A 56,005-nucleotide genomic window follows, 5' to 3' on the forward strand; every position below is an offset into this window, starting at 1 on the left:
TCGGCGCAGCCGACGCGACGTAGGAGCGCCCTTGACTCCCGGCCCGCAACCGCCAACCTCGCGACAACCGGATGGCCCCGGCACACAGCAACGCCACCGGTACAGCAAGGCCGCCCTCTTCGGTGACCTCGCACCTCGCACCTGGCACCTCGCACCTGGCACCTGGCACCTGGCACCTCGCACCTGGCACCTGGCACCTGGCACCTCGCACCTGGCACCTGGCACCTCGCACCTGGCACCTGGCACCTCGCACCTGGCACCTGGCACCTGGCACCTCGCACCTGGCACCTGGCACCTCGCACCTGGCACCTCGCACCTCGCGCCTCGCGCCTCGCACCTCGCACCTGGCACCTCGCACCTCGCACCTCGCACCTCGCACCTGGCACCTCGCACCTCGCGCCGGCCGACACCCACCCGCCCCTCACCCCCGGGAGAGGCCGCAACCGCGGCTACTCCGCCCTGAGTGCGGTCACCAAGGCCGGGGTGACCTGGGTGATCTGCCAGCGGCGCGCACCGTGAGCGGCGAGGGCGGCGGAGACGGACTCGGGGCCGACCTCGGCCGGCGGCTCCCAGCAGACCCTTCGTACCGTGTCCGGAGTGATCAGGTTCTCCTGAGGCATGTTCAGCTCCTCGGCCAGTGCCGAGACAGCCGCCCGCGCCGCGGAGAGGCGTGCCGCCGCGGCCGGGTCGCGGTCCGCCCAGGACCGGGGCGGCGGAGGCCCGGAAACGGCCGCTCCGGGCTGCGGGAGCTCGGAGTCGGGCAGGGCCTTGGCCCGGTCCACCGCGGCCTGCCACTGCTCGAGCTGGCGCCGCCCCATGCGGTGCCCGAACCCGGTGAGACCGGCGAGCGCGTGCACGTTGGGCGGCAGCCCGAGCGCCGCCTCCACGATCGCGCCGTCACTGAGCACCTTGCCGGGCGAAACGTCACGCCGTTGCGCGACGCGATCACGCGCGGTCCACAGCTCACGTACGACGGCCATCTGACGGCGGCGCCGCACCTTGTGCATGCCCGACGTACGCCGCCAGGGGTCGACCCGCGGCGGCGCGGGCGGCGCGGAGGAGATCGCGTCGAACTCCTCGCGGGCCCACTCCAGCTTGCCCTGGCGGTCGAGCTCCTTCTCCAGCGCGTCCCGCAGGTTCACGAGCAGCTCCACGTCCAGCGCCGCGTACCGCAGCCACGGATCGGGCAGCGGCCGCGTCGACCAGTCGACCGCCGAGTGCCCCTTCTCCAGGACGAAGCCGAGCACGCCCTCGACCATCGCGCCGAGGCCGACCCGGGGGAAACCCGCGAGGCGCCCCGCGAGCTCCGTGTCGAAGATGCTGGTGGGGATCATGCCTATTTCGCGCAGGCACGGCAGATCCTGCGTGGCGGCGTGCAGCACCCACTCCGCGCCGGAGATCGCCTCGCCGAGCTCCGACAGGTCGGGGCAGGCGACGGGGTCGATCAGGGTGCTGCCCGCGCCTTCGCGGCGCAGCTGCACGAGGTAGGCGCGTTGGCCGTACCGGTAGCCGGACGCGCGTTCGGCGTCCACGGCCACGGGGCCACTGCCTGCCGCGAAAGCGGCGATCACCTCGGCGAGGGCTGTCTCGTCGGCGACCACCGGGGGGATTCCATCACGCGGCTCGTCCAAAGGGATCGGCGCCGTTTCGACGTCGTCCGGAGGGCCGCCTCCGGTGGTTCGCAGTGAGCTGTCTGCTGCGGTCTCTTGGGCGTCGGTCACCTGTCAAGGGTATCTGTGTATGCACAGCGCCCGTCGACGGAACGTTCCGTCGACGGGCGCACGAGGGGTGTAAATGAGTCAGTGGATGATTCCGGTGCGCAGGGCCACAGCCACCATCCCGGCGCGGTCACCCGTGCCGAGCTTGCGTGCGATGCGGGCGAGGTGGCTCTTCACGGTCAGGGCGGAGAGCCCCATCGAGACACCGATGGCCTTGTTCGACTGACCCTCCGCGACGAGGCGGAGAACCTCCACCTCGCGGCCGGACAGCTCGCGGTAGCCACCGGGGTGGCTGGGAGCGCCCGGCGGGCGGCGGTGCATTCGGGCGGCGGCCGAGCCGATGGGCGCGGCGCCGGGGCGGGTGGGGAGACCGACGTTGTTGCGGGTGCCGGTGACGACGTAGCCCTTGACGCCGCCCGCGAGGGCGTTGCGTACGGCGCCGATGTCATCGGCGGCGGAGAGGGCGAGGCCGTTCGGCCAGCCCGCCGCGCGGGTTTCTGAGAGGAGCGTCAGGCCGGAGCCGTCGGGGAGGTGGACGTCTGCGACGCAGATGTCACGGGGGTTGCCGATGCGGGGACGAGCCTCCGCGATCGACGAGGCCTCGATCACGTCGCGAACACCGAGGGCCCACAGGTGGCGGGTGACGGTGGAGCGGACGCGCGGGTCGGCCACGACGACCATGGCGGTCGGCTTGTTCGGGCGGTAGGCGACCAGGCTTGCGGGCTGCTCGAGGAGAACGGACACCAGGCCTCCTGGGGTGCGGGACTGAACCGGCTCGGGGATGAAGCCGGGACGAACCGTGCTTTCAAGGTCACCAACCTCTTCGGCACCAAACCCGCCCGCCTTTAGAGAATGATCACGATTTGGTGAGTAACAATTCGGGCGATTCGGACATGCGATCGATCATCCGAAGATCAACCCGAATCGCAGTCGTTCAGAATCGTTCGCTCATCCGCAGAACCGCCCCCACATTCCCCGCACTCCCCGCGCGGCAGAACCGCCGCACATCCCCCGCGCACCCCCCTCCGCGCGGCAGAACCGCCTCACGCCCCCCGCACCCCCACGCCTGCCCTGCCCCACGCCGCCCCGCCCGTCCTCCGTCACTGCGTCTGCGGCCCCCGCCGCTGGGGCAGCGACACCACCGACCCGTCGCCGCCGCCCTGGTTCGCCGGCGGCAGCCCCGCCACCTGGCAGAGCAGATCGCACCACGCCGCGAGATGCGCCGCCGTGTCCGGCGCCCCGCCGGGCCCCTCGCGCGGCGTCCACGACGCCCGGATCTCGATCTGCGACGCGGGCGGCCGCTCGGCGAGCCCGCCGAAGTAGTGCGAGCCGGCACGCGTGACGGTGCCGCTCGGCTCCCCGCAGGCCAGGCCGCGCGCCTGCAGCGCGCCCGTCAGCCAGGACCAGCAGACCTCCGGAAGGAGTGGATCCGCCGCCATCTCCGGCTCCAGCTCCGCCCGTACGAGCGTGACGAGGCGGAAGGTGCCCTGCCACGCGTCGTGCCCCGCCGGATCGTGCAGCAGGACGAGACGTCCGTCCGCGAGGTCCTCGTCGCCTTCGACCACCGCCGCCTCCAGGGCGTACGCGTGCGGTGCCAGACGCTGTGGCGGCCGCGTCGGGTCGATCTCGATCTCGGGCCGAAGCCGTGCCCCGCGCAGCGCCTCGACCGCCGCGCGAAAGGGCAACGGAGTCGAATCCGCCACCTTCCCCTCCGTACTTTCCATCTCGCCAGCGCCGTCCGACCGTTGTCCCTGAGCCGCAGCCATGCGGGGAAGATTAAGGGGAACGGCGGCTTCGCGCAGGGAGAGACACCCGTGAGGGGGGTCCCGGTCAAGGCAGCGTGTCCCTCGGGGCGGGGGGTCGAGCGGGGGTCGGGCGAGGGCCGGGCGGGCGCGTGCGAGACTTTCCGCGTGAGTGCCAACAACAGCAGCCCCGCGGGCCAGCAGAACGCAGCGACGTACGACTCCGCTTTCATGAAGGCCTGCAGGCGCGAGCCCGTGCCGCACACGCCGGTCTGGTTCATGCGGCAGGCGGGGCGCTCACTTCCCGAGTACCGCAAGGTGCGCGAGGGCACGGCCATGCTGGAGTCCTGCATGATGCCGGAGCTGGTCACGGAGATCACGCTGCAGCCGGTGCGCCGCCACAAGGTCGACGCCGCGATCTACTTCAGCGACATCGTCGTCCCCCTCAAGGCCATCGGCATCGACCTCGACATCAAGCCGGGCATCGGCCCGGTCGTCGCGAACCCCATCCGCTCGCGCGCCGACCTCGCCCAGCTGCGGGATCTGACGCCGGACGACGTGAGTTACGTGACCGAGGCGATGGGCATGCTGACGGCCGAGCTGGGGTCGACCCCCCTCATCGGATTCGCCGGAGCACCTTTCACTCTCGCGAGTTACCTGGTCGAGGGCGGTCCGAGCCGTAACCACGAGCACACCAAGGCGCTCATGTACGGCGACCCGCAGCTGTGGGCCGACCTGCTCGACCGGCTCGCGGAGATCACCGGCGCCTTCCTCAAGGTGCAGATCGAGGCGGGCGCTAGCGCCGTGCAGCTCTTCGACTCGTGGGTGGGCGCGCTGGCCCCCGCCGACTACCGGCGCTCCGTGATGCCCGCGTCGCGGAAGGTCTTCGACGCGGTGGCCTCGTACGGAGTGCCGCGTATCCACTTCGGTGTCGGCACGGGCGAGCTGCTCGGTCTGATGGGCGAGGCGGGCGCCGACGTGATGGGCGTCGACTGGCGCGTCCCGATGGACGAGGCCGTTCGCAGGGTCGGCCCCGGCAAGGCGCTGCAGGGGAACCTCGACCCGGCGGTCCTCTTCTCCACGCGGGAGGCGGTCGAGGCCAAGACGGACGAGGTTCTCGACGCCGCGTCCGGCCTCGAGGGGCACATCTTCAACCTCGGCCACGGCGTCCTGCCGTCCACGGACCCCGACGCCCTGACGCGCCTCGTGGAGCACGTCCACACGCGGACCGCGCGCTGACGGGTCCTGTCCGGTTCGGGTCCTGTCCGGTCGGGTCCAGTCCGGTCGGGTCCAGTCCGGTCCGGTCGGAGTCGTTCGTAGTTGGCTGAAAATCTCGCCTGAATGTGACGGGTGAGCCCAGCCCGGGACCAGCCTGGGCCCACCCGGCGGTCCGCCCAGGGGCCTACCCCGGGGCCCGGACCGCCGCGACCGCCTTGCGTGCCGCCACCAGGACCGGGTCCCACACCGGTGAGAACGGCGGGGCGTAGCCGAGGTCGAGCGCGGTCATCTGGTCCACCGTCATCCGGGCCGTCAGGGCCACGGCCGCGATGTCGACGCGCTTGCCCGCGCCCTCGCGGCCCACGATCTGGACGCCGAGCAGCCGCCCCGTGAGGCGCTCGGCGAGCATCTTCACGGTCATCACGGCCGCACCGGGGTAGTAGCCCGCGCGGCTCGTCGACTCGATGGTCACCGAGACGAACTGCAAACCTGCTGCCCGCGCCTCCTTCTCGCGCAGGCCCGTGCGGGCGATCTCCAGGTCGCAGACCTTGCTGACGGCCGTGCCGACGACCCCGGGGAACGTCGCGTAACTCCCGCCCACGTTCGAGCCGATGACCTGCCCGTGCTTGTTGGCGTGCGTGCCGAGCGCGATGTGGCGCTCGCGGCCCGAGACCAGATCGAGGACCTCTACGCAGTCGCCGCCCGCCCAGATGTTCTCGTGCCCCCGCACCCGCATCGCGAGGTCCGTGAGCAGCCCGCCGTACTCACCGAGCGGAAGACCCGCCGCGCGGGCGAGCTCCGTCTCCGGGCGCACCCCGATGCCGAGCACCACCACATCCGCCGGGTACTCCGCGTCCTCGGTGGCCACCGCCCTGACCCGGCCGTCGTCATCGGTGAGGATCTTGGTGACCTCGGCGCCGTTCACCATCTCGATGCCCATGCCGGACATCGCATCGTGGACGAGGCGGCCCATGTCCGGGTCGAGCGTCGACATCGGCTCCGTGCCGCGGTTGACGACCGTCACCTCGTAGCGGCGCTGGATCAGGGCCTCGGCCATCTCGACGCCGATGTAGCCCGCGCCGATGACGACCGCCCTGCGGCCCTCCGTGCCCGCCAGCGTGTCAAGGAGCGCCTGGCCGTCGTCCAGGGTCTGCACGCCGTGCACGCCGGGGGCGTCGATGCCTGGCAGGGAGGGACGGACCGGGCGGGCGCCGGTGCCGATCACGAGCTTGTCGTACGCCGTCCAGTCCTCCGCCCCGGATTCCAGGTCCCGGGTGCGCACCCGGCCGCCATCGACATCGATCTCCATGACCTCCGTACGCATGCGCAGGTCGATGTCGCGCTCCCGGTGCTCCTCGGGCGTACGCGCGATCAGCTCGTCCCGCGAAAGGACGTCACCGCCGACCCAGTAGGGGATGCCGCAGGCCGAGTACGAGGTGAAGTGGCCGCGCTCGAACGCGACGATCTCCAGCTTGTCCGGGCCCTTGAGCCTGCGTGCCTGCGACGCGGCGGACATGCCCGCCGCGTCGCCCCCGATGACCACCAGTCGCTCTCTCGCGCTACTCATACGGACACGCTACGACGCGGCGGCAGTTGAAGGGCCCTAGTCGTCGCCGCCCTCGCGCGCCGCCGTCACGGCGGGCCGCCGCGACAGCCGGGGCCGCACCAGGCGCTGCCAGAGCAGGAACAGCAGCGCCGCCACCGCCGCGAACGGCAGGACCGCGCCGAGGGCGACCGCGAGCCACCGCAGCATCGTCACGAAGGCGCTCCAGCCGCCGGACAACGCGTCCACGAACGTCGGGGCGTCGTCCGCGTCCGCCTTCTTCACGGCCGTCTCGCTGAGCGAGAGCGTGATGGTGGACATGCTCGTACGGTCCTTGAGCGAGGACTGCTGCGCGAGCAGCGCCTCCAGTTCGGACTGACGGCTGCTCAACTCCCCTTCCAGGGTGACGACATCGCTCAGCTTGGTCGCCTTGTCCATCAGCTCCCGCACCCGCGCCACGCTCGCCCGCTGCGACTTGACGCGGCTCTCCACGTCGACGACCTGCTCGGTGACGTCCTGCGCCTTGGCCCTGCGCTCGATCAGCTTGCCGGCGCCCTCCAGGGACGCGAGCACCTCCTCGTACCGGTCCTGCGGGACACGCAGCACGATGCGGGAGCGCTCGTGGCCGCGGCCGTCGCGGTCCGTGGTCTCGTCGCCGACGACGCCGCCCGCGTCGGTGGCCGCCGCGCGCGCCTCGTCCAGGGCCTCCGGTACGTCCTTGACGCGGACGGTCAGGGTGGCGGTGCGGATGATGTGCGTGCCGGTGATCTTGGGTGGCTTCTTCTGGCCGGTCTTGTCCGCACGGCCGCCACCGCCCGCCCCCTTGTCGTCCTGGTTGCCGGAGTAGTGAGCGTCCTCCTTGGCGGCGCCCGCCGCCTTGTCGCTGTCGCCGCCGCTGTCGCTGCTGCCGCCCGTGCTGCACCCGGTGAGCGCGAGGGCGACCGCGAGCAGGACGGCCGAGAGTGCCTGGACCGTGCGGTGCCTTGACCTGGTTTCGCTGGACGCGAGCATCTCGACGTACCCCCGAGGGTCGTGGTGACTGGTACTCCTTCGCCTGCTCCTTCGACGCCGGGGAGGGGCGAAACGATGGTTGCTGACCGGTCCCGATGGGGTCACGTTCGGGACTCGCGCGACGCGTGGAGCACGACTCGTAGAGTGGAGTCATGCGCGAAACGGACACACGTACGGGTCATGTTGTTGTCATCGGTGGCGGGATCGCCGGACTGGCCGCCGCCCACCGATTGCTCGACACCGGAGCCCGCGTGACCGTCCTGGAGGCCTCCGACCGGCTCGGCGGCAAGCTGCTCCCCGGCGAGATCGAGGGCGTCCGGGTCGACCTCGGCGCCGAGTCGATGCTGGCCCGCCGCCCGGAGGCCGTCGCCCTCGCCCGCGAGGTGGGCCTCGCCGACCGGCTGCAGCCGCCCGCCACCGCGACCGCGGCGATCTGGACCCGCGGGGCCCTGCGGCCGATGCCCAAGGGCCACGTCATGGGCGTACCCGGCGACGCGTCGGCCCTGGCCGGTGTGCTCTCCGACGAAGGACTGCGGCGCATCGAGCGGGACCGTGAACTGCCGGCCACCGAGGTCGGGGACGACGCCGCGGTCGGCGAGTACGTGGCCGCGCGCCTGGGCCGAGAGGTCGTCGACCGCCTCGTGGAGCCGCTGCTGGGCGGCGTGTACGCGGGCGACGCGTACCGCATCTCGATGCGCTCGGCCGTCCCGCAGCTCTTCGAGGCCGCCCGCACGCACGCCTCCCTCACGGAGGGCGTCCGTGACATCCAGGCCAGGGCCGCGCGGAACCAGCAGACCGGCCCCGTCTTCATGGGCATCGAGGGCGGCGTCGGGCAACTGCCGCTCGCCGTCGCCGATTCGGTCCGCGCGCGGGGCGGGGAGATCCGCACCGGGACGCCGGTCACCGAGCTGCGGCGCACCCCGGATGGGTGGCAGGTGGTCACCGGGGAGCAGATCATCGACGCCGAAGCGGTGGTCGTGGCCGTACCCGCCTACGCCGCCGCCGCGCTCCTCGGCGTCGAGGCGCCCGCCGCCGCTGCCGAGCTCGCAGGCGTCGAGTACGCCTCCATGGCCCTGATGACCCTCGCCTACCGCCGGAGCGAGATCGACCTCCCCGAAGGCAGCGGTTTTCTCGTGCCGCCCGTCGACGGGCACACCATCAAGGCGTCCACCTTCGCGTCACGCAAGTGGGGCTGGATCGCCGAGGAGGACCCCGACCTGCTGGTGCTGCGTACGTCGGTGGGGCGCCACGGCGAAACGGAGATCCTGAAGCGTGACGACGCCGAGCTCATCGAGCTCTCCCGCCACGACCTGCGCGCGGCCACCGGCCTGACCGCCGCCCCCGTCGCCACCCGCGTCACCCGCTGGCACGACGGTCTGCCGCAGTACCCCGTCGGCCACCACGCGCGCGTGGCCCGCGTCCGCGAGCACGTGAGCAAGCTGCCCGGCCTCGCCGTGTGCGGAGCGGCGTACGACGGAGTGGGTATCCCCGCCTGCATCGCGAGCGCCTACGCGGCCGTGGACCAGCTCGGCGGTGACCTGGCCGGTGTGCAGGAGCTCACCGCCAACCCGGTGCAGAGCCTGCACGGCGGCGGAGGAGAATAGGGCCATGAGTGACGACGCCCCCGCCAAGAGCCCGAACGCGGGCAAGAAGGCCAAGGACCTCAACGAGGTCATCCGCTACACGCTGTGGTCCGTCTTCAAGCTGCGCGACCTGCTGCCCGAGGACCGTGCCGGCTACGCCGACGAGGTCCAGGAGCTGTTCGACCAGCTCGCCGCCAAGGACATCACCGTCCGCGGCACGTACGACGTGTCGGGCCTGCGCGCCGACGCGGACGTCATGATCTGGTGGCACGCCGAGACCTCCGACGAGCTGCAGGAGGCCTACAACCTCTTCCGGCGCACCAAGCTGGGCCGCGCCCTGGAGCCGGTCTGGTCGAACATGGCGCTGCACCGCCCCGCCGAGTTCAACAAGTCGCACATCCCGGCCTTCCTGGCCGACGAGACGCCGCGCAACTACATCAGCGTCTACCCCTTCGTGCGCTCCTACGACTGGTACCTGCTGCCCGACGAGGACCGCCGCCGCATGCTCAAGGACCACGGCATGATGGCCCGCGGCTACCCCGACGTGCGCGCCAACACCGTCGCCTCGTTCTCGCTGGGCGACTACGAGTGGATGCTCGCCTTCGAGGCGGACGAGCTGTACCGCATCGTCGACCTCATGCGGCACCTGCGCGCCTCCGAGGCCCGCATGCACGTCCGCGAAGAGGTGCCGTTCTACACCGGCCGCCGCAAGTCCGTGGCCGAGCTCGTAGCGGGCCTCGCCTAGTTAATTCGGTTGCCGCGCCCGTCCGGTGCGGGTTTCATCGAGAGGTCGAAGCCGAGGACAGAAAGATGGTGCGTGTATGCCCAGGGCCCCGCGGATCAGCTCGAAGCCAGCCCATTCCGCGACGCACTGGAGTCCACCCCATCATGTCCCGCAACACCTCTCGGCGGGCCCGCACTGAAGCGCGCGCCCAGTCCTTCCGCTGCCTGCAGTGCGGTCTCGACGTATCGATGACCGCCCCCGGCACCGACCACCGCAACCACTGTCCCAACTGCCTGTGGAGCCGTCACCTCGACGACACCCCGGGCGACCGGGCCGCGGAGTGCGGCGCCCGGATGGAACCCCTCGCCATCTCCGTACGAGGAGACGGCGAGTGGGTGCTCGTCCATCGCTGCACGCACTGCGGCGTCCTGCACGCCAACCGCACGGCGGGCGACGACAACGCCCTGCCGCTGACCCGGCTCGCGGTGCGCCCGCTGGCGCAGCCGCCGTTCCCGCTGGAGCGGCTCGGCGCCTTGTAGCCGGTGCCTAGTGCTTCTTGGGAAGAGCCGCCGCCCGCGCGCCGGAAAGCGGCTCAGGCTCCTTGTGCGGTGCGCACGCCGCGCTCCGTACAGGGAGCCTGCCCTCGAGGAGATACGCCTCCATGTGGCCGTTGACGCACTTGTTGGGTCCTGCGCCGATGCCGTGGGTGCCCGCGTCCCGCTCGGTCACCAGGACCGAACCTCCCAGCCTGCGGTGCAGCTCCTGAGCCCCCTTGTACGGCGTCGCCGCGTCCCGCTCGGCGGCCAGGATCAGCGTCGGGGGCAGCTCGCCCCACCCGGTGCGGACGTCCATGGGCTGCTGCCTGCGCTCGGGCCAGTAGGCGCACGGCAGGTTCATCCAGGCGTTGTCCCAGGTCTCGAAGGGTGCGGTGCGCGCGAGGAGTGAGTTGTCGCGGTTCCAGGTCCTGAAGTCCGTCGGCCAGGGCGCGTCATTGCACTCGACCGCGGTGTAGACCGCGTTGCCGTTCTCCTGCTCCTTGGCCGCCTTCGGCTCGGGCGCCGCCTGCTCGATCAGCGGCTTCGGGTTGCCCTTCACATAGGCCGAGAGCGCCGATGCACGCGCCGGCCAGTAGTCGTCGTAGTACCCGGCCTGGAGGAAGGCCGACTGCAGCTGACCGGGGCCGACCCTGCCGCCCGCGGGCTTGGCCGCCAGTGCGGCGCGCACCTTCTCGTAGCTGCGCAGCACCGCTTCGGGCGTCTTGCCCAGGTGGTACGTCCTGTCGTGCTTGGCCACCCACGCGCGGAAGTCGCCCCAGCGCTGCTCGAAGGCCGCGGACTGGTCGAGGTTGTTGCGGTACCAGATCTGCGCGGGGTCGGGGTTGACCGCGGAGTCGAAGACCATGCGGCGCACGTGCGAGGGGAAGAGCGAGGCGTACACGGCGCCGAAGTACGTGCCGTACGAGGCGCCCATGAAGGTCAGCTTCTTCTCGCCGAGCGCCGCCCGCAGCACATCCAGGTCACGGGCGTTGTTCAGGCTCGTGTAGTGCCGCACGGCCGTTCCGGAGCGCTTGACGCACCCCTCCGCGTACGCCTTCGCCTGCTTGACGCGCTCCAGCTTGTACGCGGCGTCGGGGTGGGTCGGCGACTGCGTCGGGGCCTTCGCGAACTCCTTGGGGTCCTGGCAGGAGATCGGGGCCGAGCGACCGACACCGCGCGGTGCGTAGCCCACGAGGTCGTACGCCGCCGCGATGCGCTTCCACTCGGGGAGCATGCCGACCATCGGGAAGTACATGCCGGACCCGCCGGGTCCGCCGGGGTTGAACACGAGGGCACCCTGCCGCTTGACGGACTTGCCCCGCCGGGGCTCGGCCCGCTCCGTGGCCTTGGTGCGGCTGACGGTCAGTTTGATCTGCTTGCCGTTCGGGTGCGCGTAGTCCAGCGGGACCGAGACCGTGCCGCACTTGATCGAGGGGGGCAGGCTCTCCACCGCGGGGCAGGCGCCGAAGCGGATACCGGCGGCCTGCGCCCGCAGGGCCGCGACGTGGGAGCCGTGCGCTTCCAGGTAAGAGGAGGGGGAGGGGTAGGTGTCGGCCGCGGACGCGCTTCCCGTCGGGGCGGCGACGAGTGCGGTCAGGACCAAGGATCCGGCGGTTCCGTAGAGGGCGGCTGCTGCTCTCATCGCTCTTCATCCCTTCATTCGGCCGTGCGTTGCTCGAACAAAAGGGATGATTCGTTTGGTAATAGGGGAAGTAAAGCACCGCCCCGCCGGTGTCCGGCGTGTCGGGCTCAATGACCCCGATGCGCCGCGTCCCGGTGCGCGAAGGCCGCACGCAGCTGCGGATCGGCCAGGGCGCGGGTGCCGCGTACGGCGATGACGGTGAGGTCGGAGCCGCCGCGCGCGGGGAGCGCGCTCAGGAGCAGCTGGCCCGCGGGCGAGGCCCACCGGGGGTAGGGATGGATCTCGAAGCGGGCGACGGCGAGGCAGCTCGCGTTCAGGACGAGGGGCAGCGCGAACCAGAGCGCTACAGGCACCTGTCCTGAAGGCTCCTGAGCGGGCATCAGGAGTGCGACGGCCCCGAGGGCGACCACGGCCGCGGTGGCCGCCCGGACCTGCCGGACGGCTCCCGCGACCCCCGACCAGGTGCCGTCCGGCAGGGCGAGGCCCGCTGCGACGAGACGGTCGGCGAGGGCGCGCATCGCGTCGGTGCCGGCCGCCGCCCGGCGCACCGGCGCTATCGGCGACTGCCCACCGGGCCCGATCGCGCCGAGCACGGACCGCTCCATGTCGTCGCCGCCCACCGGGTCGACGACCGTCGCCCAACCCGTGTGCGCGAGCAGCAGACGCCGGGCGCGGGCCATCGACACCAGGGTGAGGTCGGTGACGCGCGCCGGGCCGCCGGAGAGGAACGCGGCTTCGTAGAGCGTCAGTTCATGGCGGGGCCCCGGGGCCCCGCCGCGCGGGGCGGAGCGGTACGCGGCGAGGCAGAGCCGTGCACAGGACAGGCCCGTCGCGACCCAGGCCACGAGCAGGAGCGGAAGCCAGAACATGCCGGTGTTGTATGCGAGGGAGCGGGGGCGGCGCCACGGGTTATTCAGCATGCGGACGCGGGGTCGCGGGTACGTAACGTTCCGCTTTGGAGCGGGGCTTGTCCTTCTTCTCCTTCTCCTCCTTGGGCTTGGGGCGGGACGCCGGTGGAGGCAGCGAGAACGTGGGGGATGGCGAGACCGGGGTCGCCGGGGACGGTGACCGGGTCGGGCCCGGTGGGGCGGGGGAGCGGGTCACCGGGACGGGGCCGGCCGACGCAGCGTCGCGCGCCAGGTCGTCGAAGTCGACGAGGCCCGTGCCCTCGAGGGCCGTGATGTGGTCGAGGACCGTCGTGTTCGCGTCGTCCGCGAGCGTGCGCACCAGCGAGTTGCGGGTGCTCGCGCGGACTTCGGCGACCACCGAGAAGACCTTGCCGTGGGCGGCGCGCAGGATGTTGGCGAACTTCTCGTCGTACGCGTCACCGTGCGCGTCGCTCAGCTCGTCGAGCCAGCCCCGCTGCTGTGAGCTCGCCTGATTGGGCAGCTCGAGGTTGAGTCGCGTCGCCACCTCGCGTACCCGCGCGTCCAGGAACGTATGACCCTCGACGAGATGCTCGCCCGCCGTCTTGACCGCCTTGGTGGTGCCGCGCGCCTCGGCCTGCTGTCCGGCGGGGAGCTCCCAGAGGCCCGCGAGCCGTACCTTGGTGATGAAGTCCCGGTCGAGCGCGGAGAGCGGACCGAACTCCGTCGACACGGTCTCCGCGTCGAGTCTGTCCACGCCGGTGCCCGACCTGTCCTCGTACGACCAGACGGGGAAGAGCAGCGCCGCCAGTGTCGCGACGAGCCCCGCGACGATGAGGCCGGTGCCGTTGATGGATCGCATGACGCCTCCTGTTGCACCGCCGCACGTTAGTGCGCCACAGGAAGGCACCTGCGGGATACGGCCCGGAGTACGTCAACTGCCGTACGGGTAAGGGGCATGGGTTACGGGGCGGGCGCTGCCCGCAGGGTGAGGGGGCCGGGGGAGCTGCCTAGGAGCTGCCCCCGCCGCCGCCACCTCCTCCGCAGCCGCCACCGCCTCCTCCGCCGCAGGATGACGAGGAGCCCCCGCCGCCACAGCCGCCGCCGGAACTCCCGCAGCTGGAGCCGCCGCACCCCGAGCTGCCTCCGCCGGCTCCGCACCACGCGATGGTGCTCCCGGAGCTCGCGTACGTCGAGGATGTCCCCGACCTACGCCCGGGCCGGACGCGGTGCGCGGCCTGCAACTGCGCGCGCAGGTCGGGGTCGAGGACGCCGACCAGGCCTTCCACCGCCACGCGGTGCGCCGCGCCGGACACGTGTGCGCCCGCGGCGCGGTACTCCGCGAGAGCGGTCCTGCCCGTGGCGGTCACCCGCGTGCGAGTTGCGCGGCCGCAGAGCAGGCCGATCAGGGCGCCGACGACCCACGCCACGATCAACACGATGGTCGACGCGCTCACCGGGTCCCATGCGGGGCCGTCCCCGTCCTCGACGGCGATGACGCCGATGACGAGGAAGAACCCGACGAAGCTCAGGACGTTGTGCCGGATCTTTCCGCGCCGCAAGCGGTCCAGGGCCTCGGGGCGCACCATCAGACCGCGCCGGGCCATCGTGTCACCGATCGCCTGTACGGCGGGGCCGCGCATCACGCCGATGCGCAGCCAGTGCAGGGCGCCGCTCGGCGCGGCTGCGTGCGCCTGGAGCACCGCGCCCTCCACCGGATTGCGGACCTCGGCCGACTGGATCGCGACGACGCCCGGGAACGCGACCACCAGGCGTCCGTCCTCGTGCAGGGACGCGATCGCGGCGTCGGCGACCCGGCTGGGCCCGCCGGCGAGGAAGGCGGCCTCCAACGGGTCGAAGACGGCGCCGTGTTGTGCGTCGGGCTGCGGAGGCCTGGCCTGCCGGATGCGGGAGACGCCCACCAGGAGACCGGCCGTCGACCCCGCGATCAGGATGACGAGACAAACGGACAGGATCTCCACGAACGCCACCCCTACCCCCGTCGCAGCGCGAACCGCGCCGCCCGCAACCACCGTGCGACCGGCCCCGCGTCCAGCGGCGCGGGCCCGGACCGTTCGAGCCACCAGTGCGTCAGCCTGCCGCGCGCTTCCGCGTCCTCGGGCTGCCCGGCCAGCAGCAGCCGCTCGGCGAAGTCCAGCGCGTCACGCCGGTATCCGCCGGACATCGCCCGCGCCTGGGCGTACGCGAAGAACTCCGCGCGATAGCTCTCACCGAGAATCTCCGGCAGCTCGGGCGCCACCTTCGCCACGACGTCCGCCCGCTTGCCCGTCAACGCCCGGCTCTGCACGCTCAGCCGGGCGCGGTCGAACCCTTCGGGCGCGGGCGTCCCGGCCACCAGAGCGGACAGGAGCGCGGTCTGCGCGAGGGCGAGGCGCTGACGGGTGGCATCGGGCACGGCGGCAGATGCCACGGCGGCGGCTTCACCGGCGGCCGGCGCCGTACCGGAGGCGCACTCGCCGGAGGCGGGCGCCTTCGTCCGCACGGTCTCCCGTATCGCGTCCAGCTCCCGCTCCAGCTCCTCGGGCGCCGGGAAGTTCTCGTCCCTCTCCAGCAGGACACCCGGTGGGCTCACCCGTGCGGCCAGGTCCGAAAGGATCGCGAGGACGGGTTCGGGCACCGGGTGGGCGTGGCTGTCGTGCCAGACGCCGTCCCGCTCGAAACCGCCCGCGACGTGGACGTACGCGATGGCCTCGACCGGCAGCTCGTCCAGGGCCTTCGACGGGTCCTCGCCGCGGTTGACGTGGTTGGTGTGGAGGTTGGCGACATCGATGAGGAGGCGTACGCCCGTGCGCTCGACGAGCTCGTAGAGGAACTGCCCCTCGGTCATCTCCTCACCGGGCCAGGAGATCAGCGCCGCGATGTTCTCCACGGCGAGCGGCACCGGCAGCGCGTCCTGCGCGATCCGCACGTTCTCGCACAGCACGTCCAGGGCGTCGCGGGTGCGCGGGACCGGCAGCAGGTGCCCCGCCTCCAGCGGCTGCGAAGCCGTCAGCGGGCCCCCGGCGCGTACGAAGGCGATGTGCTCGGTGACCAGCGGCGAGCCGAGCAGCCGCGCGCGCTCGGCGAGCGCGGCGAGACGGGTCGCGTCGGGACGCTCGGCGCCACCGAGGCCGAGCGAGACGCCGTGCGGTACCACCGTGATGCCGCGCTCGCGCAGCCGGAGGAGGGAGTCGGGGAGGTGCCCTGGGCACAGGTTCTCCGCGACAGCCTCGACCCAGTCGATGCCGGGCATCCGTTCCACGGCGTCCGCGATCTCCGGACGCCACCCGATTCCGGTCCCCAGGTGCTTCATGTTCCCCCTCCTCCGCCAAGACCCCGCGTCGCGTCCGCCAAGACCGCGCGTCGCGCTCGTGTCTTGTGAACGTGTGCAGGGGTCATGGCCCCGACAGACGTCGCCGAACCCCTGAGGAGGGACGTTCAGAGCTACATTTGAGGTTCCGGCCGATTCGTGTTGACCTCCCCGGGCGGCGGGGGCGAGGGCCGCGACGTCGTGGACACATCACCGGTGGGGCCGGCCGGTGGGGGCACCGGGGGAACGCCGGAGGGCGGCGGAGGGCCGCTGGGGCTGGCCGTCGCGGTGGCTGCGCCGCCGTTCGCGATGTCGTCGAAGTCGACGAGGCCGGTGGCCTCCAGCATCGTGATGTGGTCGAGGACCGTCTGGTTGGAATCGGTGGCCAGCTGCCGGATCAGGGTGTTGCGGGTGCTGTCACGCACATCGGCGATCGCGCTGAACACCTTGCCGTGCGAGACCCGCAGCAGATTCGCGAACTTCCGCTGGTACGTCTCGCCGCTGGCCTCGGTCAACTCCTGCAGCCAGCCCTGCTGTTCGGCGGTGGGCTGGTTCGGCAGCTCCACGCCGAGCTGCGCCGCGACCGAACGGGCCCGCTTGTCGAGGTCCGTGTGGCCGACGATCAGATGGTCACCGGCCTCCTTGATCGCCTCGGTCGGCGCCCGCTCGACGGCCTGCTGGCCCGCGGGTATCTCCCAGAGGCCGGCGAGCCGCACCTTCACCAGCAGATCGCGGTCGGCGGCGGAGAGCGGACCCCACTGCGTGGCCACGGACCCGGCGGCCAGATTTGCGGGCCCGGTGCCAGAACGGTCGGCGTAGGACCACATGGGGAACGCGAGCGCGCCCAGTGTGACCACGAGTGCCGCGATGATCAGAGCCGTGCCGTTGATGCGCCGCAATGTGCCGTGCCTCCCTGCCCGTCAACCTGCCGTGGGGGCAAGCTACTTCCTGGTACCGGAAGATACGGAAGAGGCGTGCGTGATGTTCAACGCATTGCGTCACCGGATGAGGACCCGGGCTGCCGTCCGAGCAGAGCCAGCATCTCCCCCAGCGGCGACGCGTCTTCTGGCGTGGGCAGTACCGGCGCGAACGCGGCCCCGGGACCTCGGCGTTCGGGGTCCTTCGGCACCCGTCGCGCGATGTCGAGTGCGGCTTCGACGACCGGCCGTGGGAGCTGGAGCCCGACGCCGATGGTCATCGCCAGGTCCCAGGAGTGCACCACGTAGTCAAGGAAGTGGAAGCCGACGGCGACCCGCCCCGCGAACGTCCCGCCGATCTCGGGAAGCGTGAACCCCCGGTCCCCGACGCCCTCTTCGGTGAACGCCGCCAGCACATGACGCACCGACTCGTCGTAGACCTTGAACGGGTCGCGGCCGAGGTCCGGTGCGATCCAGTACGTACGGTCGGCGCCCGAGCCCCGTGCCGCCGCCGCGAATCCGTGGTGCTGCGCGGTCATGTGCGCCACCAGGTCGCGCAACGTCCAGCCGGCGCAGGGGGAGGGGCGTTCCCAGTCGGTGTCGCGGGCCGTGCGCAGGACGCGGAGCGATTCCTGGAGGGCGGCGCGGTCGAGTGCGATGAGGTCGTGCATGAGGTCTCAGGATCCTTCCGGGGAGTGAACGGCCGGGACAGGCCAGGGAGTTGGGTCGGCGAGAGCGGCCGCTCGCCGGTCCGGACCGAGACGGATCCCGAACGCTTGCGCCAGGGATCGATCCAGAGCCACATGCCGACGGCGCCGGGCGTCCTGGGCCACCTCCGCCGCAGCCGAAGCCCCGACGGGGCGATCGGTGCGGTCTGGGTGTGCCGGTGGGGCGGTGAACTCCGTGACGCTCACGAGGAGTTGGCCCGACGCGTGCGCCTCGGGGCCCGCTTGTCGCGGCGTACGCGAGACCGATCGGAGGATTGGTGAAGGCATGCGACGAGCTTAAAGCTAAACGAACGATCGTGCTACTTGTTTTGCTGGAGCCGGTCCGGGTGCCGGTCCGGGAGCCGATCTGCGGGCAGCTCAGGGGAGTTGGGGTGAGGTGCTCAGGGGGTCGTGGTGAGGTGCAGGGCGGTGTGGTGAGGCAGTCAGGGGAGTTGCGGCACCAGCGACGGGTCCGTCGCCGCAGTGCGCAGTCGTGCCGTGATGGCGACGCCCGCCCTGCGGTAGATGCCCGGCTCGTCGTGCAGCACCGAGTGCGCGTTCGCCGTCTCCATCAGCGCGATGAGCTCGAAGGCGAGCTGGGGGACGTCGGTGTCCGGGTGCAGTTCGCCGGAGTCGCGGGCTTCCGCGACGCAGCGCTCGACCTGGCCGGTCCAGTCACGGTCGGCGCGCACCAGCGCGTCGTGCACCGCGCCCTCGCGGGCGTCGAACTCGGCGATCACCCCGTGGAAGAAGCAGCCGCCGGGAAAGACGCGTTGTTCCGAGTAGTCGAGCCATCGCGCGCACAGCTGCCATGCGCGGCCGAGACCGGGCGGGTACTGCCCGGCCGGTTCCACCACCGCGTCCAGGAAGATGCGGCCCGCCGCACGGATGGTCGCGAGCTGCAGCTCCTCCTTGGAGCCGAACAGCGCGAAGACCCCGCTCTTGCTGAGCTTCAGCTCGGTGGCGATCCGGCCGAGGGAGAGCGCCTCCAGGCCCTCGACCGAGGCGATGTCGACCGTGCGGCGCAGGACGAGCCGCCGGGTCTGATTGCCACGCTCGACGCGCCCGTCGAGCTTGGCACGGCCCGCTTCCGACCCTGCTCCTGCTCCTGCTCCCGCTCCCGCTTCCGCGCCCGCGCCCGCCCTGGCGCCCTCGGTTACGCCGAGCTTGCTCGCCATGTCGGTCTCCTCAACGCAGAGCGGGATGGTCGGCGACCACGGTGCAGGAACCGGGGGCGATCTCCGTGAAGCCCGCGTCCCGTACCACCGGCAGGCCGCTGGCCACGAGTTCGCGCCAGAGCGCGGCGCCCGGGGTGCGGACGGAGAGCGGGAAACCGGCGTCCCGCCAGGCCGCGCGCTCCTCGTCCGACAGTTCCCACCAAGCCAGTTGGGCACCGTGCCCCGCCTGGGCCATCGCCTTGCCCGCCGACATGTCGACATCGGGGCTCATCCACAGGACCGGCGCGGTCGCGTCCGCCGGTGGCACCGCCTCCGGGTCGTCCAGGTCCGTGCCCGAGACCTGGAGCCGGGCCAGATCCTTGGGCCAGCCGTCGAGCGGCACCGGCGGGAAGGCGCGGACCTCCGCCGACTTGCCCGTCACCGTGATCCCCGGGAGCGCCTCGGCCCGCCGCCACTCGGCGCCGCGGGCCCGCCGCACCACCTTGCGGATCCTGGCGTCCTGCCAGTCCCGCATGGCCTGCGCCCACTCGCCGTCGCCCAGGGAGCGCTCGTCGCCGAGCATCACGAGCACCGCGCGGGCCGCGGTCTCCAGTGCGTCCGTACGGTGCGGAGGCTCGGCCCGCTCGATGCGCGCCACCAGCGGCAGTACGTACTGCGGTGCCTCGTCACGTGTCGTCTGCTCCACGCGGAAGGGGCTGTCCTGGGGGTCTGGGGTGTCCTGCGGCTGGGGATTCCCGGCGGTCTGGTCGCTGCTCACGCGTCCAGTCTGCCAGGCGGAAGATCGGGCCTGTCAGGGGCTTTGCCCGATGACTCCTTAGTCTCCCTGCCCGCCGGGAGCCCCCTGCGCGAGGATGGGGGCATGGACAGTGATCTTGCGGGAGCCGCGCTGCGGCTCGACGGGGTGGGGCGGCGCTATGCCATGGGCGGGCCGTGGGTGCTGAGGGACGTCCGGTTCGGCATACGCGCGGGCACGCTGGTGCGGATCGAGGGCGCGAACGGCACCGGCAAGTCGACCCTCCTGCGGCTGCTCGCCGGGATCGACGCTCCGACCGAGGGCCGCGTCGTCGGACGGCCCCGCACGGCGTACGTCCCTGAACGCTTCCCCGCGGCACTGCCGTTCACGGCCGCCGGGTATCTCACGCACCTGGGCCGCATCCACGGCTTGGCGAAGAGCGCGGCAGCGCGGGGCGCGGAGGAGTGGCTGGAGCGCTTCGGGGCCGCGAGTTACGCCCGTACGCCCCTGTCGGAACTGTCCAAGGGCAGCAGTCAGAAGGTCGCCGTGGCCCAGGCGCTCCTCGCGGCGCCCGAGCTCCTTGTCCTCGACGAGGCGTGGACGGGCCTGGACGCCGCGGCCCGTGACGAACTCGACCGGGCCGTCGCCGAGAGGGTCGCCGATGGCGGCGCCGTCGTCTTCGTGGACCACGACCCGCGGCGGCTCTCGGGGGCGGTCGATGTGACGTACGCGGTGGTCGACTCGGCGGTGAACGCCCGTACCCCTGACGGCATTCCACCGGAATCCACCGCGCCGGAAGGCCCTTCGGTGGTGATCGAAGCGCAGGGGCCGCCGGGTGCCGCGCCGCCCTCCGTGCCGGGTGTCGTCACCGGACACTCCCCGGAGGGCGCACTGCGGCTGACGGTGGCGGCGCCCCACTCGGACATCGCGCTGCGGGCGCTGCTGACTGCGCGTCCGCCTTGGCACGTGGTGTCGGTTTCGGCGTCGGTGCCGGCTCAGGCGTCGGGGGCGGAGTCGGGGTCGGGGTCACGGTGGGCGTCGGGGTCTGAGTCGGCGCCCGCGGCGGAGTCGCGTCCGGCATCGGGGTGGGAGTCGGCGTCGGAGTCGCGTTCGGCATCGGGGTCGGGGTCGGGGTGGGCGTCGGGGTCTGAGTCGGCGCCCGCGGCGAAGTTGCGTCCGGCATCGGGGTGGGAGTCGGCGTCGGAGCCGCGGTCGGCGGCGGAGTCGCGTTCGGCGTCGGCGTCGGGATCGGGGTGGGCGTCGGGGTCTGAGTCGGCGCCCGCGGCGGAGTCGCGTTCGGCATCGGCATCGGGGTCGAAGCCGCGGTCGGCGACGGAGCCGCGTTCGGCGTCGGCGTCGGGGTCGGAGCCGCGGTCGGCGATGGAGCCGCGTTCGGAGTCGGAGTCGGAGTCGGGGTCGGAGCCGCGGTCGGCGATGGAGTCGCGTTCGGCGTCGGTGTCGGAGTCCCTCCCGGGAGTGCCATTCGCCACCCCCGAGGACGGCGAGGTGCGCGGCCGATGAACGCCCTGCTCGGATACCAGTCCGCCCTCCTCCTGCGCTCCCAGCGCTGGCTCGCCCCCGTCATCCTGTACGCCGCGTTCCTTGCCGTCGGCGTGCAGAGCGGGCAGCCGGTCCTCGACTCCCTCGCGTACGCCGCCGCGGCGCTGCTGCCCGTCGCCGCCTGGCTGGTACGGATCTGCGTCACCAACGAACCGCCCGCCGCCCGCAGCTGCTCGGCCGCTGCCGCCGGGCCCTGGCGCGCTCAACTGGCCTGTCTGCTCTCCGCGTTCCTCGCCACGGCCCTGCTCGGCGCCGTCGCCACCGTCGTCGTGGCGGTGATCAGCGACCCGGCGAGCACCGATCACCGTACAGCCGTGGACCCGCTGGCCGCGAGCGGTGCGGGGCTGCTCGCGATGCTGGTGAGCGCACTCATGGGCACGGCCATCGGCGCTGTCACGAGTTGGCCGCTGACGCGCTCGCCGGGCCGGGCGATCCCGGTGATGCTGCTCGCCTCGCTACTCGCTCTGGTGACCACGGGCTCCCCCGGGAGGGCGGCCATGACCGGGCTCGTCACGGGGTCGCGGGACGGGGTGGTGCCGGTGCTGCTGCTGCCCGTCGCGGGGGCGGTGGTACTCGCGGTGGCGGCAGTGGGGACGGCCTGCGGGCTGGCCTCGCGCAGGGGCTGAGCGAGCGGCATCTCGGTGCCCGGCATCTCGGTGCCCGGCGGCTCAGCCCGAGCAGGCCGCGCGCTGTGCCTCGTGCCACTCGCACACGGGGCACAGCGTCACACCCTGGTGCGATTCCGGGTACTCGGTGGGCTCGCGGCACAGCACGCACTCGGCGAACGGGCCCGCTTCGGTGTCGGCGGCCTCGGCGGCCTCGGCGGCCTCGGCGGTGTCGTCGGCGGCGTTGTCCATGCAGGGCAGCCTAGCCGCGCGAGCGAGAGGCCCCCGCGGCCCTGATCTGCTCCGACACCCGGACGAACCGGAAGCCGCGCTCGCGCAGCTTCGGGACGATCGTCCGCAGGGCACGCTCCGTCGCGGGGGCCGCGCTGCGGGTGCAGTGCATGACGACCACCGAGCCGGGCCGCACCCCGTCGAGCACCTGCCGGGCCACCGCGTCGGCGTCCGTAGCGAAAGCGTCGCCGCTCACCACGTCCCACTGCACGGCCGTGACACCGCCCGGAGCCAGTGCGCGCAGCGCCCGCTTGTCGTAACAGCCGCCGGGGAAGCGGAAGTACGGGACCTGGCGCTCGACGCCCGCCTTGCGGAAGGCGGCGAAGGCGCGCTCCACGTCGGCGCGCATGCGGGAGGCGGGGACGGTCGGCAGGCCGTAGCAGCGGTCGGTGAAGGCGTAGTGGCTGTACGAGTGATTGGCGACCTCGAAGAGCGGATCCCGGCCGATGTCCTTGGCCTGCGCCGGGTACTCCTCGGCCCACCGCCCCGTCATGAAGAACGTCGCGGGCACTTTCAGCCGGCGCAGCGTCGACACCAGTGCCGGATTGTCGAACCGCTCACCCGCCGCGGCGCGTGGCCCCTGGTCGGCGGTCATGTCGGCGTCGAAGGTGAGGGCGACGGCGGGGGCGGCGGACGCCGGGGTGCGGGGGGCGTTCTTGAAGACGGGGGTGAGGCCCGCGGGGCCGGGAGCGAGGGTCGCGGGGCGGGGCGGGGCGGATGCCGTGGGGCGCGCGGTCTTGTCGCGGCTGCCCGGTGCTGGGTCCGTGCCGCAGGCGGCGAGTGCGGCGATGGTGAGGGCGGTCAGGGCGCAGGCGGCGGTCAGTGTCCGTGTCGGGGTGATCATCTGGCGAACGTATCGACATAAAAAGGACAAACCGCCGAAGGTGGCGGCCGCGCTGCCCAGCACTGCCCCGGACGGCCGAACCGCCCGCCGCGCCGCTGACGTACCTGCCGCCGAGTCGGCGCGAGCGGGTCGAGGACCCCGCCGACCGGGCGCCGACCTGGCCGTCGGCAGTCCGCGCGTCCGTCAGTGGGAGCCCAACTTCCTTACGGACAAGCCTCGTTCGTCGGATGCGATGAGCGCACCCTTCCAGCTCTCCATCATGAGAAACCCCCGGATCGTGGTCTGCCTGGTCGTGGTCTGCCTGGCCTGCTTGGCCTGCCTGGCCTGTTCGTGGCATCGCTAATGCGCGTCAAGAAGCATTAAGATGCGCTCACGTTAGCGAGAGGCAGGCCCTTCGCGCAACGCGAGGCCCGCAGGAACGCCTCGGCCGGTCGGTCAGCCGGCCGATCGCCCGCCCGCCCGAGGCCGATGTGCCCGAGGCGGAGGTGAAGGTGAAGATCCGGAGCGCAGTACACGCGCAGTACATTGGCGCCGATGACTGAGCGACCCCCACCCGGCTCGGCCCGCCCAGGCGGGCGGACGGCCCGTACGCGCACGGCGGTCCTCGCCGCTGCCCTGGACGAGCTCGACGCGGCAGGGTTCAACGCGCTCTCGCTGGACAAGCTCGCCGCGCGCTCCGGCGTCCACGTGTCGACGATCCGCCGCCGCTGGCGCACCGCCGAGGGTGTCGTCGTCGACCTGCTGGCCCAGCACAGCACGACGATCCCCACACCGGACTCCGGCGACTTCCGCCGGGACCTGCACGAACTGGCCCAGGCCATCTCCAACTTCCAGGCGGTGCCCCGTAACTACAACCTCATCGAAGGCATCGTGGCGGCGGCCGCCCACGACTCACGCATCGCCGACATCGTCCGCGGTGCCTTCACGGCACGCACCCAGCACGTCGCACAGCTCGTGAGCCGCGCCGTCGACCGCGGCGAACTCCCCCCGGACACCCGGGCCGAGGAAGTCATCGCGGCCCTGAGCGCACCGTTCTACTACCGCCTCCTCATCCTCCGCGCGCCCATCGACGACCGACTGGTCCACACCAGCGCCGAAGCGGCCTTCCACGCGGCGCACGCCGGTGTTTTCCACGAGCCCCGGTCACCCCTCGCGGCCTCCTAGACCCAACCGTCCAGCGACCCCATGTACGCGTCGAAGTCGTCGCGGTGGATGGTGTGTCCGGCGCCCTTGACCGTCCGTACCTCGAATCCGCGCCGCTCCAACTCTCCCTTCAGCTCGTCGGGCACGAGGAAACTGGGGTCCGCGACCTGCACAAGCGACGGGACCGTCGGCGCGGCGGGTGTGCGGTCGAGGGCGTTCGGTCCGGAGAGGGCGAGGGCGGTGTCCGGGTCCCAGGCGGCCAGTGTGGCGACCTCGACGTCGAGGTCGGCCTCCTCCCAGCGGGGGTTCAGAGTCGCGATCGTCGTCCGGGTCGCGTTCCGGAACTCGACGAAGACGGAGGGGTCCACGCCCGCCGCGCCGAGTGCCCACGCCGGGTCGGAGTAGACGGCCCGTACCGGTGCGAGCCGCTCCACCGCCAGGGCGAGCGCTATCCCGCCCAGGGAGTGCCCGACCGCGAGTTCAACGCCGCTCGGCAGTGTGTCGACCAGGTCGTCCGCGAAGACCTCCGGGCTGTACGCGCCGCGCCCGCTCGCCCCGTGCCCGCGCAGGTCGACGCCTATCACCCGGTAGCCCTTGTCGGCGAGGGCGGGACCCACGCGGCGCCAGGTGCGGTGGTCCGACATGATGCCGTGGACCAGGACGGCGACGCGGTCGCCGGTGCCCCATTCGCGGGTGTTCAACTTCATGGTGATGGCCTGCTTTCTTGCATCTTTGCCGACGTTCGTGCCGACGATTGCTGGCGTTCTTGCTCTTCTTACGTGAAGTACCGCCGTGAAGTAATGCCGTGAAGTACTGCCATGAACCACCCGCGCCCGGCCGCCGATTGCTCAGCGCACGCCGCGTATCGGGCGGACCGAGAGCGCGCCCAGGACGGACAGGACGGCACCCGCGATGAAGAGGGCCGTGTAACCGCCGCCGTCACTGCCTCCGCAGAGCGAGACGATGACCGACGCGACGAACGGGGCCAGGATCTGTGGGCCGGCCTGCGCCATGTTCAGGACGCCCAGATCGCGGGCCGCGTCATCGGCACTCGGCAGGATCATGGATACCAGCGCGTTGTCGACGGCCATGAAGCAGCCGAAGCCGAGGCCGTTGAGGGCGGCGAAGATGATCATCGCGGTCCAGTTCGGCGAGACGGCGGGGATGACGAGGGCGACCGCTGAGATCGCCGCGGAGGCGGCGACGAACAGCTTGCGCCGGTCCATCCGGTCCGAGAGCACGCCGCCGACGACGGTGGACACGGCCATCGTGACCGCGTTGATGGGTGCGAGGACGGCGACGGCGTCCTCGGGCTCCATGCCGGACGGCAGGTCGATGTGGTCCTGGAGTATGTAGAGCTGGTAGCCGAAGACACAGAAGTAGCCGAGCACGAGCAGCGCGCGCCCGATGAACGCCCAGCGGAAGTCGCGGTGGCGCAGGGCGCCGAGGAATGCTGCGAACTGCTTCTTGAGCGGGATCGACGCGTGCGCGTCCGACTTCTTCCGCGCGGGCGACTTCTTCTGCGCGGGCGACTTCGGCTTCTCCCGGGCGAAGGCGGTGAACAAGGCCGCCGCGAGCGCCACGAACAGACCGAGCACCAGATATCCGGTGCTGAGGTGGTCGGCGAACGCCGAGCCGACGAGCGCGCCGAGCGTCGACCCGATCGGCAGCCCGATGCCGACGGCCGCGGACGCCCTGCCACGGGCGGCGAGCGGCACGCGGTCGGGGACGACCGAGGTGAGCGCGGCCTGGAAGACGTTCATCACGGCCTGCCCCAGACACCAGGCGATCGTCACGAGCAGCACGGTCTGGACCCCGCCGAGCAGGGCCATCGCGCCGACGGCGGCTATGCCGCCGCCGAGTATCCAGGGATTACGGCGTCCGCTGCGGTCGGAGAGGGCGCCCGCCACGGGATTGAAGATGGTGGCGAAGACCGCGCTGACCCCGCTGACGAGGCCCAGCATGGCGACCTTGTCGGCCTTGTCGATGTGCTCGATCTGGAGCGGCAGCAGCACGCTTCCCACGCCGACGTAGAGCGCGTACATCGCGGTGTTGGCCAAGGTCAGGAGGGGCATGAGGCCGCGGGGGGCGCGGGGCGGGCCGTTCCCCTCGTCGTCGGGGCGCGGGGCCTGGGTCGTGGCGGCCGGGGGCGGCTGGTCCTGGTGAGCGGAAAGGGCCACGTTGCCCTCCTCCTCAGAAGGTCGGTCGTGATGACCGAGAGGGTAGGTGACACGTGTAACTTGACGTGTCAGTGCAATTCCTAGCACCCACCCCACGCCCGCACCAGAGCCGCGGCGGTGAATCGGCAGCCGAACTCGGTGCAAGCTGGCGTGACTTGGGCCTGGACGCGGTGTTCGCCTACAACGACGAGTACGCGATGCTCCTGATGCGGGCCCTGCAGGACGCCGGCATCGTCGACGAGGCGGAGGGTCGCGGCTGCTTCGCGATCAACGCGGCTGTCGAGATCGCCGGGCTCGACCCGGAGGTCAAGGACGCGGTGCGGCGCAACTTCGACCGGGTGGAGGAGGAGCTGCGCGCGGTCGTGACGGCCGGCAGGCGCACGGGCGAGCTCCGGTCGACGGCAGACGCGCGGACCGTCGCCCGCCGGGTGCAGAGCACGTACTACGGCCTGCGCGTCCTGGCCCGCGTACAGGACGACCGGCAGGCGCTGCTCGACACGGTGGAGAGCACGCTCGCTGATCTGTGATCACCCGGCCGCCCCAACGTCGCCCGGTTCCGCGCCACTTGAGTGCTGCCAGTCCTGCCGGGTCGCACAGAATCGTCGCGTCCCCGCCGCGGGATCTTTGTTCACGTGGCGTATCCCCAGAAGTAATCGCGGCTGATTGGATATGCGACGCCCGCCCGATGCGACGCGCGCCCGATGCGACGCCCACCCCCACTCTCAGGAGATTCAGTGCCGCACCCAGCGCTGCGCAGGACTCACGCCGCCGCGATCACCACGGTGCTCGCCGCGGCCACGCTCGCCGCCGTAGCTCCGTCCGCGACCGCCGCCGACGCGCCTGCCGCCTCTGTCGACACTCCCGCACTCAAGGTGCTCTCGTACAACGCGTTTCTCTTCAGCAAGAACCTCTACCCGAACTGGGGCCAGGACCACCGTGCCAAGGTGATACCGGCCGCGGACTTCTTCCAGGGCAAGGACGTGGTCGTCCTCCAGGAAGCCTTCGACAACTCCTCGTCCGACGCGCTGAAGGCCAACGCCGCGAACCGCTACCCGCACCAGACCCCCGTCATGGGCCGGAGCAAGGACGGCTGGGACGCCACCGGCGGCGCGTACTCGGCGGTGACCCCGGAGGACGGCGGAGTGACCGTCCTCAGCAAGTGGCCGATCCAGCGCAAGGAGCAGTACGTCTACAAGGACGCCTGTGGCTCCGACTCGTACTCCAACAAGGGCTTCGTCTATGCCCAGTTGAACGTCAACGGCGCGAAGGTGCACGTCGTCGGCACCCACGCCCAGTCCACCGACCCGGGCTGCGGCTCCGGCGAGGCGGCCGCGACGCGTGCCCTGCAGTTCAAGGAGATGGACGCCTTCCTGGATGCCAAGAACATCCCGGCGGCCGAACAGGTCATCGTGGCGGGCGACTTCAACGTCGACTCCCACAGCGGCGAGTACGCCTCGATGCTCGCCGACGGCGGCTTCGCCCCCGCCGACGGCCGCAGTGGCCACCCGTACTCCTTCGACACCCAGGACAACTCCATCGCGTCCGAGCGCTACCCGGACGACCCCCGCGAGGACTTGGACTACGTGCTGCACCGCAAGGGCCACGCCCGCCCCGCCACCTGGCGCAACGAGGTGGTCAAGGAGCAGAGCGCGCCCTGGACGGTCTCCAGTTGGGGCAAGCGGTACACGTACACCAACCTGTCCGATCACTATCCGGTGATCGGGTCCTAGATTCCCGGCCCGGTGGGGCGCGGCAGCCCGCGACAACGGGCCGCCGCGCCCCCGTCGTGCGGGGTCAGGTCCGGTGCCAGGGCCCCGTCACCGCGAACGTCGTGCCGGGCGTGTAGCAGTTGACGTACATCGTGTCGTGGTCCGGTGAGAACGAGACGCCCGCGAACTCGCCCCACTCGGGCTCCTCGGGGGTGCCGATGTTCTGCCGGCCGCGGGCCATCTCGTAGACCTCACCCCGGCGCGTCAGGCCGTACACGTGCTGTGCGCCGCCTCCGTCCTCGGCCACCATCAGGCCGCCGCTGGGCGCGAGGCAGATGTTGTCGGGGGACTCGCCGGGCAACTGGATGTCGGTGCTCGGGCCGAAGACGATCACCAGGGTGAGGCGGCGCTTCGACGGTTCGTAGCGCCAGATCTGCCCGAAGTGGTCGGCCGCCGAGCCCTCCGCGCTGTGCGCGAAGGACGACACGAAGTAGACGGAGCTCCCGCCCCAGTAGCAGCCCTCCAGCTTCTGCGCGTGCGTGATGCCCTTGGGACCGAAGTCCTGGAGCCGGATGGGGGTTTGGGCGGCGAGCGGGTCCGGTACGTCGACCCACTCGATGCCCGTGAAGCACGCGCCCGTCTCCTGGACCGCGGACAGGTCGGGCACGCCCGGAACGCGCATCGCCTGCAGCCTGCCGCCCGCACGGAGCGAACCGCGGCCGCCCTCGGGCTTCTTGGGCAGGAAGCGGTAGAAGAGACCGAAGGGCTTCTGGAAGGCGTCCTCGGTCTCGTAGACCACGCCCCGCCTGGGGTCGACGGCGATCGCCTCGTGCTGGAAGCGGCCCATCGCGGTGAGCGGCACGGCTCCGGTGCGGCGCGGGTCGACGGGGTCGACCTCGAAGATGAAGCCGTGGTCCTTGGTGTAGCCGTTCGTGCCGGCCTTGTCCTCGGTCTCCTCGCAGGTCAGCCAGGTTCCCCAAGGGGTGCGCCCACCCGAGCAGTTGACCGCGGTACCGGCGATCGCGACGCGCTCGCTCAGGACGTTGTTGTGGCGGTCGAGCGCGAGCGCCGTACAGCCGCCCTTGCCCATCGGGTCGTAGGTGAGGCCCTTGACCGTGGGGACGGGAACTCTGCCGTCCTTGCGGTTCTCGTGGTTGCGGACGAGGTGGACGCCGCCGCGCTTGCCGCGGAACGCGTCCATGCCGTCGAAGTTGCTCGGCACCTTGCCCTCACCGGAGGACAGATCGCCGCCCTCCCGCGAGAGCACCTTGTAGCGGAAACCTTTCGGCAGATCGAGCAGCCCGGCGGGGTCGGGCAGCAGCGGCCCGTATCCGGCCTTGCCCTGCGCGGCAGCGCTCCCCGCGAAGAGTTCCGTGAGAGCGCCGGTGAAGGCGATTCCCGCACCCACCGCACCGGTACGGGCTAGTACTTGACGTCGAGTCGTGGACATAAAGGGTCGACCTCCTGCTGGCGGACAGGAACATGACCGGATGTGTGTACCACGCGCCCAGGCGTGCGGGAACCACGCGCGTAGCGGTGAGTCGCTACGGCTTCACGAGGCTCTGCGCGTCCCGTGCGAGCGCCGTGAGCCGGGATATCGCCCGGAAGTACTTCTTCCGGTAGCCACCGTTCAGCATCTCCTCGCTGAACAGCTGGTCGAAGGGCACGCCCGACGCCAGTACGGGCACCTCGCGGTCGTACAGGCGGTCGGCGAGTACGACGAGGCGCAGGGCGGTCGACTGGTCGGGGACGGGCGTGACATCGGTGAGGCAGACGGCCTCGAGCCCGTCGGTGAGCGCTCCGTACCGGCTGGGGTGGACGCGCGCGAGGTGGTCGAGCAGCTGCGGGAAGTCGTCGAGGCTCGCGCCGTCGGTCGCGTACGCGGTCTTGGTGACCTGCTCGTCCGAGTACGGAGCGGGTGCTTCCGGAAGTCCCCGGTGGCGGTAGTCGTCGCCGTCGATGCGCAGCGACTTGAAGTGGGTGGCCAGGCCCTGGATCTCGCGCAGGAAGTCGGCGGAGGCGAACCGGCCCTCGCCGAGCTTGCCCGGCAGCGTGTTCGAGGTCGCGGCGAGTGCGACGCCCTCATCGACGAGCCGCGCGAGCAGCGAGGAGACGAGCACCGTGTCGCCCGGGTCGTCGAGCTCGAACTCGTCGATGCAGAGCAGCCGGTGACCGCTGAGAGTGCGCACGGTCTGCTGGAAGCCGAGCGCCCCGACCAGGTTCGTCAGCTCGACGAAGGTGCCGAACGCCTTCTGCTCGGGCGCGGCGGGCGTCGCATGCCACAGGGAGGCGAGGAGGTGGGTCTTGCCCACGCCGTAGCCGCCGTCGAGGTAGACACCGCGGGGCCCCGTGGGGGCCGCGGGCTTGGCGCGGCCGAACCAGCGCTTCCTGCCCGAGCCGGACGCGTGCGCCCCGCCGAGCCCGGCCGCGAAGCCGCTCAGGACCCGCACGGCCTCGGTCTGGCTCGGCTGGTTCGGGTCCGGTATGTACGTATCGAAACGGACGGAGTCGAAGCGCGGCGGCGGCACCATCTCGGCGACCAGACGGTCGGCGGGGACATGGGGCTCGCGGGCGCACAGCGACAGGGGAGCCGCTTCGGCTATGGGGCTCTGCCCGGAGGCGGCGGTGGAGGACGACACGGTCCCTAACTCTAAGCGCCGTGCAAGACTGCTGGACATGCGACGCCTGTTCCCTGTGACCGACCAGACAGACGAAACATCCGTACGAGCAGACGAGACATCAGTACGAGAGTGGGAGCTCGGGGAGCTCGCCGACGCGTACGCCTACCCTCCTGGCGACACCCCCTGGCTGCGCGCCAACATGGTGTCCACGCTCGACGGGGCGGCCCAGCACGACGGCCGGTCGCACCCCATCTCGAACGCCACGGACATGCGGATCTTCGGCACCCTGCGCGCGGTCGCCGATGCCGTGGTCGTGGGTGCCGAAACGGTACGCCAGGAGGGTTACCGCCCGGCACGCGCGCGTGAGGCCTTCGCCGAGCGCAGGGCTGCGGCCGGGCAGACGGTGGTGCCCGCGATCGCCGTGGTCAGCGCGAGCCTCGACCTGGATTTCACCCTTCCGCTTTTCACCTCGCCCCCGGTGCCCACGCTCGTGGTGACCGGTGCCGCGGCGCCCTCCGACCGGGTCGCGGCGGCCGAGAAGGCGGGCGCGGTGGTGGTGGTCGCGGGGGAGGGCGCCGTGGTCGAGCCGGAGCGGGTCGCGCCCGCCCTGGCCGAGCGCGGCCTGACCCGGCTGCTCACGGAGGGCGGGCCCCGGCTGCTCGGCCAGTTCGTGGCGGCGGGGGCCCTGGACGAGCTCTGTCTGACGGTGTCCCCGATGCTCACCGCGGGGGACGCGCAGCGGATCGCCTGGGGGTCCGCTGTGGCGGTGCCGGAACGATTCGTACTGGCCTCCGTACTGGAGGAGGCCGGGTTCCTCTTCACCCGATACCGTCGAACCTGACAATCAGCGGAATCAGCCGTTCCGTTTCACTTCCGTTGGGCACACTAAAAGTCGCAGACCCCGTGCGGCCACGGGGCAGGATGGTTTCCGCAGGGGCCTGCCGAGACAGACTCTCGGCAGCCCACGGATGAGAAGGGCGCCTGTCGTGTTCACAAGCGTATTGATGATCGAGAAGGCCCTGACCTCCGCCGACGTGGAGTTCGTCACCACCTTGCACGGCGACGAGACGGTCACCTTCCGGGTGCTGCTCCAACCCCGCGGCGATCAGGCGGACCGCCTGCTTCGGGCCATCGACGACGTGGCTCTGGGGGAGCTCGACGAGGCGGCGAAGGAAGGGGACGTCCCCGAGGGGCAGGACGCCACGGCCCCCGCGCAGAAGGCGCTCGCGGTCTCGCTGACGGCGCTGCGCGCCTCGGGCTGCGAGGCAACCGGACGGCTGATCGAGGACCACCCCCTCGACGCGCTCAAGCAGCTGGTCGACGAGGCGAACGCGGACGAGGTCATCGTGCTGACCGACCCGCACTACGTGGAGGAGTTCTTCCACCGGGACTGGGCGTCTCGTGCCCGGCACAAGGTGGGCGTACCGGTCCTGAAGCTGTTCTCGCACACGGAGGACTAGGAATTAGGCTGGGCCGGCCCAGTTACTAGGCTGGACCCCGCCGGGCCGCACGGCCCGGCGCGTTCAGTCGCCGTCACACCTGGAGAAGAACCTATGGCACCCGGCCTTCCCATCGCCATGGACCGACCGCACTTCATCGGCATCGGCGGCGCCGGAATGTCGGGCATCGCAAAGATCCTCGCCCAGCGTGGCGCCAAGGTCGCCGGCAGCGACGCACGGGAGTCGGCCACGGCCGAGGCCCTGCGGACCCTGGGCGCCACGGTCCACATCGGCCACGACGCCGCGCACCTCGCGTCCGACGCGACCTGCGTGGTCGTCTCCTCCGCGATCCGCGCCGACAACCCCGAGCTGGCCCGCGCCACGGAGCTCGGCATTCCGGTTGTCCACCGCTCGGACGCGCTCGCCTCCCTCATGGAGGGACTGCGTCCGATCGCGGTGGCCGGCACGCACGGCAAGACCACGACGACGTCGATGCTCGCCGTCACCCTCTCCACCCTCGGCCTCGACCCCTCGTACGCGATCGGCGGCGACCTGGACGCGCCGGGCTCGAACGCGCTGCACGGCGACGGCGCGATCTTCGTGGCCGAGGCGGACGAGAGCGACCGCAGCTTCCACAAGTACGCGCCCGAGGTCGCCATCGTCCTGAACGTGGAGCTCGACCACCACGCCAACTACGCGTCGATGGACGAGATCTACGAGTCCTTCGAGACCTTCGCCGGCAAGATCGTCCCCGGCGGCACCCTGGTGATCGCGGCGGACCAGTCCGGCGCGGCCGAGCTGACGAAGCGCGTGCGCGAGGCGGGTGACCTGAAGGTCGTCACGTACGGCGAGTCGGAGGGCTCCGACCTCCGCATCCACAAGATCACCCCGCGCGGCCTGACCAGCGAGGTCACGGTGATCCTGAACGGCAAGTTCCTGACCTTCACGGTCTCGGTCCCCGGCCGCCACTACGCCCACAACGCGGTGGCCGCCCTGGCCGCGGGCATCGCGCTCGGCATCCCGGCGCACAACCTCGCCTCGGCCATCGGCTCGTACACCGGCGTCAAGCGCCGCCTCCAGCTCAAGGGCGAGGCGGCGGGCGTCCAGGTCATCGACTCCTACGCGCACCACCCCACGGAGATGACCGCCGACCTGGAGGCGATGCGCTCCTCCGCGGGCGACTCGCGCATCCTGGTCCTCTTCCAGCCCCACCTCTTCTCCCGCACGCAGGAGCTGGGCAAGGAGATGGGCCAGTCCCTGGCTCTCGCGGACGCCTCCGTGGTTCTCGACATCTATCCCGCGCGCGAGGACCCGATCCCCGGCATCACCAGCGCCCTGATCATCGACGCGGCCGTGGCGGCGGGCGCCGACGTGCGCGCCGTGCACGACAAGACGGAGGCCGCGGCGGTCGTCGCGGGAATGACGCGGCCCGGCGATCTCGTTCTCACCATGGGAGCGGGCGACGTCACGGACCTCGGCCCGCAGATCCTGTCAGAGTTGTCGAAGTAGCCGTAGCAGTCGTAGCAGTCGAAGCAGTCGAAGTAAGGGGTTCAGTCTCATGTCGTACGACGTCGAGAAGCCGGACGAGCAGTGGCGCGCGGAGCTGAGCCCTTCGGAGTACGCGGTGCTGCGCCAGGCGGGCACGGAGCCCGCGTTCGTGGGTGAGTACACCGACACCAGGACCAAGGGCGTCTACTCCTGCCGCGCGTGCGGCGCGGAGCTGTTCACCTCGCAGGAGAAGTTCGAGTCGCACTGCGGCTGGCCGAGCTTCTTCGACCCCAAGGACACGGACGCGGTCGAGCTCCTCCAGGACACCTCGCACGGCATGACGCGCACGGAGGTGCGGTGCGCACGCTGCGGCTCGCACCTCGGTCACGTATTCGAGGGCGAGGGCTACGCGACTCCGACGGATCAGCGGTACTGCATCAACTCGATCTCGCTGACGCTGGCGCCCGAGGAGGGCTGAGCGGCGGTTCACGCCATCGGGGCCCGGCAGCGGAAGAATGCTGCCGGGCCCCGACGCGTGTCCGATCCGGAACGTCTCAGAACGTCAGCTTCCAGCTGTTGATGTAGCCCGTGTCCTGCGCCGCCACGTCCTGCACGCGCAGCTTCCAGGCGCCGTTCGCCGGCTCGCTCGACGCGTTGACCGTGTACGTCGCGATGACGTTGTCCGCCGAGTCGTTGCCGCTGGAGTTCTTCAGACGGTACGCCGTGCCGTCGGGGGCCAGCAGGTCGACGACCACGTCTCCGCGCCAGGTGTGCCGGATGTCGACGTCCGCCCTGAGGGTGGCCGGGGCGTTGCCCGTGCGGCCTGTCACGTTCACCGTCGAGGTCACGGCCGCGCCGTTGTCAGGGATGGCGACGTCCGTGGTGTTCTCGTACGAGTCACCGGGCGGGACGGGGGTCTCGGTGCCGAGGGTCCAGACGGCGTGGGCGATGGCGTCGCTGTTGCGGTCCAGGGCGGTGTCGTTGATGTTCGACGTCGTGTCGCACGACGAGTGGTAGCAGCGGTCGAAGGCCTGGCCGGCCGTGCCGCCCCACTTCTGGGCCTGGGCGCTGGACTTCGTACGGCTCGCGCCGGTGAAGAGGCCGCCGACCGGGATGCCCACGTTCTTGAAGCTGGCGTGGTCGGAGCGGCCGTCGCCCTCGGTCTCTATCTCCGTGGGCACGTTCAGGCCCGCGTAGTAGTCCTTGAAGGTCTTCTCGATCGTGGGGTCGTCGTCGTAGACGAAGTAGCCCGGGTTCGGGGAGCCGATCATGTCGAAGTTGAGATAGCCGGCGACCTTCGAACGCTCCGTCGAGGGAAGGTTGTTGACGTAGTACTTCGACCCGACCAGACCCAGCTCCTCCGCGCCCCACCAGGCGAACCGCAGATGCTTCGTCGGCTCCAGCTGCGCGCGTGACACGGCGAGCGCCGTCTCCAGGACGCCTGCCGAGCCCGAGCCGTTGTCGTTGATGCCGGGGCCCGAGCTGACGCTGTCGAGGTGGGCGCCCGCCATCAGGACCTTGTTCGGGTCGCCGCCAGGCCAGTCCGCGATGAGGTTGTAGCCGGTGGCGCCGCTCGAGGTGAACTGCTGCACGGTGGTGGTGAACCCGGCCGCGTCCAGCTTGGCCTTCGCGTAGTCGATCGAGGCCTTGTAGCCGGGGCGCCCATGGGCGCGGTTGCCGCCGTTGGCCGAGGCGATCGACTGGAACTGGGAGAGGTGCGCCTTGACGTTGGCGAGCGGGATGTCGGGGGCCGCGAGCGTCGGGGACGGGGCCGCGAGGGCCGCGGGCGCGGTGGCGGCGAGCAGTCCGGCGGCGGCGAGCGTGGCGACACCCGCGGTGGCCCGTCTCAGGGCGCGGGGTATGGCGGGTCTGGAGATTCTCATGTGGGGCTCCGAATTCCGAACAGCGAGGGGGACGGAACGTACTGACGCCCTGCGACGCGGTGCCGCAGGGCGCTGGAGCTGTACTGGGTCGTGCTGGGCTGAACCGAGATGTGCTGAGGTGTGTGGCGCGAAGTGCGTTGCCTGATATTGAGGGGGCGTCGACTCGCCGTCAAGGGAGGAAACCGGTCAGATGCCGGTCAGCCAGATTCGGATATCGGACACCGCCTCATGGCCCGCGTACGGGCTCCGGCTCAGTCCTCTTCGGGGGTCTCCGGACGCAGCAGCGGGTGCTTCACGCCCGGGAACACCCGGGCCTTGATCACCGGCTCGCCGGACGCGCCCTGGACCACCGTCTCGGCGATGCCCCACGGGCGGCCCGGCAGGACGACGAGGATGGTGTACGAGGAGGCGCAGCCCATGCAGTCGTAGCGGTCCGCCCAGGTCTCGACCTCGGTGCGGCTGCCGGGATAGCGGGCCACGTGGCGGTGGCGGGCGTGGCAGCGGTCGCACTTCTCGCCCGGCTCGCAGGTGCCGCCGCAGGGACACGGCACGTCCAGGGTCTCGGCCGGCTGCCAGCGCTGCGTGACGACCGCCTCGCGGGTGGCGCCCATGTCCTTCATGGCCTTGAGGTTGCGGGCAGCGACGTTGTACGACTCGCCGGTGGACGTCATCCGGTTCCGGATCACGTCCTTGCGTCCGCGGTTCGTCGTCATTCTGGGCCTCCTGGGGTTCACGCAGCCCACCAGGAGGCCCATGAGATCGGTCCCTCTACGGTACCCGCCCGTCGGGGGCGACCCCGAACCCCGCCGGGCTACTCGATGACGAGCTCGACCTCGATGTTGCCGCGCGTGGCCTTGGAGTACGGGCAGTACGCGTGTGTGGCCTCGACCAGCTGCTGCCCGGTCTCGCCGGCCAGGGAGTCCGGCAACTCCACGCGCATCACGACCGCGAGCCCGAAGCCCGCGTCATCCTTGCCGATGGAGACCTCGGCGGTCACCGAGACGTCCTTGGTGTCGACCTTCATCTCACGGGCGACCGCCCCCATCGCGCTGGCGAAACAGGCCGCGTACCCGGCGGCGAAGAGCTGCTCGGGGTTGGTGCCCTGTCCGTTGCCGCCGAGGGCCGGGGGCATGGCGAGCGCGAGGTCGATCTGGCCGTCGGAGCTGACGGCGCGGCCCTCGCGGCCGTTGGCGGTGGCGACGGCGGTGTACAGCGCGTTCATGGGGTGTCCTCTTCCCTCGGTTGTCCTCGGTGGCTCTGACGTAAGAGTTGCACACAACTTAGTTGCGCACAACTTAATGGCGTGTGCCAGGTACTCTGGACCCATGACGTCATCGCCGACCGCCGAACCCACCGGACGCGAGCTGCCCGACGTGCCCGAGGCGCCCGACGCGCTCAACGTGCCCGACGCCGAGCTGCTCCGCCTCGACCACCAGGTCTGCTTCTCGCTGCACGCCGCCTCGCGCGCCTTCGGCGGCGTCTACCGCGATGCCCTCAAGGACCTGGGCCTCACCTACCCCCAGTACCTGGTCATGCTGGTGCTCTGGGAACAGGGCCCGCAGCCCGTCAAGGCGATCGGCGAGCGGCTGCGCCTCGACTCCGGCACGCTCTCGCCGCTCCTCAAGCGGTTGGAGACGTCAGGCCTTGTCCGGCGCGAGCGCAGCGCCGCCGACGAGCGCTCCGTCACCGTCCGGCTGACGGATGCCGGAGTCGAGCTGCGCGAGCGGGCTCTGCCCGTCCCGCGCCGGATCCTCGCCTCGACGGGCCTGACGGTCGAGGAGGTCCTTGCCCTGCAGGGGCTCCTGGGCCGTCTCACGGGCTCACTGGACGAGGCTCACTGAGGGCCCGGTCCGCGTCACCGCTTCAGCTCCCGCACGTACTTCCCGAACTTCTCCAGGCCGTCGATGTTGCGCGGCCCGCTGATGCCCTCGTTGTAGTCGAGGACGAAGAAGTTGTTCTTCTTCACGGCGAGCAGTTCCTTGGTGTGCGGGGACTTCTTCAGGAAATCGATCTTCTTCTTGGCGGGCATGTCGCCGTAGTCGAAGATGATGATGACCTCGGGCTCGGCCTCGGCGACGGCTTCCCAGTTCACCTGGGTCCAGCGCTCGTCGAGGCCGTCGAAGACGTTCTTGCCGCCGGCGGCCTTGATGATGTCGTTCGGCGGGACCTGGCTGCCCGCCGTGAAGGGCTGATCCGTGCCCGAGTCGTAGAGGAAGACGGGCACCCGGTCGCCCGTGGGCGCCTTGGACTCGACGGCGGCCACGCGCTTCTTGAGGCCGCCCACGACCTCGTCCGCCTTCTTCTCGACCTTGAAGATCTTGCCCAGGCGGTCCAGGTCCGAGTACAGGGCCTTGAACGGGGTCACTTTCTCCGGGTACTTGGGGTAGTTGAAGCAGCTCTCCGTGTGCATGAAGCTCTGGATGCCGAGCTTGTCCAGGATCTGCGGGGTGATGCCACGCTGGTCGCTGAAGCCCGAGTTCCACCCCGCGACGACGAAGTCGGACTTGGCTTCCACGACGAGCTCCTTGTTGAGCAGATCGTCGCTGAGCATCTTTACCTTGGCGTACTCCGACGCCCAAGGGGACTCGCTCACCGGCGGGTTGGCCGGAGGCATCACGTAACCGTGGACGTGCTTCGTCAGGCCGAGGCTGAACATCTTGTCCGCACTGCCGCCCTCGTAGACCACCGCACGCTGCGGGGTTCTGTACGCGACCGGCTCACCGCAGCGTTTGACGGTGACCTTCTCTGAGGCGCCGGCGGACTCGGAGTCCGAGTCGACCTCCGCGCCGCAGCCGCCGAGCAGCAGGGCCGCCGCGAGCGCCGATCCGATGGTGGTACGTGTTCTGGGCATGGTCTGGCGGTGCCTTTCAAAGGGGAGTGGAAGGGCTGAGCGCGTAGAGGAGTTGGGGGTCGCCGGTCAGGGGGTGGATGATCACGCTGGCCTTGACGCCGAACACCTCGTCGACGAGACCCGTGGTGAGCACCTCCTCCGGCGTACCGGCGGCCACCAGCGCGCCCTCGGAGAGCACTCCGATGCGGTCGCACGCGGCCGCCGCGAGGTTGAGGTCGTGCAGGACCACGAGGACGGTGAGGCCCGAGCCCTTCAGGAGCGAGAGGAGCTCTATCTGGTGGCGGACGTCGAGGTGGTTGGTCGGCTCGTCGAGGACGAGGACCCGGGGCTCCTGGACCAACGCCCGCGCCAGCAGCACACGTTGGCGTTCGCCGCCCGACAGGGTGAGTACGCCGCGGCCGGCGAGGCGGGTGAGGTCGAGTCGAGCCATGGTCCGCGCGCATAGGTCGCGTTCGCGGGCGCCGAGTGACTGGTTGCCGCGCAGATGGGGCGCGCGGCCCAGGGCGACGACCTCCTCGACCGTGAAATCGAGGTCCACCGCGCCGTCCTGGGCCATCGCGGCGACGACCTGCGCGCTGCGGCGTGGCGTCAGGCGGGAGAGGTCGTCGTCGCCCACCCGGACCACGCCGGAGCTCGGGCGCAGCGCGCGGTAGACGCACTTGAGCGCGGTGGACTTGCCGCTGCCGTTCGGGCCCACCAGGCCCACGATCCGGCCGCTGCCCACCTCCAGGGACAGGTCACGGACGAGGAGCTTGCCGTCGATCGTCACGGACAAGCCGTCGAGTGCGAGTTCCATCTCAACGGCCCCCGAACATATAGCCTTTGCGCCGCATCAGCGCGACGAAGACCGGCACTCCGACCAGCGCCGTGATGACCCCGAGGGGTAGCTCGCGCGGCGCCACGAGCGTGCGCGAGACCAGATCGACCCAGACCATGAACACCGCTCCGACCAGCGGCGCGACGGCGAGCACGCGCGCGTGCGCGGCGCCGACCACCATGCGTACGAGATGGGGCATGACCAGGCCGACGAAACTGATCGCGCCGCTGACGGCGACCATCACCCCGGTGATCAGCGAGGCGAGCAGGAGCAGGCCCTTGCGGTGCCGGTCGGGGCTGATGCCCAGGCTCGTCGCGGTCTCGTCGCCGAGCGCCAGGACGTCCAGCGCCCGGCTGTACCGGTGGAGCACGGCGAGGCCGAGCAGCACGCAGGCGGCCACGACGGGCAGGGCGCCCCAGCTCGCCGCGCCGAAGCTGCCCATCGTCCAGTACAGGACCATGCTGGTCGCCTCGCTGTCCGGCGCGAAGTAGATGATCACGCTCATCACGGCCTGGAAGCCGAGCGCCATGGCCACGCCCGTCAGGACGAGCCGCAGTGGCGAGAGCCCGCCGCCGCGGCTCGCCGAGGCGACGTACACCAGAAGGGAAGCGGTGAGCGCCCCGATGAAGGCCCCCGCCGACACGGCGTAGATGCCGAGTGCCGCGAGACCTCCGGTGACCGTGACGGCGACAGCGCCGACCGAGGCTCCGGAGGAGACGCCGAGGACGAACGGATCGGCGAGTGCGTTGCGCACCAGCGCCTGGATGGCGACGCCGACCGCGCTGAGTCCGGCCCCCACAAGCGCCGCGAGGAGCACGCGAGGTGTGCGGATCTGCCACACGATCTGATACGTCGTCACTTCGCCCGCGTCGATGCTCCCGCCAGTCAGCGCCGCCCACAGCAGCCGGGCCGTGTCGCCCGGCGTGACCACGGCGGAGCCGAGGCCGATGGCCACGACGACGGAGGCGAGCAGGGCGAGGAGGAGCACGGCGCAGATCCCCGCGAGCCCCGCTCGTGAGGCGATCCGGTTCCGGGCGCCCTTGGACGGGGGGTCCGGTGGGGGTGCGTCGGGGGCCGGGGCGAGGGCTGCCGTGGGGGAGATCGCGGGCGGCGGGAGCATGGCGGTCGGTCCTCTCAAGTCGGTCCGGGCTCAGGCGGATTGAGCACAGCGGGCCGGGGCCCATGGGCTGGTGGCCCGGGTTGGGGATGGGCTGGGGTGAGGCCGTCGCCCGCCAGGGGGAGGGGAGGCCCCGCCCCGCCAGGGAGCAAGGGGAGGCCCCGCTCCCTGGCGGGGCGGGCGCGGACGGCGGCTGGGGGGGCGCTAGATGGCGGCCCCGGCTCCCTTCCCCGGTCCGTCCTTGCCCGGTCCGTCCTTGCCCGGTCCGTCCTTGCCCGGTCCGTCCTTCCCCGGACCGCCCTTCGGGGGGCCCTCCTTCGGGGGGCCCTCCTTCGCAGGGCCGTCGCCCGTCGGGTCCCGGTCCGCCGGGCCCTTGTCCGAGGGATTCCGGCCTGCCGGGCACTCGCCTGAGGGGTCCTGATCCGCCAGGCCCTCGCCCGGGTCCCGGTTCGCCGGGATCTCCTCCACCGGTCCCGCCCTCAGCACGAGCATCGCGGCCACCAGTGCCACGAGCACCAGTGCCCCGAAGGCCACGGCTGTCCCCGGATATCCGGCGAGTCCGAGGCCGAGGCCGCCGAGGCCGGCGCCCACGAAGACGCCGAGGCTCATCCCCGCGGCGTTCACGCTCAGGGCCGCGCCGCGTTGTGTGCCGCAGCGCCGGACGAGCAGGCTGACCACGCACGCGGCCACGACCGCGTGACTCGCCGCGTGCAGGGACGTCATCGCGAGCGCGAGCGGCAGCCAGCGCGTGAAGTAGAAGCCCACGACCGAGACGAGTGCGGCCACCAGACCGATCGCCAGCATCCGTTCGGTGCCGATCCGCGGCTCAGCGGAGTTCGTGACCCGCCCCGTGAGGAGGTTGCTCACGAAGAACGACGCGCCGCTGAGTGTCCAGACGAACGCGAAGAGCCCGGGGTCGAGTTGGAACCGGTCGTCGTAGTAGGCCGCCAGGTAGGAGAGGTAGCCCATGAACACAGCCGTGCGCAGCAGGGCGATGAGCAGGAGGGGGACGACTCCGGGGATCGTCCCGAGCGCCTTGAACGAGGCTATGTAGCCCAGGCGTTGGGTGCCCTCCTTCTCCTCGACCGGCTTGTCCTTGCCGTGCACGAAGAAGATCGCGGCGAGGAGCAGCGACACTCCGGTCACGGCGAACAGGTCGCCCTGCCAGCCCCAGAGCAGCGCGGGCAGCGCGATGACCGGCGCCGCGAGCATCGCCGTCATCGACTGCGTCGCCGTGACGAGCGTCGCCGCGCGTCCCGCTGCCTTACCGGAACCGAAGCGGTCGGCGGCGGCCGCGGTCAGTGCCGGGTTCAGCACCGACGTGCCGGCGCCGACAAGGAGGCAGAACACGGCGAGCAGGATGAAGTCCCCGCTCGCGCCGAGCGCGGCGGATACGCCGAGCGCGGCGAGACCGCCCGCCGCGGCCCACTCCTTGCGCACCCGGTCGATGAGCGGCGCCAGCGCCGTGCCCACCAACAGGGCCGCGAGTCCGCCGAGTCCGCGCAGGCCGCCCAGGGTGGCGACACTGCTGTCGGCGTCCTTGGCCATGGGGACCAGATACGTGCTGAAAACGGTGAACGGCAGCAGGCCTACCGCGGACGCGACCAGGACGGGCCACAGCGTGCGGGCCATGCGCAGATCGCCCGGCAGGGCTTCCTCAGCGGCATCCGACGACGTAGAAGTCCGCGCGGTGACCTTGGAGTTGACGCTCACGCCGCCTCCTTGTAGCGGTAGAGCGACGTCTCGTCGGCGCTGAACTGCGAGAACGCGAAAGGCTCGGCGGAGAGCCCGGTGACCCCGGCGGGCAGGAAAGCGCGGGCCACCGCGCTGCCGCTCTGCGCGTACACCACCAGCGGCACCTCGTGCTCGCGGCAGTGCGCGAGGATCAGGTCGAAGGTGCCGTTGCTCAGCGTCATGCCGGTGGCGACCACCGCGTCGGCCTCCTTGAGCACCTCCGTCATGTCGTCGGTGATCCGGTCGCCCCACTGGGTCGTACGGAGATTGAGATCGCAGGGCAGACAGACGCCGCCCCGCTCACGTATCGCCGCGACGAGGGGGTTGACCACGCCGATGAGCGCGACCTTCGCGCCCGGCTCGATGTCGAGCAGCCCGGCGATGGCGGCGTCGCGGGCCTTCGCCCTGACCTCCGGGGTGCCGGTGGGCAGCGTGACACGCTCGGCATCGGAGGCGTCCCGGTGCGGTTGCACCTGCGCGAGATAGGCGTCGAGCGCGGCGACGCGGACGGGCGTGGACTCGGCGCGCAGCAGCTTGTCGAGGCTGTGGCCCGAGGCGTTCTCGCAGAAGTCCGGGGCGAGTTCACCGGCTTCGAAGGAGCAGGCGCCGAACGCCGTGCCGACCCGGAGCAGCAAGTAGTGGTTGTGGTACGTCACTTCGCTGCCCGCGAGACGGGTGGTGTTGTAGAGCCAGAACGCGCTGGTGACGGAGAGGTCCTTGGGGTCGGGGCCGTACGCGCCCGCAAGGACGGCGTCGATGAGCTCCGCGACGTTGTGGGGTGTGCGCGGATCGGGGTGTGACATGGGGAGTTCTCTCAAGGTGGTGGGTGGACGCGTAGGGGGTGGTGCCGCTGTGCTGTCAGGGAAGGACGGGCCAGGAAGTGGTCGACCAGGGATGCCTCAGCTCGTCGAGCGAGGTGATCTCGTGCGGCTTCAGGGTGTCGATGTCCGGCGCCTGAGCGTGTTGCGCGTAGGCGCTCTCGACATAGCGATGACCCGTGTCCGCCGCGATGAAGACGTACGTACGGGAATCGTCGCGGCGCTGTTCCCAGAGCGTGGTCAGATAGGCGGCGCCGGTGGAAAGACCGGCGAAGATTCCGCTGGTCCGCAGGAGCGAGACCGCGCCGGACACCGCGCAGTCGAAATTCACCCAGTGCACGCGGTCGTAGGCCTCGTGCCGGACGTTCTGGAATTCGATGGCGCTGCCGATCCCGGCGATGATCATGTCCGGATCGGCCACATGCTCCGAACCGAAGGTGACGCTGCCGAAAGGCTGCACGCCGACGAGTGACACATCGCGGCCGGCCTCCCGCAGATATCCGGCGATGGCGCCGGTCGAGGCCCCCGAGCCGACCCCGCCCACCAGGGCGAGCGGACCCCCGGGCACCTCGGCGTCGATCGTCTCGGCCACGTCGCGATAGCCGAGATAGTGAATGCTGTCGTGGTACTGCCGCATCCAGTGGTACGAGGGATTGGCCTCGAGTATCTCCGCGATGCGTCGCACTCTCAGCTCCTGGTCGAGCCGGAGATTCCTGGACGGCCGCACCTGTTCCAGCGTGGCGCCGAGAATGTCCAGCTGGACGCGCAAGGTGCGGTCCACCGTCGTGGAACCCACGATGTGGCATTTCATGCCATAGCGGTGACAGGCGAGCGCCAGGGCTTGCGCGTAGATACCGCTGGAACTGTCGATAAGGGTGTCGCCGGGTTTCACGGCGCCGGAATCAAGAAGGTGACGGACCGCTCCCAGGGCCGAATAGATCTTCATCGTCTCGAACCGGAGACAGACCAAGTCCGGTTCCAGGGATATGAGATCGGGTTTCTTCACTGCTTCGGCTATGTGGTCGTGCACGTCTGCCCCCTGTGTGTCCTGAGTGTCCCTGCGTCGGTCGCCGAGCCGAGAGCATCACACTAGATGAAAATGATTGTCAAGACGGATAGAGTTGTGGCAGCCTGTGGGCGCTGGAGGTGTCGGGACGTCGGGAGGAGAACTGTGAAGCTGTCCCAGGAGGCCGGGCCGAGGCCCCGCCCGGTGGGTGCGGGAGCAGCCGGAACCGGAGTGGGTACCGCCTTCGGGACCTTCGGTGAGCTGCTTCAGGGTGTGCTGCCTGAGGAGGACGGGGACTTCCTGGTGACGTTGCCCGTCGCGCGGTGGACGATGGCCACCTACCGGCGGGAGCCCGGCTTCCAAGACGTGACGGTCCGGCCCGCCGGTAAGAGCAAGGCGCTCCAACTGGCCCGTACGATCGGCGAGTTGGCGCAGCGGCAGACCGGCGTACCGTCAACCGGGGGGACTCTTCGCGTCAACAGCGTCATCCCCGAGGGCAAGGGCCTGGCCAGCTCGTCGGCCGACCTGGTCGCGACCGCGCGGGCGGTCGGGCAGGCGCTGGGTGTCGCGATGCCGCCGGCCCGGATCGAGCGGCTGCTCGCGGACATCGAGCCCACGGACGGGGTGCTCTACCCGGCGATCGTGGCCTTCCACCACCGCACCGTGCGCCTGCGCGGCATCCTTGGATCGCTCCCGGTCATGGCCGTGGTGGGGATCGACGAGGGCGGTTCGGTCGACACGGTCGACTTCAACCGTATCCCCAAGCCGTTCACCCTGGCCGACCGCCATGAGTACGCGCGTCTGCTCGACCGCCTCGCGTGCGCCGTCCGCCGCCGCGACCTGGCGGAGGTCGGCAGGGTCGCGACCCGCAGCGCGCAGATGAACCAACTCCTGCGCCACAAGTGGACGTTGGAGCCGATGCGGGAGATCTGCCGGGAGGTCGGCGGGCTGGGCGTCGCCGTCGCGCACAGCGGTACGACGCTGGGCATCCTGCTCGACACCGGCGACCCCTCGTACACGCAGCGGGTCAGCGCGGCGGCGCAGGCGTGCGGGGAGCTGATGGGCGGACGGCTGGAGGGCGGGGTGACGGTGTACCGGACGCTGAGTTTTCCCGGCGGCGCCGGGGTTGCCCCGGGGTAGGCGGGCGTGTCCCGGGGTAGGCGGGCGTAGCCTCGTCTAGAAGAACACCCCGCACCTCAGCAGCACGTTCGCGTACGGCGTGGCCTCGCCGGTGCGTACCACCAGGCGGGCCTCGGCCGTGCGGCGCTTGAGCTCCTCGTGCGGGATCAGGGTGAGGGGCGTGACGCGGGAGGACAGGAGCCCGGCCGTCGCCGGACTGGCCTCCCGGACCTCCGTCGCCGCCGTTCCGCCCTCCGTCACCAGCTCGGCCAGCAGCCCGTCCAGTACCTCCGCGAAGGACGGGACACCCGCCCGGAACGCCAGGTCGACGACCCGGGGCCCGGGCGGGATGGGCATGCCCGCGTCGCAGATCAGGACCGTGTCCCCGTGGCCCAACTCGGCGAGCGCACCGGAGAGATGACGGTTGATGATGCCGGTCTTCTTCATGCGGACGGTACCTCGTGGGTCGTCGGTACCTCGTCGGTCGTCGGTACCTCGTGGGTCGTCGGTACTTCGTCCGCCGTCGGGTACGACTCCTGCGCGCCCTGCCGGGTGACCGAAGCGGCCCCGACGCGCGCCGCGTACGCCGCAGCCGTCGGGAGGTCCTCGCCCAGGCCGAGGCGCCAGGCCAGGGCCGCCGTGAACGCGTCGCCCGCGCCGGTCGTGTCCACCGCGTCCACCTTCGGGCTCGGCACCGTGACGGGGGAGCCGCTGCCGTCCGCCGTCAGTGCCCCCTCCGCTCCCAGGGTGATCACCACCGAGCGGGGGCCGAGGGCGAGGAGCTCGCGTGCCCAGTCCTCGGGAAGGTCCGAGGACGGCTCGCCCAGGATGTAGCGCGCCTCGTGCTCGTTCACCACCAACGGGTCGCATGCCGCGAGGACTTCGCCCGGCAGCGGTGCCGGTGGCGAGGGGTTGAGGACGAAGCGGGCCGTGGCCGGCAGGGTGCGTACGAGTTCCGTCACCGAGTCGATGGGTACCTCCAGCTGCGTCGAGATCACCCGGGACGCGGCGAGCAGGCTGCCCGCCGCGCGGATGTCGTCGGGTGTCAGCCGGGCGTTGGCCCCCGGCGAGACCACGATGCTGTTGTCGCCCGACGGATCGACGGTGATCAGCGCGACACCCGTGGGGGCCCCGCCGACCAGGACGCCGACCGTGTCCGCGCCCGCCGCGCGCTGCGAGTCGAGCAGGAGCCGGCCATGGACGTCGTCACCGACCCGCGCGAGCAGGGCGGTACGGGCGCCCAGACGGGCCGCCGCGACCGACTGGTTCGCGCCCTTGCCACCGGGATGCGTGGCGAGGTCGGAGCCGAGGACCGTCTCGCCGGGGGCGGGGCGGCGCTCGACGCCGATCACCAGGTCGGCGTTGGCCGACCCGACGACCAGGAGGTCGTAGGTGGCGTCGTCATGGGAGTGGGCGCGTGCGTGATCGTGCATCTGTGGATCCAGCTCCTGCTCGTACGGGGTGCGGTGACGGGGGGGTGGGGGTGCTGCCGGGGTGGGACGACCGTGGTGGGGTGTCGGGGTGGGACGACCGTGGTGGGGTGTCGGGGCACGGCGACTCGCGCCCGGCAACCGGATACCGGCGCCCGGGCGACCGGCGACCCGTGCCCGGGCGTCCGGGTGCGGTGTCGGGGCACGGCGATCCGCGCCCGGCAGCCGGAGAAGGTGCCCGGGCGACCTGCGACCGGCGACCCGTGCCCGGGCGTCCGGGTGCGGTGTCGGGGCACGGCGAACCGCGCCCGGCAGCCGGAGACCGGTGCCCGGGCGACCGGCGACCGGCCACCTGCGACCCGTGCCCGGGCGTCCCGCGACCGGCGACCGGCGTCCCGCGACCGGCGACCGGCGACCGGCAACCTGCGACCCGTGCCCGGGCGACCCGCGCCCGCGACCGGCGACCCGCGACCCGCGTTTGCCGAGCGCCGGGTCGCGGTGGCGGGGAAACGGTGTCGCGGGGCGCGGTGCCGGCGCCCCGCGCTCGGCGACTCGGCGGGGTTGTGCCGGCGCGGAGGCGACGGGCAAGTGTGCCGTCAGGAGAAGTCCGCCGCGTTCTTCTTCGTGACCACCTTCACCGGGACCTTCACCATCGAGTCGACCTCCTTGCCGCGCATCGCCTTCACCGCGTTCTGTACGGCGATCCTGCCCAGCTCCTTCGGCTGCTGGGCCACGGACGCGTACAGCGTGCCCGCCTCAACGGCCTTGAGTCCGTCTGGAGTTCCGTCGAAGCCGACCACCGATACCGACTTGCCCGCCTTGCCGCCGAGCGCCTTGGCGGCGCCGAGGGCCATCTCGTCGTTCTCGGCGAAGACGCCGTTGACGCCGGGGTTGGACTGGATCAGGTTCGTCATGACGTCCAGGCCCTTGGTGCGGTCGAAGTCCGCGGGCTGGGAGGCGACGACCTTGATGCCGGGGTACTCCTTGATGCCTTCGGCGAAGCCCTTGCCCCGCTCGCGGCTCGCCGACGTGCCCGCGACGCCCTGCAGCGTGACGATCCTGCCCTTGCCGCCCAGCTTCTCCGCGAGGGTCTTCGCGGCGAGCTTGCCGCCCGCGACGTTGTCCGAGGCGACGAGCGTCGCCGCCTTGGCCTTGTTGACGCCTCGGTCGGCGGCGATCACCGGGATGTCCGACTTGTTGGCGCCGCGCACCGCCGGGCCCACCGCGTCCGAGTCGACCGGGTTGACGATGATCGACTTCATGCCTTCGCCGGTGAAGTTCTGCAGCTGGTTGGTCTGCTGCGAGGCGTCGTTCTGGGCGTCCGTGACCGTGAGGTCGATGCCTGCCTTCTTGGCCTCCGCCTGCGCGCCCTCCTTCATCTGCACGAAGAAGGGGTTGTTGAGGGTGGAGAGCGACATGCCGATCTTCGTCGACGTACCGGACGAACCGTTGTTGAAGAAGGAGACGGCGCCCACGACGGCCGCCACCAGTACGGCCGCGATCCCGAGCTTCAGTACCTGCGGCCCCTTCTTCCCGCCGCCGACTGCCGCGCCGGTCGACGCGCCGGGGGTCGCCCCCGCCTTGCGGCGCAACGTGTCGAGGAGAACGGCCAGCGCGATGACGACGCCGATCACGACCTGCTGCCAGAAGGCGGACACCGAAAGGAGGTTGAGGCCGTTGCGCAGGACCGCCAGGATCAGCGCGCCGATCAGGGTGCCGGACGCCTTGCCGACGCCGCCCGCCAGGCTCGCGCCGCCGATGACGACCGCCGCGATCGCGTCCAGCTCGTAACCCTGCGCGGCCTGCGGCTGCGCGGAGACCAGGCGGGAGGCGAGAACGATACCCGCGACGGCGGCGAAGAGGCCGGACAGGCCGTAGATGACGAGCTTCTGCCGCTTCACGCGCAGGCCGGAGAGGCGGGCCGCCTCTTCGTTGCCGCCGATCGCGTACATGGAACGGCCGATGTACGTACGGCCCAGGATGAGCGCCGTGACCAGACCCATCGCGATCATCACGATGACCGGGACCGGCAGCCAGCCGCCGATGGTGTCACCGAGGTTGGAGACCGAGTCCGGGAACGGGATCGGGCTGCCCTGCGAGATGACCAGGGAGAGGCCGCGGGCCACCGACAGCATCGCCAACGTCGCGATGAACGGCGGGAGTTTGCCGTACGAGACGAGCAGGCCGTTGACGAATCCGCACGCTATGCCGGTGCCGACGGCGAAGATGACCGCGAGCCAGACCGGCATGCCTTCGGACGTCGCCGACCAGGCGAGGACCGTCGCGGAGAGCGCGGCCACCGATCCGACCGACAGGTCGATGCCCGCCGAGACGATGACGAACGTGACGCCGAACGCGAGGATCGCGGTGACGGCGGCCTGCACGCCCACATTGAGCAGGTTCTGGGTGGTGAGGAAGTCGCCGGAGAGCAGCGACATCGCCACCAGGAGGACGACCAGGGCGCTCAGCGCGCCGTTGTCGAGCAGCACGCGGCGCAGACCGGTGGCGCCACCCGCGTTGCTCTTCAGCGTTTCAGTGGCCACGGGAGGCCTCCCCTTCGGTTGCGTCGTTCTGTGTCGCTGCCGACACGTCTGTTGGTGCGGTGGTGCTGACGGCCAGCGCCATCACCGCGTCCTGCGTCGCCTCGTCCGCCGCGAGTTCGCCCGCGATGCGGCCCTGCGCCATGACGAGCACGCGGTCGCTCATGCCGAGGACCTCGGGCAGATCGCTGGAGATCATCAGGACCGCGTGCCCGGAGGCCGTCAGTTCGTTGATGAGCTGGTAGATCTCGACCTTCGCGCCCACGTCGATGCCGCGCGTCGGCTCGTCGAGGATGAGGACCAAGGCGCCGGCGAGCAGCCACTTGCCGATGACGACCTTCTGCTGGTTGCCGCCGGATAGCGTGCGCACGTGCTGGCCGAGCCCGGCCATCCGCACGCCGAGCTGCTCGGCGATCCTGGCGGCCGCGACCCGCTGCCCCTTGAGGTCCACGAGCCCGGAGCGCGTAGCCGAACGCAGCGTCACCAGGCCGAGGTTCTCCTGCACGGAGGCGTCGAGCAGCAGCCCTTGCCCCTTGCGGTCCTCCGGCACGAGGCCGATGCCCGCGCCCATCGCGGCGATCACGTCATGCCGGGGCAGACGCTCACCGCGTACGTCGACGGAGCCCGCGTCGTACCGATCGGCGCCGAAGACGGCACGCGCCACCTCGGTGCGTCCCGCGCCGACGAGCCCCGCGAGGCCGACGACCTCTCCGGCCCGCACCTCGAAGCTGACGTCGTGGAAGACTCCGTCCCGGGTGAGCCCCTTCACCGTGAGCAACTCGCCCCCGGCGTCGGGGCGTTCACGCGGATACTGCTGCTCGATGCTGCGGCCCACCATGAGGCGTACCAGCTCGTCCTCCGCCGTCGACGCGGGCACCTGGTCGACGCTGCGGCCGTCGCGCAGGACGGTCACGCGGTCGCCGAGTGCGGCGATCTCTTCGAGATGGTGGGTGATGAAGACGACTCCGACGCCGTCCGCGCGCAACTGCCGCACGATCGCGAAGAGTTTGTCGACCTCCTCGCTCGTCAGGACGGCCGTCGGCTCGTCCATGATCAGGACGCGGGCCTGAAGGCTGAGCGCCTTGGCGATCTCCACCATCTGGAGCCTGGCGATGCCGAGTTCGCGGACCTTGGCGCGCGGAGACACCTGGACGCCGACCCGCTTCAGGAGGTCCTCGGCGGCCGACTCCATCGCCTTGCGGTCGATCATTCCGAAGCGGCGCGGTTGGCGGCCCAGGAAGATGTTCTCCGCGACGGTGAGGTCGGGTACGAGGTTGAACTCCTGGTAGATCGTGGCGATGCCGAGCCGCTCGGCGTCCTGCGCGCCGTGGATGCGGGTTTCCTTCCCGTCCACGAGGATGCGGCCGCTGTCGGGGCGGTAGGCGCCGGAGAGCATCTTGATGAGCGTGCTCTTGCCCGCGCCGTTCTCGCCGAGCAGGACATGCACCTCACCGCGGCGCAGGTCGAAGTCGACGGAGTCGAGCGCGACGACGCCGGGGAAGGTCTTGCGTATCCCTTCGATCCGCAGCAACTCGTCGGGGCTGCGGTCGGCGCCGCGCGGCAACTCGTCTGCGGTACTCACGTGTTGCTCCTCCGGTCGGTGGGTGACTCGCCGCAGGAGCGGCGTACGACGAGACGGGCGGGCAGGGTGACGGATGTGGGGCGCCTGCCCTCGATCAGGTCGACCAAGGCCTGTACGGCGGCCCGGCCCAGGTCGCCGGTCGGCTGGGCGATGGCGGTGATCGGCGGGTCGGTGTGCACGAACCACGGGATGTCGTCGAAGGCGGCGAGCGCGATGTCGTGCGGCACGCGGAGGCCGCGTGCGCGGATCGCGTCGAGCGCGCCGAGCGCCATCAGGTTGTCCGCGGCGAAGATGGCGTGGGGCGGCTCGGGCAGCGCGAGGAACCGCTCGGTGGCGCGGCGCCCGCTGTCGGCCTGGAAGTCGCCCTGCCCGATGTAGTCGGCGGGCAGCGGAAGCCCGTACGCGCCGAGTGCGTCGCGGAAGGCGTCGACGCGCTCGCTGCCGGTGGTGGTGGCCGCGGGCCCGGCGATGATCGCGAGCCTGCGGTGGCCGACGGCGTGCAGGTGGGCGACAAGGTCACGGACGGCTTCGCGGCCGTCGGCGCGGACGACGGGGACGTCCGCGCCCGGGATCCAGCGGTCCACGAAGACCATCGGGGTGCTGGAGCGCGCGGTGTCGAGCATCAGCGGGGAGCCGCCGTCGGTGGGGGAGACCAGGAGTCCGTCGATCCGCCGGTCCAGGAGCGTGCGCACGTGGTGGTCCTGCAGTTCGGGCCGCTCGTCGGCGTTGCCGATGATCACGCTGTAGCCGAGTGCGCGGGCCGCCTCCTCGACGGAGCGGGCCAGGGCCGTGAAGTACGGGTTCAGTACGTCGCTGATGACCAGGCCGAGGGTGCGGGTCTGGTCTGTGCGCAGGGAGCGGGCGACGGCGTTCGGGCGGTAGCCGAGGCTCTCTATCGCGGCGATGACGCGGGCGCGGGCGGCCGGGCTGACCGAGGGGTGACTGTTCAGGACGCGCGAGACCGTGGCGACGGATACGCCTGCCTCGGCCGCGACGTCCTTGATGCTCGCCATCGCCGGTCCACCTCCTTGTGGAATCGATTACACGGAGGATTGGAATCGATTACACGGGTGGGTGGCAAGACCCTGGTGGGTCAGCGAGACCAGATTGTGATGCGGGGCGCTCAGGTGAGCGGGGCGGTCAAGGGCGCCGCCCCCCCGGGTCGCTACCGGATCACTGGAACGGCACCGTCAGCCACGGACTGTCCGGATCCGAGACCAGCTCGCGGTGCGCCTGGAGCACCGTCGTGTACCAGTCGCCGAACTGCTCCTCGTCGAAGTGGAGGCAGCGCCCGAGGACGTAGCCCGCGGAGAACTCCTCCCACGAGGTGTACGCCGACCGGGCCGCGTGGCTCGCGCGCTCGATGGACGCCTCCAGCTCCGCATGGGTCGCGTACCGGGCGCCGCGCCCCCAGCGGGCCATCTTCGACGCGCGCCCGATGTCCCAGGCCGCGAGGGTGCGGACATGACCGTCGGGCGGCAGGAGCTCGTCGGCGCGGAAGCGGGACTCGTATCGGATGATCTTGCCGACGAGGCCGCGCAGCGCGGCGACGAAGTCGTCCAGGTCGGGGTCGTCGCCCGGCTTGTGCGCGACGTTATGGCCGCCGGTCTCGGCCATGCGGTTGCGGATCGTCACCTCCACGCACTGGCGCCACTGCTCGGGGTCCACGCGCGGGCCGAACTGCTCGATCAGTGACGTACGGGCGCCGAGGACGAAGTCCCAGTACCACGGGCTGACTTCACGGTTCAGGAGGCGCTCCTGCACATCGAGCCAGTCCTCGCGGCTGCCCACGCCCCACCACTGCGCGAGGCGCTCCACCTCCGAGTTGTAGCCCGCGCCGTGCCAGTCCAGGGTGTTCCAGGCGTCGCCGTTGGCGAAGCAGAGGTGGGCGCCGCAGGCCAGGCCGTGCAGCAGGGTGGGGGACTCCGGGGCGCCGGTGCGGCGGGTGTCGATGCGGTCGTGCAGACGCCCGTCGACGTAGAGGTCCTCGTGCAGGTCCGCCCAGACGTCCCGTTCCTCCTCGGTCGTCAGAAAGAACTGCTGGCAGGGCGTGGCCGCGTTGACGACCAATAGGTCGATGTCGTCGGGCAGTTCGGCGGCGAGCGTGCCGAGCGTGACGAACTCGTACACCACCTCGGGGTGCGGCCGGGGGAGCAGCCCGACGGTGTACATCTGGGCGAACCGGCGGCCGTCGGGGAGGTCGACGGTGAGGACCGGGCGCTCGGTCGCACCCGGTTCGATGCCGGCCGCCGCCACCGGGCGGTACAGGCCGGTGACGGCTATCGCCCGCAGGTAGGTGTACCCGTCGTCGGCCTCGCACAGTTCGTACAGGTGCTCTTCGAGATCGGCGGGGGCCTGCCAGGGCGTGCCGTCATCGGGGGCCTCGGCGCTCGGGAAGATGTCGTCGTGGTTCTCGTCCTCGGCTGCGGGGACGGCTGCGCCGTGCATGCGGGAGTCTCCGTGGTCGGTGGCGCGCGGAGCGGGCGCGCGGGGTTCGCGGTGGATCTTGAACCGTATCGGATGGCTAACGCGCCATCGGCACGTGGACCGGCACCGACTTGAGCCCGTTGATGAAGTTGGAGACAAGGCGCCGCGGCGGACCGGCCGGTTCCGGGTGCGCGGGCCACGCGGACCGGAACTCCTCGTAGAGAACGCGGAGTTGGAGTCGGGCGAAGTGTGCGCCCAGGCAGACGTGCGGGCCATCGCCGAAGGAGACATGAGGGTTGGGGGAGCGGGAGAGGTCCAGGCGGTGCGGGTCCGCGAAGACGCGTTCGTCGTGGTTGGCCGAAGCGTGGAAGACCACCACCTTGTCCCCGGCGCGAATGGTCCGGTTCGCCAGGATGGTGTCCTTGGCGGCTGTCCGGCGGAAGGTGAGGACGGGAGGATGATGGCGCAGCAGTTCCTCCACGGTGGTGGCGATCGGTGCGTCGCCCTCGCGGAAGCGGCGGTACTCGTCCGGGTGCTCGGCGAACGCGAGGAGGCCGCCGGGCGCCGCGCCGCGCACGGTGTCGTTGCCCGCGACGGTGAGCAGGAAGAAGAACATCTCCAGCTCGGGGGCGGTCAGTTCGGGGTCGGTCGCCAGGGTGGTCATGATGTCGTCAGCGGGTACGCGGCGCTTGTGTGCCGCGAGGTCCTGCGCGTAACCGAACATGTCGCGCAGCATCGCCGGTGAGCGTGGGTTGACCGGCTTGCCGTCAGGGCCGAGCGTCAACGCCCCCGCCTCGTCGGGGTCCTGGTAACCGATCACGCGCTGGGTCCAGTGCAGCAGCAGGCCGCGGTCGCTCTCGGGAACGCCGAGGAGGTCGGCGAGGTTGAGCAGTGCGTAGTCGTCGGTGACGGCGGAGACGAGATCGCAGGTGCCGTCGGAGTCACCGGCCCGGTCCGCTGCCGTCGCGAGCAGGGTGCGGGCCCGGTGGCGTACCAGGGACTCGAAGCGTTCCACGCGCCGGGGCGTGAACGCGCGGCTCACCATCCGCCGTAACCTGCCGTGCTCTGAGGGATCCTGATTGAGCATCATGCGCCGGATGAACGGCAGGTCATCCGGGGCGGGGTCGCGGATCTGCGTGGCACCCAGGTACGACGAGTACGTGGCGGAGTCCCTGAGCACGCGTACGACGTCCGTGTGCCGGGTCACCGCCCAGAAGCCCGGCCCCGCGGGCCAGTCGAGCACGCGGGGCTCGCTCTGCCAGGCGACGGGGCACCGGTCGCGGAGTGCGCGGTAGCGGTCGTGCGGGATCCCGGCCGCGTACTGCCTGGGGTCGAACACGTCGGGGACGGAGGTCAGTTCGGTGCTCACGAAGGGCTGTCTCCACTCACACGGCCACTCTCGCCGTCCTTGCGCAGGAAGTCCTCCACGGCGCGGATGAGGGCGAGCGGAGTCTCGTCCATCGCGTAGTGGCCCGCCTGGCTGAGTTCGGCGAGTTCGGCACGCGCGTACCAGCGCAGCCAGGTCCGGCGCATCAGGTCCGCCCCCAGCGCGGGATCGAGCGCCCCGACCACCGCGAGCGCCGGCACCGTCGAGCCCTCGATCCGGTCGTGGAAGTCCTCGCCCGCCCAGGAGTCGAGCCAGGCACGGAAGGCCTTCGCGTCGCTGACGTCCAGTGAGCGTTGCACCATGCGGTCGAGCCAGGCCGCGGGCCGTGTGCCGCCGGTGGTGGCATCGATGATCGCGCGGCGGTTCCCCGGCCGCCGGTCGGCCTCGGCGAACAACTCCCACTGCTCCGGCGGTAGTTCGAGGCCGGAGGCGGGCACGGGCGAGACGCCGACCAACCTGCGGACCCGGTGCGGTGCGATCGCGAGGACCCGCTGGCCGACGCTGCCGCCCATGGAATGGCCGATCAGCGAGAAGCGGTCCCAGCCGAGGAGGTCCGCCAGGGCGACGACGTCGGCGGCCCCCTCGGAGGTCGTGTAGGCGCCGGCGGCGTCCTTCGCCTCCCCATATCCGCGCAGATCGACCACCGCGTACTGGAACGACGCGAGGTCGAGGTCCGCGAGCACCGGTGCGTACGCCGAGCGGTCGGCGAACCAGCCGTGCACGGCGATCACTTTGTGGGGGCCGTCGCCCAGGAGCGTGTGGGGGAGTGGGAAGGACGGGGAGGAGGCCATGTCGACTCCGATCACCTTGCGGAAGGCACCTTGAGGAAGGCACCTTGGAAGGCGCCCTGCGGAGGGCCGTTCGTGGCGGCCCGGGACCACGTTGGACCCAACCCCTCGGCGCCGCAAGGGTGCGCCGCGTCGGGGCGGCAACCGCACCGGTGCGGGGAAACCTACGATTCCGCCGCCGTGGCGTCCACAGCCTTCCGCTCCAGCTCCGCCAGCCGCGCGTCGGCGGTCACCCGGCCCTGATCGGTGTCCTGCAGCGAACGGAGCAGACGCTGCGCCCGTATCGCCTGGGTGTAGTCCCCAAGGAGCTCCAACTCGTCGCGCAGCACCGCTAGTTGTGCTCGGTCAGGGCCGGTGTCGTCAAGCTCGCGGATCAGATAGGCGCGGGCCGGCTCCAGCATCCCCTGCCCCCGCGCGAGCTCCAGCCAGGTGGATTCCGGTTCGTCGTCGGGGTCCACTCCATAGTTGGACCCATCGAACGAGCGCGCCCACTCGCGCACTTGACCGGCCTCCTGCGGAAGCCCGGCCAGGCCGCACCAGGTGTCGTACGTCGTCTCATGGACCTCACGCAGCAGCGGCAGGTCCTCGGCCAGGCCGTGGAGCCCCACGAGAACTACGGCTAGCCGCAGTTCGTCGGACATGGAGGCGTCCGCCTCGTGCTTGAGGAGGTGGCGCAGGAGGGTGTGGTCGGTGTTCCGCCGGTCGTACTGCGCGGCGCGGAGCACCGCCACCCTGCGCGCGCGGTTCTGGGCCACGCCGTCCCAGACCGTGCGGTCGCCCGTCCGCAGCAGGGCCAGGTCGGTGCGGCCCTTGGCGAGCACCTGCTCCCACAGGGGCGGGCGGGGGTGGGGGTCGAGGCGCTTGTACGCCAGGTGCTCGCCGGCGTTGAGCAGCAGGTGGTCCGGTTCGGTGCGCAGGAGCGCCGCGTGCAGTCGCGCGACGAGCTGCACGGGGGAGCACTCCGGGAGTCCGAGCGCGGCCCGCAGCTCGGTGCGGCGCTCGTCGAGATCGGGCACGCAGTCCTCGCGGAAGTCGCCCTCCGTGTCCGCGATCTCGGCGAGTATCCGCGCCTCGCCGTCGGTCGGCGACAGGCCCACGTAGTCATGCCAGCCGGGCAGGCCGACGAGGATCTCCAGGGCTTCGTCCACGCTGTCCCCGATGGTCCCGGCGGACCCCTCGGAATCGGCATACAGCACGG

Annotated in this window: 51 protein-coding genes and 2 pseudogenes (1 of these 53 cut by a window edge); 15 read left to right on the forward strand and 38 right to left on the reverse strand. The window is 71.3% G+C overall.

Annotated elements, in window-relative coordinates; genetic code table 11:
• Positions 1-449 precede the first annotated feature (449 nt).
• From ACZ5WE_RS31010 to ACZ5WE_RS31020, 3 genes are all read right to left on the reverse strand, one after another.
• Positions 450-1,721: an HRDC domain-containing protein gene (locus ACZ5WE_RS31010; protein ID WP_467688206.1), complete on the reverse strand. Its 1,272-nt coding sequence runs from the start codon at positions 1,719-1,721 to the stop codon at positions 450-452.
• A gap of 78 nt (positions 1,722-1,799) precedes the next feature.
• Positions 1,800-2,462 (reverse strand): response regulator transcription factor, encoded by a 663-nt coding sequence (locus tag ACZ5WE_RS31015; RefSeq protein WP_160507754.1) that lies wholly within the window; start codon positions 2,460-2,462, stop codon positions 1,800-1,802.
• Positions 2,463-2,818: 356 nt separating this feature from the next.
• Positions 2,819-3,484, reverse strand: a complete 666-nt coding sequence (locus ACZ5WE_RS31020; protein WP_467688203.1) for a DUF3000 domain-containing protein — start codon at positions 3,482-3,484, stop codon at positions 2,819-2,821.
• Positions 3,485-3,691: 207 nt separating this feature from the next.
• Between ACZ5WE_RS31020 and hemE the strand changes: the two genes are divergently transcribed.
• Positions 3,692-4,699: a uroporphyrinogen decarboxylase gene (gene hemE, locus ACZ5WE_RS31025; RefSeq protein WP_467688567.1), complete on the forward strand. Its 1,008-nt coding sequence runs from the start codon at positions 3,692-3,694 to the stop codon at positions 4,697-4,699.
• A gap of 163 nt (positions 4,700-4,862) precedes the next feature.
• On the opposite strand, the gene ACZ5WE_RS31030 is transcribed toward hemE, so the two are convergent.
• Positions 4,863-6,245 carry an FAD-dependent oxidoreductase gene (locus tag ACZ5WE_RS31030; RefSeq protein ID WP_467688201.1) on the reverse strand — a complete coding sequence of 461 codons (1,383 nt, stop codon included), beginning with the start codon at positions 6,243-6,245 and terminating at the stop codon, positions 4,863-4,865.
• A gap of 36 nt (positions 6,246-6,281) precedes the next feature.
• Positions 6,282-7,232, reverse strand: coding sequence for a DUF4349 domain-containing protein (locus tag ACZ5WE_RS31035; RefSeq protein WP_467688199.1), 951 nt, complete (start codon positions 7,230-7,232; stop codon positions 6,282-6,284).
• A gap of 152 nt (positions 7,233-7,384) precedes the next feature.
• On the opposite strand from ACZ5WE_RS31035, the gene hemG reads away from it, so the two are divergent.
• The 3 genes from hemG to ACZ5WE_RS31050 all read left to right on the forward strand — a co-directional run bounded on the left by hemG (position 7,385) and on the right by ACZ5WE_RS31050 (position 10,078).
• Entirely contained in the window at positions 7,385-8,836 is a 1,452-nt protein-coding gene (gene hemG / locus ACZ5WE_RS31040) for a protoporphyrinogen oxidase (protein ID WP_467688197.1), read from the forward strand.
• Positions 8,837-8,840: 4 nt separating this feature from the next.
• On the forward strand, positions 8,841-9,560 hold the full coding sequence (gene hemQ / locus ACZ5WE_RS31045) for a hydrogen peroxide-dependent heme synthase (RefSeq protein WP_467688195.1): 720 nt from the start codon (positions 8,841-8,843) through the stop codon (positions 9,558-9,560).
• A 143-nt stretch (positions 9,561-9,703) separates the two neighbouring features.
• On the forward strand, positions 9,704-10,078 hold the full coding sequence (locus ACZ5WE_RS31050; protein ID WP_363309969.1) for an RNHCP domain-containing protein: 375 nt from the start codon (positions 9,704-9,706) through the stop codon (positions 10,076-10,078).
• A 7-nt stretch (positions 10,079-10,085) separates the two neighbouring features.
• Here the strand turns inward: ACZ5WE_RS31050 and ACZ5WE_RS31055 are convergent, their stop codons facing one another.
• The 9 genes from ACZ5WE_RS31055 to ACZ5WE_RS31095 form a co-directional block, all read right to left on the reverse strand.
• The gene (locus ACZ5WE_RS31055) at positions 10,086-11,717 is read right to left on the reverse strand and encodes an alpha/beta hydrolase (RefSeq protein ID WP_467688193.1); all 1,632 of its coding nucleotides are present in this window, start codon (positions 11,715-11,717) and stop codon (positions 10,086-10,088) included.
• A gap of 107 nt (positions 11,718-11,824) precedes the next feature.
• Entirely contained in the window at positions 11,825-12,586 is a 762-nt protein-coding gene (locus ACZ5WE_RS31060) for a TIGR04222 domain-containing membrane protein (RefSeq protein ID WP_467688191.1), read from the reverse strand.
• Between the two features lie 40 nt (positions 12,587-12,626).
• A complete protein-coding gene (locus tag ACZ5WE_RS31065; RefSeq protein ID WP_467688189.1) occupies positions 12,627-13,445 on the reverse strand; it encodes a DUF4142 domain-containing protein in 819 nt (272 codons plus the stop codon).
• A 148-nt stretch (positions 13,446-13,593) separates the two neighbouring features.
• Positions 13,594-14,565 (reverse strand): TIGR04222 domain-containing membrane protein, encoded by a 972-nt coding sequence (locus ACZ5WE_RS31070; protein WP_467688187.1) that lies wholly within the window; start codon positions 14,563-14,565, stop codon positions 13,594-13,596.
• Positions 14,566-14,576: 11 nt separating this feature from the next.
• Positions 14,577-15,896, reverse strand: coding sequence for an MbnB/TglH/ChrH family RiPP precursor modification enzyme (locus ACZ5WE_RS31075; protein ID WP_467688185.1), 1,320 nt, complete (start codon positions 15,894-15,896; stop codon positions 14,577-14,579).
• Positions 15,897-16,027: 131 nt separating this feature from the next.
• Positions 16,028-16,792, reverse strand: coding sequence for a DUF4142 domain-containing protein (locus ACZ5WE_RS31080; RefSeq protein ID WP_467688183.1), 765 nt, complete (start codon positions 16,790-16,792; stop codon positions 16,028-16,030).
• An 86-nt stretch (positions 16,793-16,878) separates the two neighbouring features.
• Positions 16,879-17,481, reverse strand: a complete 603-nt coding sequence (locus tag ACZ5WE_RS31085; protein WP_467688181.1) for a TIGR03086 family metal-binding protein — start codon at positions 17,479-17,481, stop codon at positions 16,879-16,881.
• A 479-nt stretch (positions 17,482-17,960) separates the two neighbouring features.
• On the reverse strand, positions 17,961-18,695 hold the full coding sequence (locus ACZ5WE_RS31090; RefSeq protein WP_467688179.1) for a TetR/AcrR family transcriptional regulator: 735 nt from the start codon (positions 18,693-18,695) through the stop codon (positions 17,961-17,963).
• Between the two features lie 10 nt (positions 18,696-18,705).
• Positions 18,706-19,452 (reverse strand): aminoacyl-tRNA hydrolase, encoded by a 747-nt coding sequence (locus tag ACZ5WE_RS31095; protein ID WP_467688177.1) that lies wholly within the window; start codon positions 19,450-19,452, stop codon positions 18,706-18,708.
• A 102-nt stretch (positions 19,453-19,554) separates the two neighbouring features.
• Here ACZ5WE_RS31095 and ACZ5WE_RS31100 point away from each other — a divergent pair.
• Positions 19,555-20,412, forward strand: a pseudogene (locus ACZ5WE_RS31100) (ABC transporter ATP-binding protein); the annotation flags it as partial.
• A 533-nt stretch (positions 20,413-20,945) separates the two neighbouring features.
• Positions 20,946-21,614, forward strand: coding sequence for an ABC transporter (locus ACZ5WE_RS31105; protein WP_467688175.1), 669 nt, complete (start codon positions 20,946-20,948; stop codon positions 21,612-21,614).
• A gap of 42 nt (positions 21,615-21,656) precedes the next feature.
• Here ACZ5WE_RS31105 and ACZ5WE_RS31110 read toward each other — a convergent pair whose 3' ends face one another.
• Both ACZ5WE_RS31110 and ACZ5WE_RS31115 read right to left on the reverse strand, forming a co-directional pair.
• Positions 21,657-21,845 carry a hypothetical protein gene (locus tag ACZ5WE_RS31110; RefSeq protein ID WP_467688173.1) on the reverse strand — a complete coding sequence of 63 codons (189 nt, stop codon included), beginning with the start codon at positions 21,843-21,845 and terminating at the stop codon, positions 21,657-21,659.
• Positions 21,846-21,855: 10 nt separating this feature from the next.
• Positions 21,856-22,728 carry a polysaccharide deacetylase family protein gene (locus ACZ5WE_RS31115; protein ID WP_467688171.1) on the reverse strand — a complete coding sequence of 291 codons (873 nt, stop codon included), beginning with the start codon at positions 22,726-22,728 and terminating at the stop codon, positions 21,856-21,858.
• Positions 22,729-23,262: 534 nt separating this feature from the next.
• Between ACZ5WE_RS31115 and ACZ5WE_RS31120 the strand changes: the two genes are divergently transcribed.
• Positions 23,263-23,892: a TetR-like C-terminal domain-containing protein gene (locus tag ACZ5WE_RS31120; RefSeq protein ID WP_467688169.1), complete on the forward strand. Its 630-nt coding sequence runs from the start codon at positions 23,263-23,265 to the stop codon at positions 23,890-23,892.
• Here the strand turns inward: ACZ5WE_RS31120 and ACZ5WE_RS31125 are convergent.
• Entirely contained in the window at positions 23,889-24,578 is a 690-nt protein-coding gene (locus ACZ5WE_RS31125) for an alpha/beta fold hydrolase (protein WP_467688167.1), read from the reverse strand. The two genes, ACZ5WE_RS31120 and ACZ5WE_RS31125, sit on opposite strands and share 4 nt — an antisense overlap.
• Positions 24,579-24,719: 141 nt before the next feature.
• On the reverse strand, positions 24,720-26,051 hold the full coding sequence (locus ACZ5WE_RS31130; RefSeq protein WP_467688165.1) for an MFS transporter: 1,332 nt from the start codon (positions 26,049-26,051) through the stop codon (positions 24,720-24,722).
• 119 nt (positions 26,052-26,170) lie between these two features.
• Here ACZ5WE_RS31130 and ACZ5WE_RS31135 point away from each other — a divergent pair.
• Together ACZ5WE_RS31135 and sph are read left to right on the forward strand one after the other, a co-directional pair.
• Positions 26,171-26,578, forward strand: a pseudogene (locus ACZ5WE_RS31135) (TetR family transcriptional regulator C-terminal domain-containing protein); the annotation flags it as partial.
• Positions 26,579-26,785: 207 nt separating this feature from the next.
• Positions 26,786-27,781: a sphingomyelin phosphodiesterase gene (sph, locus tag ACZ5WE_RS31140; protein ID WP_467688163.1), complete on the forward strand. Its 996-nt coding sequence runs from the start codon at positions 26,786-26,788 to the stop codon at positions 27,779-27,781.
• 64 nt (positions 27,782-27,845) lie between these two features.
• On the opposite strand, the gene ACZ5WE_RS31145 is transcribed toward sph, so the two are convergent.
• Both ACZ5WE_RS31145 and zapE read right to left on the reverse strand, forming a co-directional pair.
• Entirely contained in the window at positions 27,846-29,210 is a 1,365-nt protein-coding gene (locus ACZ5WE_RS31145; protein ID WP_467688161.1) for an alkaline phosphatase PhoX, read from the reverse strand.
• Positions 29,211-29,304: 94 nt separating this feature from the next.
• Positions 29,305-30,399: a cell division protein ZapE gene (gene zapE, locus ACZ5WE_RS31150; RefSeq protein ID WP_467688159.1), complete on the reverse strand. Its 1,095-nt coding sequence runs from the start codon at positions 30,397-30,399 to the stop codon at positions 29,305-29,307.
• A gap of 37 nt (positions 30,400-30,436) precedes the next feature.
• On the opposite strand from zapE, the gene ACZ5WE_RS31155 reads away from it, so the two are divergent.
• The 4 genes from ACZ5WE_RS31155 to msrB all read left to right on the forward strand — a co-directional run bounded on the left by ACZ5WE_RS31155 (position 30,437) and on the right by msrB (position 33,786).
• Positions 30,437-31,222, forward strand: a complete 786-nt coding sequence (locus ACZ5WE_RS31155) for a pyrimidine reductase family protein (RefSeq protein ID WP_467688157.1) — start codon at positions 30,437-30,439, stop codon at positions 31,220-31,222.
• 145 nt (positions 31,223-31,367) lie between these two features.
• On the forward strand, positions 31,368-31,841 hold the full coding sequence (locus tag ACZ5WE_RS31160; protein WP_467688155.1) for an indole-3-glycerol phosphate synthase: 474 nt from the start codon (positions 31,368-31,370) through the stop codon (positions 31,839-31,841).
• Between the two features lie 93 nt (positions 31,842-31,934).
• Positions 31,935-33,329, forward strand: a complete 1,395-nt coding sequence (gene murC, locus ACZ5WE_RS31165; RefSeq protein ID WP_467688154.1) for a UDP-N-acetylmuramate--L-alanine ligase — start codon at positions 31,935-31,937, stop codon at positions 33,327-33,329.
• A 49-nt stretch (positions 33,330-33,378) separates the two neighbouring features.
• Positions 33,379-33,786, forward strand: a complete 408-nt coding sequence (gene msrB / locus ACZ5WE_RS31170; RefSeq protein ID WP_467688152.1) for a peptide-methionine (R)-S-oxide reductase MsrB — start codon at positions 33,379-33,381, stop codon at positions 33,784-33,786.
• Between the two features lie 76 nt (positions 33,787-33,862).
• On the opposite strand, the gene ACZ5WE_RS31175 is transcribed toward msrB, so the two are convergent.
• The 3 genes from ACZ5WE_RS31175 to ACZ5WE_RS31185 all read right to left on the reverse strand — a co-directional run bounded on the left by ACZ5WE_RS31175 (position 33,863) and on the right by ACZ5WE_RS31185 (position 36,413).
• Positions 33,863-35,191 carry a M28 family metallopeptidase gene (locus ACZ5WE_RS31175; RefSeq protein ID WP_467688151.1) on the reverse strand — a complete coding sequence of 443 codons (1,329 nt, stop codon included), beginning with the start codon at positions 35,189-35,191 and terminating at the stop codon, positions 33,863-33,865.
• 251 nt (positions 35,192-35,442) lie between these two features.
• Positions 35,443-35,904: a hypothetical protein gene (locus tag ACZ5WE_RS31180; RefSeq protein WP_467688149.1), complete on the reverse strand. Its 462-nt coding sequence runs from the start codon at positions 35,902-35,904 to the stop codon at positions 35,443-35,445.
• A 98-nt stretch (positions 35,905-36,002) separates the two neighbouring features.
• Positions 36,003-36,413: an organic hydroperoxide resistance protein gene (locus ACZ5WE_RS31185; RefSeq protein ID WP_361054176.1), complete on the reverse strand. Its 411-nt coding sequence runs from the start codon at positions 36,411-36,413 to the stop codon at positions 36,003-36,005.
• Positions 36,414-36,516: 103 nt separating this feature from the next.
• Between ACZ5WE_RS31185 and ACZ5WE_RS31190 the strand changes: the two genes are divergently transcribed.
• A complete protein-coding gene (locus ACZ5WE_RS31190; protein ID WP_467688147.1) occupies positions 36,517-37,032 on the forward strand; it encodes a MarR family winged helix-turn-helix transcriptional regulator in 516 nt (171 codons plus the stop codon).
• Between the two features lie 14 nt (positions 37,033-37,046).
• On the opposite strand, the gene ACZ5WE_RS31195 is transcribed toward ACZ5WE_RS31190, so the two are convergent.
• The 6 genes from ACZ5WE_RS31195 to ACZ5WE_RS31220 form a co-directional block, all read right to left on the reverse strand.
• The gene (locus tag ACZ5WE_RS31195; protein WP_467688145.1) at positions 37,047-38,042 is read right to left on the reverse strand and encodes an ABC transporter substrate-binding protein; all 996 of its coding nucleotides are present in this window, start codon (positions 38,040-38,042) and stop codon (positions 37,047-37,049) included.
• A 16-nt stretch (positions 38,043-38,058) separates the two neighbouring features.
• Positions 38,059-38,838 (reverse strand): ABC transporter ATP-binding protein, encoded by a 780-nt coding sequence (locus ACZ5WE_RS31200; protein ID WP_467688143.1) that lies wholly within the window; start codon positions 38,836-38,838, stop codon positions 38,059-38,061.
• Position 38,839: 1 nt separating this feature from the next.
• Positions 38,840-39,979: a FecCD family ABC transporter permease gene (locus tag ACZ5WE_RS31205; protein ID WP_467688141.1), complete on the reverse strand. Its 1,140-nt coding sequence runs from the start codon at positions 39,977-39,979 to the stop codon at positions 38,840-38,842.
• Between the two features lie 201 nt (positions 39,980-40,180).
• Positions 40,181-41,689 carry an MFS transporter gene (locus ACZ5WE_RS31210; RefSeq protein WP_467688140.1) on the reverse strand — a complete coding sequence of 503 codons (1,509 nt, stop codon included), beginning with the start codon at positions 41,687-41,689 and terminating at the stop codon, positions 40,181-40,183.
• Entirely contained in the window at positions 41,686-42,513 is an 828-nt protein-coding gene (locus tag ACZ5WE_RS31215; RefSeq protein WP_467688138.1) for a Rossmann-like domain-containing protein, read from the reverse strand. The genes ACZ5WE_RS31210 and ACZ5WE_RS31215 overlap by 4 nt, the downstream gene beginning before the upstream one ends.
• A 55-nt stretch (positions 42,514-42,568) precedes the next feature.
• On the reverse strand, positions 42,569-43,558 hold the full coding sequence (locus tag ACZ5WE_RS31220; RefSeq protein ID WP_467688136.1) for a pyridoxal-phosphate dependent enzyme: 990 nt from the start codon (positions 43,556-43,558) through the stop codon (positions 42,569-42,571).
• A gap of 141 nt (positions 43,559-43,699) precedes the next feature.
• Between ACZ5WE_RS31220 and ACZ5WE_RS31225 the strand changes: the two genes are divergently transcribed.
• A complete protein-coding gene (locus tag ACZ5WE_RS31225) occupies positions 43,700-44,674 on the forward strand; it encodes a GHMP family kinase ATP-binding protein (protein ID WP_467688134.1) in 975 nt (324 codons plus the stop codon).
• Between the two features lie 36 nt (positions 44,675-44,710).
• Here the strand turns inward: ACZ5WE_RS31225 and rbsD are convergent, their stop codons facing one another.
• From rbsD to ACZ5WE_RS31270, 9 genes are all read right to left on the reverse strand, one after another.
• Positions 44,711-45,100, reverse strand: a complete 390-nt coding sequence (gene rbsD, locus ACZ5WE_RS31230; RefSeq protein ID WP_467688132.1) for a D-ribose pyranase — start codon at positions 45,098-45,100, stop codon at positions 44,711-44,713.
• Positions 45,097-46,086, reverse strand: coding sequence for a ribokinase (locus ACZ5WE_RS31235; RefSeq protein WP_467688130.1), 990 nt, complete (start codon positions 46,084-46,086; stop codon positions 45,097-45,099). Before ACZ5WE_RS31235 ends, rbsD begins: the two co-directional genes overlap by 4 nt.
• A 593-nt stretch (positions 46,087-46,679) precedes the next feature.
• Positions 46,680-48,626, reverse strand: a complete 1,947-nt coding sequence (locus ACZ5WE_RS31240; RefSeq protein ID WP_467688128.1) for an ABC transporter permease/substrate-binding protein — start codon at positions 48,624-48,626, stop codon at positions 46,680-46,682.
• Entirely contained in the window at positions 48,616-50,205 is a 1,590-nt protein-coding gene (locus ACZ5WE_RS31245; protein WP_467688126.1) for a sugar ABC transporter ATP-binding protein, read from the reverse strand. Before ACZ5WE_RS31245 ends, ACZ5WE_RS31240 begins: the two co-directional genes overlap by 11 nt.
• Positions 50,202-51,218: a LacI family DNA-binding transcriptional regulator gene (locus ACZ5WE_RS31250; protein ID WP_467688125.1), complete on the reverse strand. Its 1,017-nt coding sequence runs from the start codon at positions 51,216-51,218 to the stop codon at positions 50,202-50,204. The genes ACZ5WE_RS31245 and ACZ5WE_RS31250 overlap by 4 nt, the downstream gene beginning before the upstream one ends.
• Before the next feature lie 160 nt (positions 51,219-51,378).
• The gene (locus tag ACZ5WE_RS31255; RefSeq protein WP_467688123.1) at positions 51,379-52,653 is read right to left on the reverse strand and encodes a DUF1266 domain-containing protein; all 1,275 of its coding nucleotides are present in this window, start codon (positions 52,651-52,653) and stop codon (positions 51,379-51,381) included.
• A 76-nt stretch (positions 52,654-52,729) separates the two neighbouring features.
• A complete protein-coding gene (locus ACZ5WE_RS31260; RefSeq protein ID WP_467688121.1) occupies positions 52,730-54,001 on the reverse strand; it encodes a cytochrome P450 in 1,272 nt (423 codons plus the stop codon).
• A complete protein-coding gene (locus ACZ5WE_RS31265; RefSeq protein WP_467688565.1) occupies positions 53,998-54,810 on the reverse strand; it encodes an alpha/beta fold hydrolase in 813 nt (270 codons plus the stop codon). The genes ACZ5WE_RS31260 and ACZ5WE_RS31265 overlap by 4 nt, the downstream gene beginning before the upstream one ends.
• 161 nt (positions 54,811-54,971) lie before the next feature.
• A protein-coding gene (locus ACZ5WE_RS31270) for a hypothetical protein (protein ID WP_467688119.1) crosses the window boundary here: on the reverse strand, positions 54,972-56,005 show its 3' portion. 187 nt of this gene lie beyond the right edge of the window; the window shows 1,034 of its 1,221 coding nt (coding positions 188-1,221); its start codon lies off the right edge, out of view; the stop codon is at positions 54,972-54,974.

It is taken from the genome of Streptomyces sp. NPDC033180 (assembly GCF_055577645.1).

Coding starts and splice junctions, on each gene's coding strand:
- ACZ5WE_RS31020 (WP_467688203.1), bottom strand. CDS start 3,484: ATGGCTGCGGCTCAGGGACAACGGTCGGACGGCGCTGGCGAGATGGAA.
- hemE (WP_467688567.1), top strand. CDS start 3,692: ATGAAGGCCTGCAGGCGCGAGCCCGTGCCGCACACGCCGGTCTGGTTC.
- ACZ5WE_RS31030 (WP_467688201.1), bottom strand. CDS start 6,245: ATGAGTAGCGCGAGAGAGCGACTGGTGGTCATCGGGGGCGACGCGGCG.
- ACZ5WE_RS31035 (WP_467688199.1), bottom strand. CDS start 7,232: ATGCTCGCGTCCAGCGAAACCAGGTCAAGGCACCGCACGGTCCAGGCA.
- hemG (WP_467688197.1), top strand. CDS start 7,385: ATGCGCGAAACGGACACACGTACGGGTCATGTTGTTGTCATCGGTGGC.
- hemQ (WP_467688195.1), top strand. CDS start 8,841: ATGAGTGACGACGCCCCCGCCAAGAGCCCGAACGCGGGCAAGAAGGCC.
- ACZ5WE_RS31050 (WP_363309969.1), top strand. CDS start 9,704: ATGTCCCGCAACACCTCTCGGCGGGCCCGCACTGAAGCGCGCGCCCAG.
- ACZ5WE_RS31055 (WP_467688193.1), bottom strand. CDS start 11,717: ATGAGAGCAGCAGCCGCCCTCTACGGAACCGCCGGATCCTTGGTCCTG.
- ACZ5WE_RS31060 (WP_467688191.1), bottom strand. CDS start 12,586: ATGTTCTGGCTTCCGCTCCTGCTCGTGGCCTGGGTCGCGACGGGCCTG.
- ACZ5WE_RS31065 (WP_467688189.1), bottom strand. CDS start 13,445: ATGCGATCCATCAACGGCACCGGCCTCATCGTCGCGGGGCTCGTCGCG.
- ACZ5WE_RS31075 (WP_467688185.1), bottom strand. CDS start 15,896: ATGAAGCACCTGGGGACCGGAATCGGGTGGCGTCCGGAGATCGCGGAC.
- ACZ5WE_RS31085 (WP_467688181.1), bottom strand. CDS start 17,481: ATGCACGACCTCATCGCACTCGACCGCGCCGCCCTCCAGGAATCGCTC.
- ACZ5WE_RS31090 (WP_467688179.1), bottom strand. CDS start 18,695: ATGGCGAGCAAGCTCGGCGTAACCGAGGGCGCCAGGGCGGGCGCGGGC.
- ACZ5WE_RS31105 (WP_467688175.1), top strand. CDS start 20,946: ATGAACGCCCTGCTCGGATACCAGTCCGCCCTCCTCCTGCGCTCCCAG.
- ACZ5WE_RS31110 (WP_467688173.1), bottom strand. CDS start 21,845: ATGGACAACGCCGCCGACGACACCGCCGAGGCCGCCGAGGCCGCCGAG.
- ACZ5WE_RS31115 (WP_467688171.1), bottom strand. CDS start 22,728: ATGATCACCCCGACACGGACACTGACCGCCGCCTGCGCCCTGACCGCC.
- ACZ5WE_RS31120 (WP_467688169.1), top strand. CDS start 23,263: ATGACTGAGCGACCCCCACCCGGCTCGGCCCGCCCAGGCGGGCGGACG.
- ACZ5WE_RS31125 (WP_467688167.1), bottom strand. CDS start 24,578: ATGAAGTTGAACACCCGCGAATGGGGCACCGGCGACCGCGTCGCCGTC.
- ACZ5WE_RS31145 (WP_467688161.1), bottom strand. CDS start 29,210: ATGTCCACGACTCGACGTCAAGTACTAGCCCGTACCGGTGCGGTGGGT.
- ACZ5WE_RS31155 (WP_467688157.1), top strand. CDS start 30,437: ATGCGACGCCTGTTCCCTGTGACCGACCAGACAGACGAAACATCCGTA.
- murC (WP_467688154.1), top strand. CDS start 31,935: ATGGCACCCGGCCTTCCCATCGCCATGGACCGACCGCACTTCATCGGC.
- msrB (WP_467688152.1), top strand. CDS start 33,379: ATGTCGTACGACGTCGAGAAGCCGGACGAGCAGTGGCGCGCGGAGCTG.
- ACZ5WE_RS31175 (WP_467688151.1), bottom strand. CDS start 35,191: ATGAGAATCTCCAGACCCGCCATACCCCGCGCCCTGAGACGGGCCACC.
- ACZ5WE_RS31180 (WP_467688149.1), bottom strand. CDS start 35,904: ATGACGACGAACCGCGGACGCAAGGACGTGATCCGGAACCGGATGACG.
- ACZ5WE_RS31185 (WP_361054176.1), bottom strand. CDS start 36,413: ATGAACGCGCTGTACACCGCCGTCGCCACCGCCAACGGCCGCGAGGGC.
- ACZ5WE_RS31190 (WP_467688147.1), top strand. CDS start 36,517: ATGACGTCATCGCCGACCGCCGAACCCACCGGACGCGAGCTGCCCGAC.
- ACZ5WE_RS31195 (WP_467688145.1), bottom strand. CDS start 38,042: ATGCCCAGAACACGTACCACCATCGGATCGGCGCTCGCGGCGGCCCTG.
- ACZ5WE_RS31200 (WP_467688143.1), bottom strand. CDS start 38,838: ATGGAACTCGCACTCGACGGCTTGTCCGTGACGATCGACGGCAAGCTC.
- ACZ5WE_RS31205 (WP_467688141.1), bottom strand. CDS start 39,979: ATGCTCCCGCCGCCCGCGATCTCCCCCACGGCAGCCCTCGCCCCGGCC.
- ACZ5WE_RS31215 (WP_467688138.1), bottom strand. CDS start 42,513: ATGTCACACCCCGATCCGCGCACACCCCACAACGTCGCGGAGCTCATC.
- rbsD (WP_467688132.1), bottom strand. CDS start 45,100: ATGAAGAAGACCGGCATCATCAACCGTCATCTCTCCGGTGCGCTCGCC.
- ACZ5WE_RS31235 (WP_467688130.1), bottom strand. CDS start 46,086: ATGCACGATCACGCACGCGCCCACTCCCATGACGACGCCACCTACGAC.
- ACZ5WE_RS31250 (WP_467688125.1), bottom strand. CDS start 51,218: ATGGCGAGCATCAAGGACGTCGCGGCCGAGGCAGGCGTATCCGTCGCC.
- ACZ5WE_RS31255 (WP_467688123.1), bottom strand. CDS start 52,653: ATGCACGGCGCAGCCGTCCCCGCAGCCGAGGACGAGAACCACGACGAC.
- ACZ5WE_RS31265 (WP_467688565.1), bottom strand. CDS start 54,810: ATGGCCTCCTCCCCGTCCTTCCCACTCCCCCACACGCTCCTGGGCGAC.